The organism is Methylobacterium sp. Leaf100 (genome assembly GCF_001422845.1).
Classification (GTDB): domain Bacteria; phylum Pseudomonadota; class Alphaproteobacteria; order Rhizobiales; family Beijerinckiaceae; genus Methylobacterium.
Window position 1 is genome coordinate 286 of sequence record NZ_LMMW01000008.1, and the last position, 55705, is coordinate 55990.

The 55705-nt window shown below is 69.5% G+C and carries 56 protein-coding genes, 2 tRNA genes and 1 pseudogene (1 of these 59 cut by a window edge); 23 read left to right on the forward strand and 36 right to left on the reverse strand.

What is annotated here, in order from left to right; translation table 11 throughout:
* Positions 1–21 precede the first annotated feature (21 nt).
* From ASF25_RS06690 to ASF25_RS06695, 3 genes and pseudogenes are all read left to right on the forward strand, one after another.
* A partial coding sequence (locus tag ASF25_RS06690; protein WP_280137330.1) for a sugar transferase occupies positions 22–200 on the forward strand: 179 nt, incomplete at its 3' end.
* 25 nt (positions 201–225) lie between these two features.
* Positions 226–384 (forward strand): annotated as a pseudogene (locus tag ASF25_RS22580) (sugar transferase); the annotation flags it as partial.
* Between the two features lie 61 nt (positions 385–445).
* Positions 446–1804: a leucine-rich repeat-containing protein kinase family protein gene (locus ASF25_RS06695; RefSeq protein ID WP_056304024.1), complete on the forward strand. Its 1359-nt coding sequence runs from the start codon at positions 446–448 to the stop codon at positions 1802–1804.
* A gap of 64 nt (positions 1805–1868) precedes the next feature.
* On the opposite strand, the gene ASF25_RS06700 is transcribed toward ASF25_RS06695, so the two are convergent.
* The 9 genes from ASF25_RS06700 to ASF25_RS06740 all read right to left on the reverse strand — a co-directional run bounded on the left by ASF25_RS06700 (position 1869) and on the right by ASF25_RS06740 (position 8470).
* Positions 1869–2228 (reverse strand): hypothetical protein, encoded by a 360-nt coding sequence (locus ASF25_RS06700; protein WP_056262539.1) that lies wholly within the window; start codon positions 2226–2228, stop codon positions 1869–1871.
* Between the two features lie 40 nt (positions 2229–2268).
* A complete protein-coding gene (locus ASF25_RS06705; RefSeq protein WP_056168372.1) occupies positions 2269–2667 on the reverse strand; it encodes a calcium-binding protein in 399 nt (132 codons plus the stop codon).
* Positions 2668–3061: 394 nt separating this feature from the next.
* Positions 3062–3682, reverse strand: coding sequence for a hypothetical protein (locus ASF25_RS06710; RefSeq protein WP_056168376.1), 621 nt, complete (start codon positions 3680–3682; stop codon positions 3062–3064).
* An 8-nt stretch (positions 3683–3690) separates the two neighbouring features.
* The gene (locus ASF25_RS06715; RefSeq protein WP_056304026.1) at positions 3691–4566 is read right to left on the reverse strand and encodes an ABC transporter permease; all 876 of its coding nucleotides are present in this window, start codon (positions 4564–4566) and stop codon (positions 3691–3693) included.
* Positions 4563–5321, reverse strand: coding sequence for an ABC transporter ATP-binding protein (locus ASF25_RS06720; protein ID WP_056262544.1), 759 nt, complete (start codon positions 5319–5321; stop codon positions 4563–4565). The genes ASF25_RS06715 and ASF25_RS06720 overlap by 4 nt, the downstream gene beginning before the upstream one ends.
* Positions 5318–5560 (reverse strand): hypothetical protein, encoded by a 243-nt coding sequence (locus ASF25_RS06725; protein ID WP_156368885.1) that lies wholly within the window; start codon positions 5558–5560, stop codon positions 5318–5320. The genes ASF25_RS06720 and ASF25_RS06725 overlap by 4 nt, the downstream gene beginning before the upstream one ends.
* A gap of 9 nt (positions 5561–5569) precedes the next feature.
* Positions 5570–6004 (reverse strand): hypothetical protein, encoded by a 435-nt coding sequence (locus ASF25_RS06730; RefSeq protein WP_056168148.1) that lies wholly within the window; start codon positions 6002–6004, stop codon positions 5570–5572.
* A 79-nt stretch (positions 6005–6083) separates the two neighbouring features.
* Entirely contained in the window at positions 6084–7085 is a 1002-nt protein-coding gene (locus ASF25_RS06735) for a YVTN family beta-propeller repeat protein (protein ID WP_056168152.1), read from the reverse strand.
* A 146-nt stretch (positions 7086–7231) separates the two neighbouring features.
* Positions 7232–8470, reverse strand: a complete 1239-nt coding sequence (locus tag ASF25_RS06740) for an ABC transporter substrate-binding protein (RefSeq protein WP_082478855.1) — start codon at positions 8468–8470, stop codon at positions 7232–7234.
* A 225-nt stretch (positions 8471–8695) separates the two neighbouring features.
* Here ASF25_RS06740 and ASF25_RS06745 point away from each other — a divergent pair, with 225 nt between their 5' ends.
* The 7 genes from ASF25_RS06745 (at position 8696) to ASF25_RS06775 (ending at position 14350) form a co-directional block, all read left to right on the forward strand.
* Positions 8696–9232 carry a DUF3280 domain-containing protein gene (locus tag ASF25_RS06745; protein WP_056304028.1) on the forward strand — a complete coding sequence of 179 codons (537 nt, stop codon included), beginning with the start codon at positions 8696–8698 and terminating at the stop codon, positions 9230–9232.
* Positions 9233–9359: 127 nt separating this feature from the next.
* Entirely contained in the window at positions 9360–10088 is a 729-nt protein-coding gene (locus ASF25_RS06750) for a (5-formylfuran-3-yl)methyl phosphate synthase (protein WP_056304030.1), read from the forward strand.
* Entirely contained in the window at positions 10085–10663 is a 579-nt protein-coding gene (locus ASF25_RS06755) for a uridylate kinase (RefSeq protein WP_056304031.1), read from the forward strand. Before ASF25_RS06750 ends, ASF25_RS06755 begins: the two co-directional genes overlap by 4 nt.
* Positions 10660–12213 carry a DUF6513 domain-containing protein gene (locus tag ASF25_RS06760; RefSeq protein ID WP_056304033.1) on the forward strand — a complete coding sequence of 518 codons (1554 nt, stop codon included), beginning with the start codon at positions 10660–10662 and terminating at the stop codon, positions 12211–12213. Before ASF25_RS06755 ends, ASF25_RS06760 begins: the two co-directional genes overlap by 4 nt.
* A gap of 4 nt (positions 12214–12217) precedes the next feature.
* Positions 12218–12814, forward strand: coding sequence for a DUF447 domain-containing protein (locus ASF25_RS06765; protein WP_056168166.1), 597 nt, complete (start codon positions 12218–12220; stop codon positions 12812–12814).
* Positions 12815–12845: 31 nt separating this feature from the next.
* Positions 12846–13379 carry an SRPBCC family protein gene (locus ASF25_RS06770; protein ID WP_056304036.1) on the forward strand — a complete coding sequence of 178 codons (534 nt, stop codon included), beginning with the start codon at positions 12846–12848 and terminating at the stop codon, positions 13377–13379.
* Positions 13380–13447: 68 nt separating this feature from the next.
* Positions 13448–14350 (forward strand): beta-propeller fold lactonase family protein, encoded by a 903-nt coding sequence (locus tag ASF25_RS06775; RefSeq protein WP_056304102.1) that lies wholly within the window; start codon positions 13448–13450, stop codon positions 14348–14350.
* Between the two features lie 81 nt (positions 14351–14431).
* Here ASF25_RS06775 and ASF25_RS06780 read toward each other — a convergent pair whose 3' ends face one another.
* The 12 genes from ASF25_RS06780 to ASF25_RS06835 form a co-directional block, all read right to left on the reverse strand.
* Positions 14432–15793, reverse strand: coding sequence for a M23 family metallopeptidase (locus ASF25_RS06780; protein WP_056304039.1), 1362 nt, complete (start codon positions 15791–15793; stop codon positions 14432–14434).
* A gap of 116 nt (positions 15794–15909) precedes the next feature.
* Positions 15910–16563 carry a protein-L-isoaspartate O-methyltransferase gene (locus tag ASF25_RS06785; RefSeq protein ID WP_056304041.1) on the reverse strand — a complete coding sequence of 218 codons (654 nt, stop codon included), beginning with the start codon at positions 16561–16563 and terminating at the stop codon, positions 15910–15912.
* Positions 16564–16576: 13 nt separating this feature from the next.
* Positions 16577–17341 (reverse strand): 5'/3'-nucleotidase SurE, encoded by a 765-nt coding sequence (gene surE, locus ASF25_RS06790; protein WP_056168181.1) that lies wholly within the window; start codon positions 17339–17341, stop codon positions 16577–16579.
* Complete coding sequence (gene serS / locus ASF25_RS06795) at positions 17341–18618, reverse strand: serine--tRNA ligase (protein ID WP_056304104.1); 1278 nt, start codon at positions 18616–18618, stop codon at positions 17341–17343. Before serS ends, surE begins: the two co-directional genes overlap by 1 nt.
* Positions 18619–18724: 106 nt before the next feature.
* Complete coding sequence (gene tatC, locus ASF25_RS06800; RefSeq protein WP_056304043.1) at positions 18725–19525, reverse strand: twin-arginine translocase subunit TatC; 801 nt, start codon at positions 19523–19525, stop codon at positions 18725–18727.
* Complete coding sequence (tatB, locus tag ASF25_RS21825; RefSeq protein WP_082502522.1) at positions 19522–20022, reverse strand: Sec-independent protein translocase protein TatB; 501 nt, start codon at positions 20020–20022, stop codon at positions 19522–19524. The genes tatC and tatB overlap by 4 nt, the downstream gene beginning before the upstream one ends.
* A 131-nt stretch (positions 20023–20153) precedes the next feature.
* Complete coding sequence (locus tag ASF25_RS06810) at positions 20154–20405, reverse strand: twin-arginine translocase TatA/TatE family subunit (protein ID WP_056168191.1); 252 nt, start codon at positions 20403–20405, stop codon at positions 20154–20156.
* Positions 20406–20601: 196 nt separating this feature from the next.
* Positions 20602–21609, reverse strand: a complete 1008-nt coding sequence (gene nagZ, locus ASF25_RS06815) for a beta-N-acetylhexosaminidase (protein WP_056304046.1) — start codon at positions 21607–21609, stop codon at positions 20602–20604.
* 158 nt (positions 21610–21767) lie between these two features.
* Complete coding sequence (locus ASF25_RS06820; protein WP_056304047.1) at positions 21768–23231, reverse strand: SPOR domain-containing protein; 1464 nt, start codon at positions 23229–23231, stop codon at positions 21768–21770.
* A gap of 30 nt (positions 23232–23261) precedes the next feature.
* Positions 23262–25025 carry an arginine--tRNA ligase gene (argS, locus tag ASF25_RS06825; protein WP_056304049.1) on the reverse strand — a complete coding sequence of 588 codons (1764 nt, stop codon included), beginning with the start codon at positions 25023–25025 and terminating at the stop codon, positions 23262–23264.
* Between the two features lie 147 nt (positions 25026–25172).
* A complete protein-coding gene (locus tag ASF25_RS06830) occupies positions 25173–25763 on the reverse strand; it encodes a GDSL-type esterase/lipase family protein (RefSeq protein WP_056304050.1) in 591 nt (196 codons plus the stop codon).
* 11 nt (positions 25764–25774) lie between these two features.
* Positions 25775–27022: a deoxyguanosinetriphosphate triphosphohydrolase gene (locus tag ASF25_RS06835; protein ID WP_056168207.1), complete on the reverse strand. Its 1248-nt coding sequence runs from the start codon at positions 27020–27022 to the stop codon at positions 25775–25777.
* A 96-nt stretch (positions 27023–27118) separates the two neighbouring features.
* On the opposite strand from ASF25_RS06835, the gene ASF25_RS06840 reads away from it, so the two are divergent.
* Positions 27119–27445, forward strand: a complete 327-nt coding sequence (locus ASF25_RS06840; RefSeq protein ID WP_056168210.1) for an iron-sulfur cluster assembly accessory protein — start codon at positions 27119–27121, stop codon at positions 27443–27445.
* Positions 27446–27586: 141 nt separating this feature from the next.
* Positions 27587–29386, forward strand: coding sequence for a hypothetical protein (locus ASF25_RS06845; RefSeq protein WP_056304052.1), 1800 nt, complete (start codon positions 27587–27589; stop codon positions 29384–29386).
* A 30-nt stretch (positions 29387–29416) separates the two neighbouring features.
* On the opposite strand, the gene ASF25_RS06850 is transcribed toward ASF25_RS06845, so the two are convergent.
* The 3 genes from ASF25_RS06850 to ASF25_RS06860 all read right to left on the reverse strand — a co-directional run bounded on the left by ASF25_RS06850 (position 29417) and on the right by ASF25_RS06860 (position 32032).
* The gene (locus ASF25_RS06850; protein WP_056304107.1) at positions 29417–30331 is read right to left on the reverse strand and encodes a LysR family transcriptional regulator; all 915 of its coding nucleotides are present in this window, start codon (positions 30329–30331) and stop codon (positions 29417–29419) included.
* A 20-nt stretch (positions 30332–30351) separates the two neighbouring features.
* On the reverse strand, positions 30352–31503 hold the full coding sequence (gene rnd, locus ASF25_RS06855) for a ribonuclease D (protein ID WP_056304054.1): 1152 nt from the start codon (positions 31501–31503) through the stop codon (positions 30352–30354).
* Between the two features lie 142 nt (positions 31504–31645).
* Entirely contained in the window at positions 31646–32032 is a 387-nt protein-coding gene (locus ASF25_RS06860) for a hypothetical protein (protein ID WP_056262724.1), read from the reverse strand.
* Positions 32033–32279: 247 nt separating this feature from the next.
* Here ASF25_RS06860 and aspS point away from each other — a divergent pair, with 247 nt between their 5' ends.
* The 7 genes from aspS to ASF25_RS06895 all read left to right on the forward strand — a co-directional run bounded on the left by aspS (position 32280) and on the right by ASF25_RS06895 (position 39205).
* On the forward strand, positions 32280–34094 hold the full coding sequence (gene aspS / locus ASF25_RS06865) for an aspartate--tRNA ligase (protein ID WP_056304056.1): 1815 nt from the start codon (positions 32280–32282) through the stop codon (positions 34092–34094).
* A 261-nt stretch (positions 34095–34355) separates the two neighbouring features.
* Positions 34356–35240 (forward strand): glycosyltransferase family 2 protein, encoded by an 885-nt coding sequence (locus ASF25_RS06870; RefSeq protein WP_056304059.1) that lies wholly within the window; start codon positions 34356–34358, stop codon positions 35238–35240.
* On the forward strand, positions 35237–36301 hold the full coding sequence (locus ASF25_RS06875; RefSeq protein WP_056304061.1) for an acyltransferase: 1065 nt from the start codon (positions 35237–35239) through the stop codon (positions 36299–36301). Before ASF25_RS06870 ends, ASF25_RS06875 begins: the two co-directional genes overlap by 4 nt.
* The gene (locus ASF25_RS06880; protein WP_056262593.1) at positions 36298–36609 is read left to right on the forward strand and encodes a hypothetical protein; all 312 of its coding nucleotides are present in this window, start codon (positions 36298–36300) and stop codon (positions 36607–36609) included. The genes ASF25_RS06875 and ASF25_RS06880 overlap by 4 nt, the downstream gene beginning before the upstream one ends.
* A gap of 126 nt (positions 36610–36735) precedes the next feature.
* Positions 36736–37770 carry a hypothetical protein gene (locus tag ASF25_RS06885; protein WP_056304063.1) on the forward strand — a complete coding sequence of 345 codons (1035 nt, stop codon included), beginning with the start codon at positions 36736–36738 and terminating at the stop codon, positions 37768–37770.
* Complete coding sequence (locus tag ASF25_RS22585; protein ID WP_156368886.1) at positions 37767–38456, forward strand: hypothetical protein; 690 nt, start codon at positions 37767–37769, stop codon at positions 38454–38456. The genes ASF25_RS06885 and ASF25_RS22585 overlap by 4 nt, the downstream gene beginning before the upstream one ends.
* Entirely contained in the window at positions 38414–39205 is a 792-nt protein-coding gene (locus ASF25_RS06895; protein ID WP_156368887.1) for a hypothetical protein, read from the forward strand. The genes ASF25_RS22585 and ASF25_RS06895 overlap by 43 nt, the downstream gene beginning before the upstream one ends.
* Positions 39206–39211: 6 nt before the next feature.
* Here ASF25_RS06895 and ASF25_RS06900 read toward each other — a convergent pair whose 3' ends face one another.
* Positions 39212–39466 (reverse strand): DUF3297 family protein, encoded by a 255-nt coding sequence (locus ASF25_RS06900; RefSeq protein ID WP_056168242.1) that lies wholly within the window; start codon positions 39464–39466, stop codon positions 39212–39214.
* A 48-nt stretch (positions 39467–39514) separates the two neighbouring features.
* On the reverse strand, positions 39515–40129 hold the full coding sequence (locus ASF25_RS06905) for a CatB-related O-acetyltransferase (RefSeq protein ID WP_056304070.1): 615 nt from the start codon (positions 40127–40129) through the stop codon (positions 39515–39517).
* Positions 40130–40213: 84 nt separating this feature from the next.
* Between ASF25_RS06905 and ASF25_RS06910 the strand changes: the two genes are divergently transcribed.
* Positions 40214–42547 (forward strand): NADP-dependent malic enzyme, encoded by a 2334-nt coding sequence (locus ASF25_RS06910; RefSeq protein ID WP_056168249.1) that lies wholly within the window; start codon positions 40214–40216, stop codon positions 42545–42547.
* A 111-nt stretch (positions 42548–42658) separates the two neighbouring features.
* Here ASF25_RS06910 and ASF25_RS06915 read toward each other — a convergent pair whose 3' ends face one another.
* The 5 genes from ASF25_RS06915 to ASF25_RS06935 form a co-directional block, all read right to left on the reverse strand.
* Positions 42659–43573, reverse strand: a complete 915-nt coding sequence (locus tag ASF25_RS06915) for a hypothetical protein (protein WP_056304072.1) — start codon at positions 43571–43573, stop codon at positions 42659–42661.
* Between the two features lie 332 nt (positions 43574–43905).
* Positions 43906–43980 (reverse strand) — tRNA-Gly (locus tag ASF25_RS06920).
* Positions 43981–44080: 100 nt separating this feature from the next.
* Positions 44081–44155: transfer RNA gene (locus tag ASF25_RS06925), tRNA-Gly, on the reverse strand.
* Between the two features lie 149 nt (positions 44156–44304).
* Positions 44305–44790, reverse strand: a complete 486-nt coding sequence (locus ASF25_RS06930) for an NUDIX domain-containing protein (RefSeq protein ID WP_056168254.1) — start codon at positions 44788–44790, stop codon at positions 44305–44307.
* A gap of 2 nt (positions 44791–44792) precedes the next feature.
* Complete coding sequence (locus ASF25_RS06935; RefSeq protein WP_056304074.1) at positions 44793–45491, reverse strand: fumarylacetoacetate hydrolase family protein; 699 nt, start codon at positions 45489–45491, stop codon at positions 44793–44795.
* 205 nt (positions 45492–45696) lie between these two features.
* Between ASF25_RS06935 and ASF25_RS06940 the strand changes: the two genes are divergently transcribed.
* The 3 genes from ASF25_RS06940 (at position 45697) to ASF25_RS06950 (ending at position 49088) form a co-directional block, all read left to right on the forward strand.
* On the forward strand, positions 45697–47172 hold the full coding sequence (locus ASF25_RS06940) for an FAD-binding oxidoreductase (RefSeq protein ID WP_056304109.1): 1476 nt from the start codon (positions 45697–45699) through the stop codon (positions 47170–47172).
* Between the two features lie 285 nt (positions 47173–47457).
* Positions 47458–47751 carry a DUF2218 domain-containing protein gene (locus ASF25_RS06945; RefSeq protein ID WP_056168259.1) on the forward strand — a complete coding sequence of 98 codons (294 nt, stop codon included), beginning with the start codon at positions 47458–47460 and terminating at the stop codon, positions 47749–47751.
* Positions 47752–47813: 62 nt separating this feature from the next.
* Entirely contained in the window at positions 47814–49088 is a 1275-nt protein-coding gene (locus ASF25_RS06950) for an aminopeptidase (RefSeq protein ID WP_056304076.1), read from the forward strand.
* A gap of 115 nt (positions 49089–49203) precedes the next feature.
* Here ASF25_RS06950 and ASF25_RS06955 read toward each other — a convergent pair whose 3' ends face one another.
* The 5 genes from ASF25_RS06955 to ASF25_RS06975 all read right to left on the reverse strand — a co-directional run.
* Positions 49204–50184: a lipid A biosynthesis lauroyl acyltransferase gene (locus ASF25_RS06955; RefSeq protein WP_056262619.1), complete on the reverse strand. Its 981-nt coding sequence runs from the start codon at positions 50182–50184 to the stop codon at positions 49204–49206.
* Positions 50185–50304: 120 nt separating this feature from the next.
* Positions 50305–51327 carry a zinc-binding dehydrogenase gene (locus tag ASF25_RS06960; RefSeq protein ID WP_056262622.1) on the reverse strand — a complete coding sequence of 341 codons (1023 nt, stop codon included), beginning with the start codon at positions 51325–51327 and terminating at the stop codon, positions 50305–50307.
* A 17-nt stretch (positions 51328–51344) separates the two neighbouring features.
* Positions 51345–52829: an exopolyphosphatase gene (ppx, locus tag ASF25_RS06965; RefSeq protein WP_056262729.1), complete on the reverse strand. Its 1485-nt coding sequence runs from the start codon at positions 52827–52829 to the stop codon at positions 51345–51347.
* An 85-nt stretch (positions 52830–52914) separates the two neighbouring features.
* Positions 52915–55311 carry an RNA degradosome polyphosphate kinase gene (locus ASF25_RS06970; RefSeq protein WP_244472933.1) on the reverse strand — a complete coding sequence of 799 codons (2397 nt, stop codon included), beginning with the start codon at positions 55309–55311 and terminating at the stop codon, positions 52915–52917.
* Between the two features lie 101 nt (positions 55312–55412).
* Positions 55413–55705 carry the 3' portion of a hypothetical protein gene (locus ASF25_RS06975; RefSeq protein WP_056168412.1) on the reverse strand. Its footprint extends 421 nt past the window's final position, so 293 of the gene's 714 nt are visible here — the last part of the coding sequence; its start codon lies beyond the right edge, outside the window; its stop codon occupies positions 55413–55415.

The window sequence follows — 55705 nt, forward strand, 5'->3', positions numbered from 1 at the left end:
AACACGCTCTACGATCAGGTGGTGGACGGTTATTTCGCCCGCCACAAGGTCAAGCCGGGGATCACCGGCTGGGCGCAGGTCAACGGCTGGCGTGGCGAGACCGACACCAGCGACAAGATCCAGCGCAGGGTCGAACACGACCTGCACTATATCGAAAACTGGTCGGTCCTGTTCGACATCAAGATCATGCTCGCGACACCNTGAAGGCCGAGGCTTTCGCACGATAAGGTCAACGGCTGGCGTGGCGAGACCGACACCAGCGACAAGATCCAGCGCAGGGTCGAACACGACCTGCACTATATCGAAAACTGGTCGGTCCTGTTCGACATCAAGATCATGCTCGCGACACCTCTGTCGCTGTTCCGGACCCAGAACGCATATTGATCCGCACGCCCGGATCGAAGACGCCCTCTCGGGGGCGAACGATCGGGGCGGGAGCGACGGCATGACAACGAACGCAGGGACGGCTCGACAGCTCGATGCGCTGGGACGCGGCGATCTCGGCGGCATCCGTGAACTACGCCTGTCAGGCGGCCTCACGGAGTTTCCGCGCGATCTCTTCGGTCTCGCCGACAGCCTGGAAATTCTCGACCTCGGCGCCGGCTCCTTGACCCGCTTGCCCGACGATCTGGGGCGATTGACCAAGCTTCGAGTGCTGTTCTGCTCCGGCAATCCCTTCGACCGGCTGCCGCCCGCGCTCGGTGACTGCCCGGCCCTCAGCCAGATCGGCTTTCGCGGCTGCGGCCTGAGGGAGGTTCCCGGCGAGGCCCTGCCGCCGCTCCTGCGTTGGCTGACCCTGACGGACAACCGGATCGCCCGCCTGCCCGACGCCATCGGGCAACGGCGAGGGTTGCAGAAGCTGATGCTGTCGGGAAACCGACTCACCGCCCTGCCCGAAAGTCTCGCGGACGCCGCACACCTCGAATTGCTCAGGCTCTCCGCCAACGCGCTGGATGCTCTGCCGGCTTGGCTCGCAGCGCTGCCGTCCCTGGCTTGGCCGACCTGGGCCGGCAACCCGTTGGAAGGCGGTCCCCTACCGGCGGATGACAGAAGAATCCCGTGGTCCGACCTCGCGGTCGGCGAACGTCTCGGCGAGGGCGCATCGGGGCAGGTCTTCGCGGCCCTGTGGAAACGCGACGGAATCGAAGCCGGCGAGCCTGTCACCTCGAACAAGCCTTCCACCTCGAACAATCCTGCCACCCCGAACACGCCCGTCGCCCTGAAGATCTTCAAGGGCGCCATGACCAGCGACGGGTTGCCGGACCGCGAGATGGAGGCATGCCTCGCAGCGGGGCCGCACCCGAACCTCACCGGGGGCCTCGGCCGCCTCGTCGATCATCCGGAAGGAGCGCAGGGACTCATCATGCCGCGCCTGCCCGGTGATTGGCGGGTGCTGGCCGGGCCGCCGAGCCTGGAAAGCTGTAGCCGCGACGTCTACGAGCCTGGCTTGAGCTTCGACGAGGAGGTGGTCCGTGCCATCGCCCGGAGCATCGCGACGGCGGCGTGCCATCTGCACGCGGGCGGCCTCCTGCACGGCGATCTCTACGCTCACAACGTTCTGTGGGACGGGACGATGGGCGAAGCCGTCCTGAGCGATTTCGGCGCCGCCTGCCGTCTGCCGCCCGGCGATGCCGGCGCGTCCCTTCGGCGGATCGAGGTGCGGGCTTGGGGAATTCTGCTCGGCGAGCTGCTGGCCCGCTGCTCCGCCCCCTTGCCGGACCTCGTCGCCCTCGCGGAAGCCTGCACGCAGCCCGAGGTGATGCGAAGGCCCCTCATGGCCGAGGTCGTCATGGCCCTCGCCTGATATGCGAAGAGGGCCGCTCCCGACCGGGAACGACCCTCTCTGACACGAGCCGGAGACGGAAGGGCTACGGCAGGGCGCCGGCCTTCTCCTTCACCTGGGTCATGGTATCCTCACATCCCTTGGTATCGCCGGCCTTGTCCTGAGCACGCGCTTTCTTGATCAGGTCGCGCGCCTCGGCGACGCCACCGGCGCTCGCCTTGGTCGAGGGATCGGTGGGCTTGCCGGCCGGGGGCTTGTCGAGGGCCTTGTCCGAGTTGGATGTCGTCGGACCACCGGCCGGCTCCTTGCCGGTCACCTTCTCCGCACCGGTGCTGTCGAGACGCCGCTCGATGGTGGCGATCTGATCGGTACAGGAGGAGGCGAGGACAGGCCCGGCAGAACCGAGCATCAGGAGGGCGGCCGGCAGAACGTAGCGAATCTGCATCAATTATTTCCTTGAGGGACGGCCGCCCCTGAGGAACGGCTTACTGCAACAGCGTCGCAAGAGAAGCGCCGGCGGGCGAAGCGAGTTCCTTGGCATCGATGGTGCCCTCGGCATCCGGGTCTGCGGCCTTAAAGCGCGCAGCCACCACGGCGAGGTATTCCTTCTTGTCGAGGGTGCCGTCGCTGTCCGGATCGGCGGCCTTCAGCTCGGCGGCGGTGAGGCGGCCGTTCAGCTCCTTGGCGTCGAGGGTGCCGTCCTTGTCCGGGTCGAGCATGTCGAACTGCTTCGCAGCAGCGGCCTGAGCCTCCTTGAGATCGATGGTGCCATCCTTGTCGGGATCGAACGCCGCGACGCTGGCCGGGGCGGCGAAGGCGGGGGCGGCGACACCGAGGCCGAGGGCGGCGAACAGAAGGGCGGCAGCGGACAAACGCGACGTCATCATAAGAAGTCTCCTAAAATCAGGACGCAGAACGAAACCGTTCTCCGAGGTCGAGGGCGGATCTGGTCTCGGGGTACCGGAGCCCCCCGCGGCGAGCTACGCCGTCTCGCCGCATTGCCTAATTGACCCGGGAGAATCTGGCAATACCCACTGGGACTTTTCCCTGATTCGGAACCTGGAGCCCGGCCAGCGGGTGCCCGCATCGAAGCGGGCAATCGCGCAGGCCGAAACGCGAACGGCGCGGCTCCGAGGGAGCCGCGCCGAATGCCGAGCGAGAATACCGGTCCCCGCGCCTCGCCGGCACGGCGAGCAGGGGGCGGACCGGTCCTGGAGATCAGAGGCGTGCCTGGGAGATCAGAGGCGTGCCTGGGAGATCAGAGGCGTGCCTGGGAGATCAGAGGCGTGCCTGGATCTTGCGGGCGATCTCGCCCAGGCGCTGCTCCAAGAGGGTCGGAACCTCGCAGACATAGGTCAGGGACTGGCTGCGCTCCTGGAAGATGCGCCGGTCCCAGGCGAACTTGGTCTCCAATTCGGACGCTTCCTTGGGCATGTCGCGCGCGTCCTGCGCGCTCGGACCGTCCTTCGTCGCGCTGATCTTGTCGGCCTCGTCGCGAATGCGTTCGGCCATGCGGCGCTGTCCCTGGGCGTAGCGGCCGATGCCGGCGATGACCTTGTTGCGCTCGCCGTTGAGGACCTCGAACACCCCGGCGAAGACCCGGGTCAGACGCTTGCCCTTCTCCGCTCCGGCGGTCTCGCCGAAGGCGTCGAGGAGCGGATCGACCTCGTTGAGCGGCGTCCGGCGCGAGGCGATCTTCTGCGCGAGTTGCGCCGCCTCGAAATCGTCGCCCCAGGCGCCGGCCTCGGCGAGATCCGGCCCGGTCCAAACCGTGCCGGGGCTGAGGGTGGAGACCTTGCGCTGGACGCAGGGCCAATCGGGATCGCCCTTGGGCTGGGCGAGGGCCGGTCCGGCCAGCAGACCGAGGGCGAGGAGCGAGAGGGTGCAAGAACGGATCATGGAGCGGATCATGCGGGGTCTCCGGCCGGGCCACCGCGCCGGGCCATGATGCCACGGCCGGGATCGTAGGCGACGACGGCGAGGGTGAAGAAGGCGAGGGTCGTCCCGAGGACGACCGCGCAGGCGACGGGTGCGAACTGCCCGTAGAGGGCGAAGCGCACGAGCTGCACCGCATGGGTGAAGGGGTTCGCCATGCAGATGAGGTAGAGGGTCTCGGAGGATTCGCGGATGCGCCAGAGCGGGTAGAGGGCCGAGGAGGCGAAGAACATCGGGAAGATCACGAAGTTCATCACGCTGGCGAAATTCTCGAGCTGCTTGACCATCGACGACAGCAGCAAGCCGATGGAGCCGAGCATGAGCCCCGCCGCGATGAAGGCGGGCAGGGCCGCGACGTAGCCGATGGTCGGAATGTCGAGTTCCCAGAACCAGGCGATGGCCAGAAACGCGTAAGCCTGCACCACCGAGACGGTGACGCCGGCGATCAGCTTGGCGAGCAACAGCAGCCAGCGCGGATAGGGGCTGGTAAGCAGCACCTTCATCGAGCCGACCTCGCGGTCGTAAACCATCGACAGGGACGATTGCATGCCGTTGAACAGCTGGATCATCACGGCGAGACCCGGCACCACGTAGACCTCGTAGAGCACGTAGGTCTGGTAGGGCGGCTCGATGGAGACGCCCAGCGTGTTGCGGAACCCCGCCGCGAAGATGAACAGCCACACCAGGGGCCGCACCAAGGCGGAGAAGAACCGCTCCTTCTGATTGAAGAACCGCAGCAGCTCACGCCGAACAATACCGCCGAGGCAGATGAGGTAGCCGACGGCGTCGAGGCGTCCGAGATGAGTCACGGGTTTGTCGACGGGGGCCGGTGCGAGGGTCTTGCTCATGCGGCCTGCTTGGCGGGTTCGGCGACGAGGCGGCGGAAGGCGGCTTCCAGGGACTCGGTTCCTTGGGCGATGGAGCCGGCGGTGCCGCGCGCAACGATGCGGCCCTTGTGCAGGACGATGGCGGCGTCGCCTGCTTCGATCTCCTCGAAAATGTGGGTCGCCCACAGGACCGACAGGCCCTCCTCGCGCACCAGCGCCCGCACGATGGCGACGATGTCGGCCCGCGATTCGAGGTCGAGGCCGACGGTGGGCTCGTCGAGCAGAAGCAGGCGCGGACCGTGGATGAGGGAGCGGGCGATCTCGATGCGCCGGGACTGGCCGCCCGACAGGGTCCGGACCTTGTCGTCGCGCCGATCAAGGAGCCCGACGCGGGTGAGCAGCGTCTGGATCCGTTCCTTGGCCGCCCTGCGGGTCATGCCGTGGAGACTCGCATGGTAGAGGAGGTTCTGCGCCACCGTGAGGTCGGTATCCAGGGTGCGGGCCTGGAACACCACACCGAGGCGGGCGAGCGCCCGGCTCGGCTCCCGGTCGAGGGCATGGCCGAGGATCGAGACCCGTCCGTCCTGGTTGGCGTAGAGCCGCGTGATCACCGAGAACAATGTCGTCTTGCCGGCTCCGTTGGGGCCGAGGAGGGCGGTGAACCGGCCGCGAACGACGCTGAGGGACACGTCGGACAGGGCCGCGCGGGAGCCGAAACGATGGCTCACGTTCGCGACCTCGAGGGCGGTGCTCTCCGTCACGAGGTCGGCGCTCAAGGCTTCAGGGCCCGGCGGGCGTCGCCGACGGCGTCGAGGCACTCGTCGAACTCGCCCTCGCCCAGCTCGCGCTCGGCGACTCGGAGCGCCTTCTTGAGCTTGCCCTGGAGGGGTTCGGCCGGGTTCTTGCCGAGCTCCATCCGGATCATGCCGATGCCGTCCGTGCAGGCGGTCCTGTCGTCGGCGAGCGCCGGGCTCGCCAGGACGGCGGCAGCGAGGGCGAGGAGGGGCAAGCGCATGAACATCCCCTACTTCACGATGAACTTGCCGGTCATGCCCTTGGACTCCAGTCCATGGACTGACCAGGGGTATTCGCCCGGCTTGATCGTCACGAACTCGATGGCGATCTCGCCCGGATCGTCGAATTCGAGGTGGTCCGGCGGACCGCTGCCGTGGATCTCGAGGTGCTGGATGACGATCTGGTTGAACCAGATGTTGCGGAAGAACTCGGTGGCGTAGAACTTGTACTCTTGCCGGCCCTTGGCGACGATGCGCAGGCGGTAGGCCTTACCGGATTCGAGTTCGATCTCCCGGTTCTCGACGACGTAATCGTTGCCCTCCTCGTTGCCGAGGACGAGATCGGGCAGGTTCGACCGCTTCTTGGTGAGATCGACGGCGGAGGCAGGTCCGGCCATCATCCAGGCCGCGAGCCCGAGGGCCGCCGCACGCATCGTTCGCTTCATCACGTCCGCGGATCCTCCCGTTTGCCGCCCCATGGCGTTTGCCTCCCCACGCCGGGAAGGGCGAACGCACCCCAAAAGATCAGTTCGGTGAGACCGCGACGCCCCACGGCAGCAATCCCACCGGAATGCTCTTCACCACCTTCTCGGCGGCCACATCCACCACCGAGATGTCGTTCGACGAGCCGTTGGTGGAGAACAGCAGCTTCTGGTCGGGGGTGAAGGCGAGCTGCCAGACGCGCTGGCCGACGGGGAGGTACTTCTCCACCGTGTGGGTCTTGGCGTCGATGACCGCGATGCGGTTGGCGGGGCCCAGCGCCACGAAGGCCTTCGAGCCGTCCTTGGTGATGCGGATGCCCACGGGCTGGATCGCCTCGTCGTTCACGCTCGGGATCTTGAAGGTGATCTTCTTGACCACGCGGCGCGCGGCGACATCGATGATGCTCACCGTGCCGCCGACCTCGGCCGAGACCCAGAGGAACTTCCCGTCTGCGGTGAACTCGGCGAAGCGGGGGCGGGCATCCACCAGCACGTTGTCGATCACCTGGAACGTGGTGGTGTCGATGAAGTGGGCCATGTTGGTGGTCTCGGAGGTGTTGACCAGGATTTTCCCATCGGGCGACAGGCCCATCCCCTCCGGCTCGACGCCCACGGGCACCTCGGCCATGACCTTGTTCTTCTCGACGTCGATCACAGTGACCTGGCTGTCGTCCTCGTTGGCGACGTAGAGCAGGTTCCCCGTCGGCCCCAGGATGAACTGCTCCGGATCGGGCCCCGAGCGGAGCGAGCGCACCACCTTGCCGGTGGCAGTGTCGAGGACGTCGATGCGGTCGTCGTCGCTGGCGCAGACGAAGAGTTCCTTGCCGTCCTTGCTGGTGGTGACGCCGCGGGGGCGCCGGCCGACCTTCCAGGTGCCCGTCACCGCCAGGGTCTCGCTGTCGATGACGCTGACCGAGTTGCCCTTCTCGTTGGTCACGTAGACGGTGTAGGCGCTGGCCGAACCGGTCCCGGCGAGAGTCGTGGCGGCGAGGAGCGCCCATGCCAAGACCGATCCCGACGCGTTCGCCTTGAAGCCGCGGCTCATCCTGTGTCCTCCTCGCGCCCACCGCTGTCTCGCGCGCGGTTGGGCATGCAGCGTTACTATAGTGCAGCCCCGTCTCACGGGGAGCGCCGGACCGCAAGCGGGACGGTCACCCATTGCCGCAGGCCCCGGTCGATCAGGGACCCCCGTCAGGGAAATTTGCAGGTGGTCTCGGGGAGATCGATCCCGAGGGTATCGAGCGGCGTGCGCTGGTGGGTGAAGCCCTGCTCGGGCGCCACCGAGACCATGGCTTTGGGCTGAACCACGATCACCGGCTGGCGCAACTGGTGGTCCCACGGTCGGTAGGTGAGCGATACGCCCTTGTAGGCCGGCAGGCTGAAGGCGGGGTCGGCGAAGTAGGGGGCGAGCACGGCGGGGTCGGCGGTCTTCTTCTGCGTCGCCGCCTCGCCGATGGAGCGCACGGCCGCCCAGGCCTGATAATCGAGGGGCCGCATGAGCCGCCCGGCCTGGCGCCGGAACCGGTTCTGCGCCTGCGCCGCGCCCCAGGTCTCCAGGGTCGGATGCCAGGTGGTGGCGATGAGCCCCTGCGTGCCGGCCACGGGGCGCGGATCGACGGTGCGGAACGGGACGTAGTCGCCCCAGTCGTTGGCCTCGTCGGCCACGATGGCGAGGTCGTAATCGACGCCGCGGGTGAACACCATCGCCTCGGAGCGGGTCGGCGTGTCGCCCCGCGCCTTGGCGAGCGGCCCGAAGGTCCAGGGCTTCTCGGCCGTGATCTTGAGGTTGAACTTGCGGGCCGAGTTCTTGAACGCCTCGGCGTAGAGCCGGTCCCCGTCCTGCGGGCCGGTGATGAGGAACATCTTGCGCCAGCGCATCAGGGTGAAGAACTGCGCCAGCGCGTCCGTCTGCATCGCCCGGCTGGGCAAGACATGGAACACGTTCCTCCGGCAATCGACTCCGCGCAGACGGTCGTCGGGGGCCGCGACGTTGAAGACCGTGACGCCCTCCCCCTTCACCGCATCGGCGACGGCCAGCACCGCGTCGGCGGGAAGTGCCAGGACGAGGAACTTGATGCCCCGCCCCGTCAGTTCGCGGGCGGCATCGACGGGGCTCTTCGTGGCGTCGAGGGCGATCTCATCGAGGGCGTACGTCTGCTTGGTGAAGCGGCCGGTCGTGTTGTTGTCCTTGATCGCCATGCGCGCGCCGGCCACGCCCTCGTCCTCGGGCGCGGCCTCGGCATCGTAGGAGGAGGGGGCGAGCTCAGGCCGGTAGATCAGCCCGATCCGGGTTTCCGTCGCGGCGGGCGTCGGAGCCGCCGCCGCCTCCGAGCGTGCGGGCTCCTGCGCGACGGCGGGGAGACACCACGAGCCGCACAACCCGAGGAGGAGAGCGAATGGGGCGAGGGGGGAGCGCGTCGAAGCCTGCATGAGGCGATCACGCTAACAACATTGTTCCGCCACGCTCAATCGGCGTTTGATAAGGAAATCATAAGCCCCGCCTGCAGCCCGAGCCGTTCCGGGCGCACGGTGCACGCGGCAGGATACCGCCGGGATGCAGGGATCACCCTGCCTCCCCCGGCGTTGCCAGCCGGTGGTTCGGGTATCATCCTGCCGACAGGCCCGGGCTGCGCCCGACGCGAGACGAGCGAAGTCATGACGCGACCGATCCCCCTCCCCCGTGCCGGACACGTTTGCGCGAGCCTCGGTCTCCTGCTGGCCCTAGCTGTGGGAGCACCCGCACAAGCCGCCCCCGAGAAAGCGGCGATCTTCGGCATCGAACTGTTCGATCCCGGCGTGGTCGGGGGCCGTAAGGCGCGGCCGGACGAGACCCGGCGCCTCGTCCTCGTCACGGAGGAGCTGCGCAAGGCCCTCGGTGAAGCGGTCGAGCCCATCGACGTCGCGCCGCAGGCCGCCGAGATCGCCAAGCAAGCACCGCTCTACAAGTGCGACGGCTGCGCCGCCAGCATCGCCAAGACCCTCGGGGCGGACCTCGCCATCAGCGGCTACGTCGAGAAGGGCTCGAATCAGATCTTCAACCTCACGGTGACCATCGCGGAGGCCGCCACCGGCAAGATCGTGCGCGGCGGCCGGGTGGTGATCCGGGCCGACACCGACGACACCTGGGCGCATGCCATGCGCTGGGTGGTGAAGAACCGCCTGCTCGCCGAACCCCTACCGAACCGCTCGTGATGCGTCCGGTTTTTTGCTAGGGCCAACGTCGCATCCGCGCAGGGTTGCGCGGAAAGCCAGCTGAACGTTGCCGATCCCGAACGTTGCCGATCCCATGAGTCCGAGCGAGTCGAAACCACCGTTGTTGATGCCCTCCCCCTTCGAACGCGGTGCGTATCCCGACGACGCCGTTCCGCGTCTCCTCGTGAGCGTACGCGACGCCGACGAGGCCCTGGCCGCCGCCGCCGCGGGCGCGGATCTGGTCGATGCCAAGGATCCGGACCGGGGGGCCCTCGGTGCCCTCCCCGTCACGACGGTGCGCGCCCTCGTCGATCGCATCGCTGGACGTGCCGTCACCAGCGCCGTGGCGGGCGAGCCGACGGACGCGACCGCCCTCGCCCCTTGCGTCGCCGCCATGGCCGCCACGGGGGTGAACTACGTGAAAGTCGCCGTGCAAGGGGGCTTTCCCGACACGGCACTGGCCGAGGCCGCCGCGGCCGCGCCCGGCCGGCTCATCGCCGTGCTGTTCGCCGAGCATGAACCCGCGCCCGCTCTCGTGGCGCGTGTGGCGGCGGCCGGATTCGTCGGTGCCATGATCGACACGGCGACCAAGGACGGGCGCCGCCTGCCCGACCTCCTGCCGATTCCGGTCCTGACGGCCTTCACCCGCGCCTGCCGTCGGCACGACCTCGTCTCGGGCCTCGCCGGCTCCCTCGCGCTCGCCGACATCGAGAGCCTGGCTCCCGTCGGCCCGCACTACCTCGGCTTCCGCGGCGGCCTGTGCCACGACAGCGATCGCACGAAAGGCCTCGATCCGGCCCGGGTGGCGGAGGCCGTGCGGATTTTGCGCGCTCGCGCCCGCCGAGACGCCGCATGAGTTCCGAAGTCATGGTCGTGAAGGTCGGCGGCAGCCTCCTGTCCGACGCCGGCCGCCTGCGCGCTGTCCTCGCCGGCCTCGCGGAGGGCCGGGACGGCCCCTGCGTGGTGGTCCCCGGCGGCGGCCCGTTCGCCGAGGCCGTGCGGACCTCTCAGGCGGCGCTCGGCTTCGGCGATGCGCTGGCCCACCGCCTCGCCCTCGACGCCATGGGCCGCATGGCCGAGATCTTTTCGGCGTTCGAGCCGCGCTTGGCCATCGCCACGACGTGGGATGCGGCATCGGCGATCCTCGCCCGCGGCGGTGTGCCGGTCTGGGACCCCATCACCCTCAAGGCCGGGCATCCCGACATCCCGGAGACCTGGGACGTCACCTCCGACAGCCTCGCCGTGTGGCTCGCCACGCAATGGAACGCGCCGCGCTGCGTCCTGGTGAAATCCGCCCTCGTGCCCATGGGAGCATCGTTCGAGGATCTCGCCAGTCTCGGCCTCGTCGACGCCGCGTTCCCGGCCTTCGCGGCGCGCTACACCGGTGCCGTCGTCCTGCGTGGCCCAGCCGAGACCAGGGCCGCCGCATGAGCCCCCCCGAACACCTCGTCTTCATTACCGGCCGCATGGCCAAGGCGCGCCTCGAGAAGGTCGCCGCCACGCTCCCGGCCGATCGCTTCGCCTGGAGCATCGCCGATGCCGGGGTGAAGGTCGCGGCCCTGATGACCGAAGAAATCATCCGACGCCGGGTGACGATTCCCGAGGGCGCCACCCGCATCGTCCTGCCGGGCCGTTGCCGGGCGAACCCGGAGGCCCTGGCCCAACATTTCGGCCTGCCGGTGGAGCGCGGCCCCGACGAGATCGTCGACCTGCCGGCCTATCTCGGCCTCGCCGGACGCACGGTGGATCTGTCGCGCCACGACCTGCGGATCTTCTCCGAGATCGTCGACGCCTCGAAGATGACTCCCGACCAGATCCTCGCGAAAGGCCTCGACCTGGCACGACGCGGCGCCGACGTCATCGACCTCGGCGGCCTGCCCGATACCGATTTCCCGCACCTCGAGGACTGCGTGCGCCTCCTGAAGGGCGCCGGTCTCAAGGTCAGCGTCGATTCCTTCGCCCTCGACGAACTCACCCGCGGCGCCAAGGCGGGCGCCGATTTCCTCCTGAGCCTCAACGAGGACACCCTCGATCTCGCCTTCGAGACCGACGCGGTGCCGGTCCTCGTGCCCGTGCGGCCCGACGATCTCGCCTCCCTCGACCGGGCCATCGAGCGCATGGAGAAGTCCGGGCGTCCCTACATGGCCGACCCGATCCTGGAGCCGATCCATTTCGGCTTCGTCGAATCCATCACCCGCTATCACGAGACGCGCAAGCGCTGGCCCGGCATCGAGATGATGATGGGCACCGGCAATCTCACCGAACTCACCGAGGCCGACAGCCTCGGGGTCACGGCGCTGCTGGTGGGCATGTGCTCGGAACTCAGCGTCCGCAACGTGCTCATCGTCCAGGTCTCGAACCACACCCGCCGCACGGTGGAGGAGCACGACGCGGCGCGGCGGGTGATGTACGCGGCCAAGGCGGATTCGGCCCTGCCGAAAGGTTACGGCCGCTCCCTCCTGGCGCTCCACGACAAGCGCCCCTATGTGCAGACCCCGGACGAGATCGCGGCCCAGGCGGCCGAGGTGAGGGACCCGAACTACCGCATCGCGGTCGCCGAGGACGGCATCCACGTGTTCAACCGCGACACCCATGCCATCGGCACCGACGCCATGGCGTTCTTCCCCGATCTCGACGTGGCGCAGGACGGCGCCCACGCCTTCTACCTCGGCGGCGAACTCACCAAGGCCGAGACCGCCTGGCGTCTCGGCAAGCGCTACGTACAGGACGAGGCCCTGGTCTGGGGTGCGGCCACCGACGCCGAGATCGAGGACACCACCGCCTTCAAGAAGGCCGGGCACACCAAGCATTCCGGCCCGGACGGCGCGAGCCGCGATACCACATCGCCCGAGGCCGATGCGGGCCGGCCCGAGACCTTGGGCCCAGGGGAGACGTCCGCCGCCGATGCGGTGTCGGAGGTGCCGTCGGAGGCCGGCGCCCGCATCGTCTGCGGCAAGCTCGTACCGGCCGGGAAAGCGTAACGCCGTGCCGCTGATCCTCGAGACCGTCGTCACCACGACCTCGCCCGCCGGCGACCTGCACCTCGTGCCCTTCGGTCTGATCCAGGACGGGGCGGAGTGGGTGTTGGCCCCGTTCCGGCCGTCGCCCACCATCCTCAACCTCGAATCCAATCCGGTCTTCGCCGCATCGAGCCCCAGCGACATCCGGGTCATCGCCGGCGCCGTCACCGGCCGGCGCGATTGGGCCACCCTGCCCTGCGACCGCATTCCCGGCCGGCGCCTCGCCGACAGCTTTGGCCACGCCGAATTCGAGGTGGTGGGGGTGGAACCGGACGAGACCCGTCCGCGCTATCGGGGACGCATGGTCCATTCCGCCGCCCATATCCCGTTCTTCGGCTACAACCGGGCGCAGGCCGCCGTGCTGGAGGCGGCGATCCTCTCGACGCGCCTCCAGATGCTGGACCCCGACAAGATTTTGACCGAGATGCGCTACCACGCCATCGCGATCGCCAAGACCGCCGGGCCCGCCGAGCGCGAGGCCTGGGACTGGATCGAGGACAAGGTCGCCGCCGCCCTCGGGCGCGACGACCGCATCCTCGATAAGCCCCCCGCAGCACCTTAAGAGTGTGTGTTCCCGAGGAGACGAGACCCCGATGAAGTTTTTGGCACTCACGACGGCGGCGGCCTTCGCCCTCGTCTCGTTCGGCGCCCAGGCGCACGGCCCCACCCGCAAGAAGGTCGAGGAGACCGTCGAGATCAACGCCACGCCGGATAAGGTCTGGGCCGTGATCTCGAACTTCCAGGACATGAGCTGGCTGCCTCTGGTCGAGAAGACCGAGGGTAAGGGCGGCAACGAGATCAAGGCCACTCGGACCCTGACCCTGAAGGGCGGCGCCACGGTGGACGAGGAGCTGTACAAGTACTCGGCCGAGAAGATGAGCTACTCGTACCGGATCACCAAGGTCGACGTGAAGACCCTACCGGTGAACGACTACTCGTCCACCATCAAGGTCGAAGATGCCGGCGGCAAGACCAAAGTGTCGTGGGACGGCGCGTTCTACCGCGGCTACATGAACAACGATCCGCCGCCCGAGCTGAACGACGAAGCGTCCCAGAAGGCCGTGCGCGGCCTCTACCGCACCGGTCTCGACGCCCTCAAGGCCAAGGTCGAGAAGAGCGGTTCTTGAGCGACATCCGCTCGCATCGCGCAGCACGGAAGGGCCGGCGTCATGCCGGCCCTCTCCTCCTCGCCCTGATGCTCGTCACGGCGCAAGCACGCGCCGAAGAAGCCCTCGTCACGGCGCAGGGCGCCAATGTCCTGGCCGTGGTCGACCTCGAGGCCGGTGCGGTGGTGGGCCAGATCGCCATGGACGGCGCGCCCGCCGGCATCGCGCTCTCGCCGGACCGCAAGACCGCCTACGTCACCCGCCCCGAGGGCCCGGGCCTCGCGGTGGTGGACCTCGCGACCCGCACCGTCACCACCACCCTCGCCCTGCCGGGTGGCCCGCTCGGGATCGCCGTGAACCCGAAGTCCGGTGTCGTCTACGTGGCCGATTGGTACGGCAGCCGGGTCTTCGTGATCCCTGCCGATGGCTCCCGCCTCGAGACCGAGTTCCAGGTCGGTGCCTCGCCCTCCGGCATCGCCGTGACGCCGGACGGCGCCACGGTCCTGGTGGCCAACCGTGAGGGCGATTCGGTCTCCGTCGTCGATGCCGCCACCCTGGCCCTGACCCGCACGATTCCCGTCGGCCGGCACCCGTTCGGTCTCACCCTCGATGCGGCGGGCGCCCGCGCCTACACCGCCAACGTCACCTCGAACGACGTCTCTGTGATCGATGTCGCGGCCGGCACCGAAATCGGCCGGGTGACCACGGGCGAGCGGCCCTACGTGGTGGCCCTTGCCGGCAACCGCGGCTTCGTCACCGACCAGTATGCGGGCACGGTGAGCGTGTTCAATCTCCAGACCCTCACCAGCGTCGCGGCCATCGAAGTCGGCGACCACCCCGAGGGCATCGCCGCCACCCGCGACGGCACGAGCCTGGTGGTGGCGAACTGGGGCTCGAACACCCTCAGCATCCTCGACGCCGCCACCCTCAAGGTGACGAAGGAGATCCCGGTCCCCGACGGTCCCCGATCCTTCGGCGACTTCTTGCGCTGAAGGCAGGTCGCCTTTCCCCAAACGAAGAACGGCGGCTCCCTGGGGAGCCGCCGTTCTTCGTTTCAGTCCCTGCGGGCCGCTTCAGTTGCTGGCGAGGTGCGGCATCGGATCGACGGGGGTCGCGCCCTTGCGGATCTCGAAGTGGAGCTGGGGCGAGGTCACGTTGCCGGATGCGCCAGACTTGGCGATGGTCTGGCCGCGCTTGACCTTCTCGCCGGGGCGGACATCGAGTTCGCCGTTATGGGCGTAGGCCGAGACGTAGCCGTTGGTGTGGCGCACGAGGACGAGCTTGCCGTAGCCCTTCACGTCTGAGCCGGCATAGGCCACCGTGCCGTCCTCGGCCGCCTTCACCGCCGTACCCTCGGGCACCGAGATGTTGATGCCTTCGTTGCCGGACGAGCCGTAGCCCGAGATCACCCGGCCCTTGGCGGGCCAGCGGAACGAGGTGTCGGGCGCGACCGAGCCGGTGCTGGCGGGCTCGGCCTTCGGCGTCTCGACGGCGGCGACCTTCACGGGCGTCTTCGCGGCTTCCTTGGCAGCTTCCTTGGCGGCGGCTTCGGCGGCCTTGGCCTCGACAACCTGCTTGGCCGCCTTGGCGGCTTCGAGCTTGGCGACCTTGGCCTCGGCCTCGGCGGCCTTCTTCGCCGTCTCCTTGGCCGCGTCGGCCTTCACCTTGGCGGCATCCGGCTTCGTCTCGGCGGCCTTGGCCTCCTTGATCTCGATCTTCCGCACGGCTTTGTCGTCGGCCTTGGCGACGGCCTGGCCCGGACGCGGATGCGCCTTCCTGGCATCGGCGGCCTTGGACTCGGCCACCGCCTTGGCGGCCTCGGCCTTGCGGGTCTCGACGAGCTTCTTCGCCTCGGCGAGCTTGCGGGCGTCCGTGAGCTTGGCCTCGGCGGCCTTCCTCTCGGCGGCCTTGCTGGTCTCGACGAGACGGCGCGCCTCGGCGAGCTTCTCGGATTCGGCCTCCTTGCGGGCAGCCAGGGCGGCGGCTTCGGCGGCCTTGCGCTCGGCGGCGCGGTCGACGACCTTGGGAGCGGGCGCCGCCGGAACGGTGCGGGTCGTCATGGCGCGGCCCGCATCCGGGTTCATGCCGGACACCATGCCGGAGACGGGCTCCGTCGAGGCGACGCGGCTCGTCTGCGCCCGGGGGGCCGGCGGCACCGCGGCCATGGGCCGGGGCGACATCGCCACCCCGGGGGCGCCGAGCGCCTGGGACTGGATGCGGCTCGTGCGCACCACCGGAGCCGGGGCGATCTCCCCGTCCGGAAGGCTCCCCGTGGCGACCGGCTCGCTCGCCATATTGGAAGCGAACGGATTGCCGAAGGGGTCGCCGAGGCGCGACGCATCCGACGAACAGGCGGCCGCGCCGCCTCCAATCACTCCGATGAGTGCGAAGCGCGACAGCGTCTTCAACCCTCGACCAGTCCCGCGAACCCGCATCGACGCACCTGTCTGACCTGACGCAACTTGATGACGTCATTCAAACGGGATTCAGGTTAAACAACCGTTCCGATTCACCACGTTCGCGTCGATCGGGAACCCTGCGCGTTGCTCCATTACAGGACGCGGGCGCATCCCGGGGTCAGCGGTGCGAGCCGCAACCCACCGCCGATACGCTCCTGAACGACGCCGTCGGCCCCCATTGCGAGAACGACGAGACGCGCCGTTTCGACCGAGCCGAGTGCTCCGACGAGACGTCCCCCCGGCGCCAGAAATCCGAAAAGGTGGGGCGGCAGGGCGGCTACGGTGCCGTTGAGGAGGATGCGGTCGAAGCGTTCCTCGGGCACGCTGCCAACGTCGAGCCCGTCACCCACCGCGATGGTGGCCCGCACCCGGTCCTCGGGCAGGAGTGCGACGCGGGCATCCTCGGCGAGAAGCGCGTAGCGCTCGACGCTGTGGACGTGGGCTGCCCCGAGCCGCAGCAGCAAGGTGGTCACGTAGCCCGAGCCGGTGCCGATTTCGAGGAGGCGCATGCCGGGGCGCGCGCCGAGTGCCGTCAGCATGGCCGCGATGGCGCTCGGCGCCGTCATGGTCTGCCCGCAGGGCAGCGGCAGGGCGAGGTCGCGCCGGGCGAGGTCGCGATGGGCGCCCGGAGCGAAGCGCTCGCGCGGCACCCGCTCCAGGGCGCGCAGGGTGTCGGTGTCGCGCACCCCCCGCCCCCGCAGGGCCATGACGAAGGCCGCCGCCTCGATGGAGCCGTCCGTCGCCATGGGACGCTCGGCCTCAGCCGGAAAAGCCCTGCGCGAATCGGGTCAGGCTCGGCTCGTCCGTGAGGTCGAGGCGCAGGGGGGTCACCGAGATGCGCTTCTCGGCGATCGCCTTGAGGTCGGTGCCGTTCCCCGGCTGGAACGTCGCCTTGGCGAAGGCCAGCCAGAAATACGGGTTGCCGCGCCCGTCCTGGCGTGCGTCGATGGCGAGCAGCGCCTGATTGCGGAACCCCTGCGCGGTCACCGACGTGCCCTGGACCTCCCCCGGCTCGCAATCGGGAAAGTTCACATTGACGACGATGCCGGGCTCGATCCCGATCTCCAGGATCTTGCGCACCACCCCCGGGCCGTGCTCGGCCGCGCATTGCCACTTGATCGCACCCCGGCCGCCGGCCCCGTAGGCCTGGCTCAGCGCGATGGACTTCACGTTGAGGATCGTCCCCTCCATGGCCGCCGCGATGGTGCCCGAATAGGTCACGTCCTCGGCGACGTTCTGGCCGCGGTTGACCCCCGACAGGACGAGGTCCGGCCCATGATCCTTGAGAATGTGGCGCACCCCCATGATCACGCAATCGGACGGCGTGCCCTTCACGGCGAAGCGCTTCTCCGACACCTGACGCAGGCGCAACGGATCGTTGAGCGACAGGGAGTGCGAGACGCCCGACTGGTCGGTCTCGGGCGCCACCACCCAGACGTCGTCGGAGATGGCCCGGGCGATCCCCTCAAGGGTTTCGAGCCCCGGCGCGTGGATGCCGTCGTCGTTGGTGACGAGAATGCGCATCAGACTTTGTGTCCCTCGATCCGGTCGATCCCGCCCATGTAGGCCTTCAGTGCCGAGGGCACCGTGACGCTGCCGTCGGGGTTCTGGTAGTTTTCCATCACGGCGATGAGGGCGCGGCCCACCGCCACCCCCGAGCCGTTGAGGGTGTGGACGTAATTCACCGCCTTGCCCGCCCGGAAGCGCGCGTTCATGCGCCGCGCCTGGAAGTCGCCGCAGACCGAGCAGGACGAGATCTCGCGAAAGGTCTCCTGGCCCGGCATCCAGACCTCGATGTCGTAGGTCTTCTGGCTGGCGAACCCCATGTCGCCGGTGCACAGCGTCATGATCCGGTAGGGCAGATCGAGCTTCTTCAGCACCGCTTCCGCCGACCCCAGCATGCGCTCGTGCTCGGCGGCCGACTGGTCCGGCGTGGTGATCGAGACGAGCTCGACCTTGTTGAACTGGTGCTGGCGCAGCATGCCGCGCGTGTCCCGGCCCGCCGAGCCGGCCTCGGCGCGAAAGCACGGGGTCAGGGCGGTGAAGCGTAAGGGGAGTTCTTCCTCGCGCAGAATGCTCTCGCGCACGAGGTTGGTCAGCGGGACTTCGGCCGTGGGGATGAGCCAATGCTCACGGACCGCGAACTGGTCGTCCCGGAACTTCGGCAACTGGGCGGTGCCGAACATCGCTTCGTCCCGCACCATGAGCGGGGGCGCCACCTCGGTGTAGCCGTGCTCGCCCGTGTGCAGATCGAGCATGAACTGACCGAGTGCCCGCTCCAGCCGGGCGAGCTGGCCCTTGAGCACCACGAAGCGCGCGCCCGACATCCGCGAGGCCGCCTCGAAATCCATCAGCCCCGAGGCCTCGCCGATCTCGAAATGCTGCTGGCCCGTGGCGAGCTGCGGGCGGGTCGCCGCGAACCGGCGGTACTCGACGTTGCCGTGCTCGTCGGCGCCCTCGGGTACGTCGAGGTTCGGGCGATTCGGGATCGCGGCGAGCTTCTCGTCCAGGGTCCTGCCGGCCTCGGCCTGGGCCGTCTCCAGCACGGGCGCCTCGTCCTTGAGGCGGGCGACCTCTTCCATGAGTTCGGCGGCGCGGGCCTCGTCCTTCGCCTTCTTGGCCCCACCGATCTCCTTGGCGAGCGCGTTGCGCCGCTCCTGATTGGCCTGCGCCGCCGAGGTAGCGCCCTTGCGCGCGTCGTCGAGGGCGATCAGCTCGGCCGCGAGCGGCGCCAGCCCACGACGGCGCAGTGCGTCGTCGAAAGCGTCCGGATTCTCGCGGATGACGCGGATGTCGTGCATGGGGTCGCTCGGGCGCAGGCTTTCTGGATAGACGACGAGGCTTTGCAGCATCGGCGCCAGCGCGACAAGGGCGGGGCTCGCGAGCCCCGTCCTGCCCCGTTCCGCCCTATGGCTCCAGCCCCTCGGCCTTGCGCTTGGCCGCGCGCCTCCGCTCGACGCGGCCCACGGAGAAGATCGAGGCTTCGTAGAGCAGGATCATCGGGATCGCGAGGGAGAGCTGGGAGATCACGTCCGGGGGCGTCAGCACTGCGGCGACCACGAAGACGAGCACGATGGCGTAGCGGCGCTTTTCGCGGAGGAACGCCGTGTCGATGATGCCGATCTGGCCGAGCAGGGTCAGGATCACCGGCAGCTGGAACGCGATCCCGAAGGCGAAGATCAGCGTCATGATGAGCGAGAGATACTCGTCCACCTTCGGCAGGAGGGCGATGGTCGCCTCCCCCGGCTGCCCGATCTGCTGCAGCGACACCGAGAACTGGATGAGCAGCGGCATCGCCAGGAAGAACACCACCAGGGCGCCGAGGATGAAGAACACCGGCGTCGCCACGAGGTAGGGCAGGAAGGCCTGGCGCTCGTTGCGGTAGAGGCCCGGCGCCACGAAGGCGTAGATCTGCATCGCGATCACCGGAAACGCCAGGAACCCGGCCCCGAACACGCTGAGCTTGATGTTGGTGAACACCTGCTCGAGGAAATGCGTGGCGATGAGCTTGGCGTTCTCGGCCCCCACGATGGAGACGTAGGGCCAGACGAGGATGTTGTAGATATGCCGCGAGACGAAGAAGCAGGCGAAGAACATCACCACGAAGGCGGCGAGCGACTTGATGAGCCGCGATCGCAATTCGATGAGGTGGTCGAGGAGCGGGGCCCGCGACGCCTCGATGTCGGCGTCATCCGTGGCGTTGGTCATCGGGCTTGATCGGACTGCGAGTTGGCCGGGGAATTCCTGGCCACGACCGGACGGTCCGGCGTCTCGGCCGGCGGCGGGGAAGCGAGGGGATCGGCGGAGGGAGCGGGGTCGACCGAAGCCGGCTCGGGGGCGGGCGCCGGATCGCTCTCGGCGAGCTGGGCGGCGACGTTGGCGAGCGGCTGGGTCGGCGACGGCGTTGTCTTGGTTTGACCGTCCACGGCGCCCTTGATCTCGTCGCGGATGGTCTGGACCGGATTGAACACCGGCCCCATGGTCCCGGCGGCCTTGCGGACCCCGTCGACCTCACGGCGGATTTCGTCGAACTCCGCCTCGCGCACCGCTTCGTTGAACTGCGATTGGAACTCGCCTGCCATGCGGCGCATCTTGGTCGTGATCTGCCCGACCGTGCGCAGGGCCTTGGGCAGGTCCTTTGGACCGATGACGATGAGGGCGACACCGCCGATCAGCATCACCTCGCCCCAACTCATGTCGAACATTCGTGGACTGTCCCGCGCTCGCGCGATGCCGGTGACGGCGGGGTGCCTATCGCAGGTCGCGCGGGGTTCCGCCAGACCCCGGCGCCGGCCGGCCGAAGCCGGGCCCCGCCGTCACGCGAAACGCCGCGCGCTCAGACGACCTTGCGGTCGGCCGTGACGGTGTTGGCGGTCGCCGGCTCGCCCTGGTGCGGCAAGGTCCGCACGGGCTCGCCCGTGCTCGGCGGCGGCACGGCCGTGGGCGCCTCGTCCTCGGCCATCCCCTTCTTGAACGCCTTGATGCCCTTGGCGACGTCGCCCATCAGGTCGGAGATCTTGCCGCGCCCGAACAGCAGCATCACGATGCCGGCGACGATGATCCAGTGCCAGATACTCATGCTGCCCATGGCAACCTCCCGCGCCGGGGGGCTCGAAGCCCGCACGGCACCCACGCGTGTGATCCAGTTCCGGCGAACCTAAGGATCGCGCCCGCCCAGCACAAGAACCGCTTGGAAACCAGTGCGCTCGCGTGAGCGAACGACGAGGCCCGTTCCCGGGCGGGAGCGAGGCGGAATGCCGCGCCGGCTCCGGGGGTCAGCCCGCTCAGGCAGCCATCGCCAAGGCGGCCTCGAACCGGGCACGCGCTTCGCGCACGTCGAAGGCCGGCGCTCCGGCGGGCAGGCGAGCGAGGGCGTCGTGCGCCCGGCGCAGGGACGCTCCGGCCAGGGCCGGCGCGCCCTCGGCCACCCCGCGCATCTCCGTGAGATCACCGTTGCAATGCAGGCCGACATCGATCCCCGCCGCGAACGCGGCCTCGGTGCGCGGGCGAAACCCGCCCTGAAGCGCATGCATGGACAGGTCGTCGGTCATCAGGAGACCGTCGAAGCCGATGATCCCGCGAATCACCCGTTCGATGACGAGGGCCGACTGCGTCGCCGGATGGTCGGGATCGAGGGCGGAGAAGACCACGTGGGCGCTCATGGCCATGGGCAGGTCGGCCAGGGCACGGAACGGTGCGAAATCCTGCGCCGTGAGGCTCGCGAGGTCGGCGTCCACCACGGGCAGGCCCTTGTGGCTGTCGCATCCGGCGCGGCCATGGCCGGGGATGTGCTTCATCACCGGCAGCACGCCGCCCTGCATCAAGCCCAGCGCCACGGCCCGGCCGATCTCGGCGACGCGCTCGGGGGTGGTGCCGTAGGCCCGGTCGCCGATGACGTCGTGGGCACCGGCCACGGGCACGTCGAGGACGGGGGCGCAGTCGACGTTGATGCCGACGTTTGCCAGATCGTGCGCCATGAGACGGGCGCCGAGCTCGGCCATGGCGACGGCCGAGCCGTCGAGGCGCCCGAAACGCCCGCCGGCCGGATAGGCCGGCCAGTGCGGCGGCCCCATGCGCTGCACCCGGCCGCCCTCCTGATCGATGAGGATCGGCGCGTCGGCGCGGCCCACGGTGTCGCGCAAGGCCCGGGTCAGCGCCAGCACCTCGTCGGGCGTGCCGATGTTGCGCTTGAACAGAATGAAGCCCCAGGGCGCCACGTCGCGAAAGAACGCGGCCTCCTCCGCCGAGAGGGACTTGCCGGCGCAACCGAGGATCAGGGCACGGGTGGTCATGAACGCGGCGTCCTCGGGACTCGGTGGCGCGCCCGGCCCACATGGGCCGGGCCGGCTGCGCGACGGAACGGCGGGCGGACGCAAGCCGAAAGCCTCGGCCGGCACCGCTCCGCAGGGAGCGAGAACCTCGGTTCTTCTCCGGGCGGTGGTTCTAGGCCTCAGTTTTTCGCGACGAAGCACTGGCCGCCGGCACCCTGGAGCTGGGTGCACAGGCTCGTCGCTTCGTTCTTGCCCAGCGGCCCGACGCGCACGCGATAAAGGGACTTCCCGTTGACCTCGGCCTGACGGATCAGGGCCGGCTGGCCGGCGAGTTGAGTGAACTTGCCCTGCAGCTGCCTGAAGGCGGCCTGGGCCTCGGCGGCGCTGGCGCGCACGCCGAGCTGGACCGAGAAGGAGCCGGCGGCGGGCGCGGGGGATTCGGCGACGGCCGCAGCCGTCGGGCTCACGGCGGCTGTGGTCTCCGGTGCCACGGCCGCGACGCGCTGGGGCGCCTTGACGCGCGGTACGGGAGCGGGGGCCGGAACGACCGGCTCGGGTGCGGGCGCCTCGGCCACGGGCGTCGTGGTCGGAACCGACACGGGCGCGGTGACCCGAGCGCTGCGCGGCCGCAGGGAACCGGCGGCGGTGCTGCCCTCGGCGGGAGCGCCCGGCAGGGTCATGGTCGGGATCACGGATGCCGGCGCAGCCTCGGCGGCCTCGGGCTGCGATGGCGGAACCGGCGTGTCCGGCTTGACCGAGACGGTCCGGACCCGGCGCGGCTCCCCGAGGGATTCGGTCAGAGTCCCGGTCTGCTGCGGGCTGGAACTGCCGGGGGTGGCGCCGCCTTCGCCCGTACGCTGGGCCGAGCGGGCCGCCTGCGCCACGTCGAGGGGCTGTTCCTCGCGGTTGACGATGCGGATCTGCCCGTCCTTGGCGGTGCGGTCGTAGATCTGCTTGTTCTGGTCGGGGATCTCGACGCCGTCGGCCTTCTGCGGCGCGATCTTCAGGGGCGCCGTGTCGGCCAGGATGGTGGGCACGCCGCCGCTGGCGCCGCCGCCCGTATGCAGGCCGCGCCAGGCGAGGCCGCCGGTGATGCAGACTGCCAGCACGCCGAGACCGGCGCCGACGGAGACGAGGCGGCTGCGCTGACGCGGCCGGCCCAGGGTGGCGCGCTCGCCGGAGGCGAACGCATCCTGCTCGGCCTGAGGCGCAGAATCGGCTCCTTGGCTCTGATAGGGATCCTGCTCCACGGACGCGAGATACTGGTCGAAGGCATCCGTCGGCGAGGACGCGGCGGGCGGTTGATGGGCCGGGGCCTGCGGTTGGGCCGGGCGGCCGGGCGCCACGGGCGCATCGACGAAGCTCGGTTCGATGCGCCGGCCCGAGGCCGGGTCGGACCGTCCGTCGCGGGCTTCCAAAATGGCGCGGAACGGATCGTCCTGGCCGACGATGCGGGCGAGCTCGGCCAGGGGATCGGATTTGGCGTGGGCCTGCGGCGCGCGGACGGGCTGTCCTTGAGGGCCGGCTCCCTGTGAAGCGGGCCCTTGCGAAGCAAGCCCATGCGAAGCGGGCCCTTGGGGCTGCTGCAGATCACGCGCGAAGGCGTCGAAATCGACCGTCGCTCGCGAAGCGTTCGTCGTCATGGCAGCATTCCCCTTCACGCCGCGGTCACCTCACCGCATTTCGTCCGGCGCAGTGACGCCCAACACCGCGAGGCCGGAGGCGATCACGCCCCGCAATGCCTCCACGAGGGCCAATCGGGCCCGGGTTGAGTTTCGGTCGGTTGGATTAACAAACCGTAATTGCGGCAAGTCTTTGCCCTTGTTCCAGAAACCATGCAGCGAACTGGCGAGCTCGTAGAGGTAGAAGGCCACGCGGTGCGGCTCGTGTGCCCCGGCCGCCGCCTCGATCACGCGCGGATACTGGGCGATGAGCCGCATGATCTCGGCCTCGCCGGAATCGGTGAGCAGCCCGAGGTCGGCGTCGCGAAGCAGGCCATCCCGCGAAAAGTCCTCCGTCGGCATCGCCTCCCGGGCCTGGCGGAACACCGAGAAGCAGCGCGCATGGGCGTACTGCACGTAGAAGACCGGGTTGTCCTTGGATTGCTCGACCACCTTGGCGAGGTCGAAATCGAGGGTCGCGTCGTTCTTGCGGTAGAGCATCATGAAACGGATCGCGTCGCGCCCGACCTCGTCGACGACCTCGGCCAGGGTGATGAATTCGCCGGCGCGCTTCGACATCTTCACGGGCTCGCCCGCGCGCAACAGCCGCACGAGCTGGCACAGCTTGACGTCGAGGGTGGCATGCCCCCCGCTCACCGCCTTCACCGCCGCCTGCATGCGCTTGACGTAGCCGCCGTGATCGGCCCCGAGCACGTCGATGAGGTCGGTGGCGCCGCGCTCGATCTTGGTCCGGTGGTAGGCGATGTCGGAGGCGAAGTAGGTGAACGAGCCGTCCGACTTCAGGAGCGGCCGGTCGACGTCGTCACCGAACTCCACCGTGCGGAACAGGGTCTGCTCGCGGTCCTCCCAATCCTCGGGCAGCTGGCCCTTGGGCGGCGGCAGGCGGCCTTCGTAGACGAGGCCCTTCTCACGGAGTTCCGCGAGGAGGACCGGCACCGCCTGCGCGAGGGTGGCTTCGGAGAAGAACACGTCGTGGTGGATGCCGAGGCGGGCCAGATCGCCCCGGATCAGATCCATCATCGCGTCGATGGAAAAGGCCCGCACGGTGGGAAGCCATTCGGCTTCCGGTTGGTCCAGGAGGGCCCGCCCATGCGTCTCGGCCAGCGCCCGGCCCACGGGCACGAGGTAGTCGCCTGGATAGAGGCCCTCGGGGACCGGCCCGACATCTTCGCCGAGGGCCTCGCGGTACCGGAGGAAGGCGGAGCGGGCGAGCACGTCGACCTGCGCGCCCGCATCGTTGATGTAGTATTCGCGCGTCACGTCGCGGCCCGAGGCGACGAGGAGGTTGGCGAGCGCATCGCCGAACACCGCACCGCGCCCATGGCCGACATGCATCGGCCCGGTGGGATTGGCCGAGACGTACTCGATGTTGACCCTGCCCGCGGAGCCTTGCGCCGCCTGCCTGACGCCACGCCCGTAGGAATCGCCCTCGCCCAGGGCCGCCCGCACCACGGCGTGGAACAGGTCCGGCGCCAGCCGAAGGTTGATGAAGCCGGGACCGGCGACGCTCGCCTCGACCACGTCCGGGTCCTTGCGCAGCTCCGCCGCCAGGGCCTCGCCCAGCGCCTTCGGGTTGGTCTTCGCCTCCTTGGCCAGCACAAGGGCGGCGTTGGTGGCGAGATCGCCATGGCTCGCGTCGCGGGGCGGCTCCACCACCACGCGCGACAGGTCGAGCCCCTCGGGCAGCTGTCCGGCCCGGATCAGGCCTTGCACGGCCGCGCGCACGCGCGCCTCGAAGGTGGCGAAGATGTTCATCGGTGATCGGTTTCCGCTCGCGACGGCCGCCGCGAGAGCGACCGCCATCTCAAGGGGGCGGCATAGCAAGGGGGAACACGGGTGTCACGAATCCGCGGCGCGCCGAGCCGTTGGACCGATCCGGTCGAACCTTTCAGAGCCGGCTTCTCAGAACCAAGCGCGCCAAGCAGTCCAAGCGCCAATGATCTCCGCGAGTGCAGCGTAGCCCCCGGCATTCGGATGGGTGTCGTCGCCTGCGGCAGCTTCGCGGTTCCAGGCTTCACAGCCGACCATCGCGTCGAAGACGGGTAGGTATGGCACTCCGAGCTTGGCGCAAAGGGGGGCGAGCGACTCGGACAAGAGTCGAATCCGCGCATCGATCAACGGCTCGTCGGATACCGGAAGCGGTCCGATCATCAGAGTCGGCCGCCAACAAATGGCCTGCGCCAGGATGGCTTCCACATGAGACAGGCTCCGATCGCACGAGACGCGTAGCCTTCCTGCTTCATCGAGGGTGCAATCGTTGGCCCCGAACGCGAAGACCAGCCGGCCATCCAGACCGTCGGGCAAACGGAGCTTGGCCTCACCATGCCAGCGCGCGGCGATATCCGCGCTCGTCTCCCGCCGGATGCCGAGACAATAAGGCGTGACGCCGTGCCCGATACGCCGTGCCGCCGCGCAAAGCCGTCCGGGCCATCCGAGACACGTGTCGTCCCCGACCCCTGCCATGAAGCTGTCGCCGACAAAGCAAACCCGCATGACGATCTCCCTTACGGCTCGGCCAGCGGCAGGCCCTTGCTCTCAGGGCTCCAATGCAGGTCGGGCGTCGCCGTGAAAAGGCGCTTGTGGGCGAGCACCGCGTAGGTGTCGGTCATGCCGGCGATGTAGTCGGCCACCCGGCGGGCGACGCGACCCGCGCTCGCGCCCTCCAGCCCGTCCGACCATTCCTCCGGCATGGCGCGGGGCTCGGCGGTGAACCGCGAAAACAGGTCGGCGACGATGATGTCCGCCTTGGCGCGCACGGCGAGGACGCCGGGATGGCGGTACATGCGGGCGAACAGGAAGGTCTTGATCGCCGCATCCGCCGCCGCGATGGCGGGCGAGAACGCGACGACGGGGGCGGACGCCGCCCGGATGGCGGCGACGTCGCCGGGCGCCAGGGCGGCGATGCGGCGCCCGCTCTCGGCGATGACGTCCTCGACGAAGCGGGTGATCACCCGCCGCGCCAGTTCGTGAATCTTTCGCGATGGGTCGAGGGTCGGATAGAGCCCGTCGATTTCCGCCAGGATCTCGGCGAGGAACGGCACGGCGTCGAGGTCGGCGAGATCGAACAGGCCGGCGCGCAGGCCGTCGTCGAGGTCGTGGCTGTCGTAGGCGATGTCGTCGGCGAGCGCCGCCGCCTGCGCTTCCGGCCCGGCGAAGCGCGCGAGTTCGAGATCGTTCAGGCGATCGTATTCGAGGATCGCCGCCGGAATGCCGCGCGTCGCCCAGCGCGGGGTCGGCGTCCCGTCCGCCTCCAGCAGGGGACCGTTGTGCTTGACCAGGCCCTCCAGGGTCTCCCAGGCGAGGTTGAGTCCGTCGAAGCCGGCGTAGCGCCGCTCCAGCCGGGTGACGATGCGAAGGGCCTGGGCGTTGTGGTCGAAGCCACCGTGCCCACGCATCAGCGCGTCCAGGGCATCCTCGCCGGTGTGGCCGAAGCAGGTGTGGCCGAGGTCGTGGCTGAGGGCGAGGGCCTCGGCGAGATCCTCGTCGAGGCCGAGCGCCCGGGCGAGCGCGCGGGCGATCTGGCTCACCTCCAGGGTATGGGTGAGGCGGGTGCGATAGTGGTCGCCCTCGTGGTGCACGAAGACCTGGGTCTTGTGCTTGAGGCGCCGGAAGGCGGAGGAGTGGATGATGCGGTCGCGGTCGCGCTGGAAGTCGCTGCGCGTCGGCGAGGACGCTTCGGGAATCAGCCGCCCGCGCGTCGTGGCCGGGTCCGTCGCATAGGGCGCCCTCCAGCGCTCACCGTTGTGCCGCACGTCATCCCCCCGTCGCGCCGCGTTGCAGCGCGTGCTTGCCGAGCCTATCTTGTGCCCTTGAGCGCATCTGGCAATCGACGAGACCCGAGCATCACGATGGCCGACATCACCCTGACCCCGCGCGCGGCGAAGCGCATCAACGAGATCATGGGCGCCGAGCCCCCGGGCGCGTCCCTGCGGATCAGCGTGAACGGCGGCGGCTGCTCGGGCTTCTCCTACGCCTTCGACATCGAGCGGGCACGGGCCGCCGACGACGTGGCCATCGAGCGCGACGGTGCCACGGTGCTCGTCGACCCCATGTCGCTCGAATACATGAGTGGCTCGGTCATCGACTTCGTCAACGACCTCATCGGCCAGTCGTTCAAGATCGAGAACCCGCTGGCCACCGCGTCCTGCGGTTGCGGCACGTCGTTCTCCCTGTAGGGTTTCGCCCGCACGTCCGTCGATCCGGACGCCCCCGGCAATTGCCACATCCCGCGAACTGCGGCACGGATGCGTCGTCCATGGCGCCCCCGCGGCGCGCCCTCCCCTGAAGCGCCGTTTGCCAGCGATCCGGAAAACCCCATGACCTGCTCGAAAGGCCGCCCCCTCCTGCGCTGGGCGACCGGCGCCTCGGCCTGCGTCCTCGTCCTCCTCGGCGCCGGCCTGCCGGTGGGACCCGGGCCCGCCTGGGCCCAGGAGGCCGCCTCCGCCGTTCAGGACGTGACCCTGACGGACGTGACTCTGCCGCTGGGCGACGCGGTGCTGAAGGCCGCGCGCGTCACGGTCAGCGGCACGCGCCTGTCGAAGGACGAACTCCTCGCCCTGCTCCGCCCCGGCCCCGAGCCCGTGGCGTCGCGCCTCGCCCGCCTCGATGCGGCGAGCCTCGTGATCCCGGACCTGCGCATCGAGGGTGGGTCCAAGGGCGTGCGGGAGACGGTGACCTACGGCAACGTCGTCGCCAAGGACGTGCGCGCCGGACGGATCGCCGAGCTCACCTCCACGGGGGCGGTCCTCACCGTGGAGGGCGAGCGCAAGGGTGCCGGGTCCTACGGTCCGCTCCAGGCCACCGACCTCGATCTGGCGGCCCTGGCCCGGCTCTATGCCGAACCGGGTGACGGCAAGGGTGCCCTGCAGCGGATCTACGGCACGTTCGCCGTGGCGGACATCGCCTTCGTCGACGCCAAGGGCATGGCGGTGAAATTCGCCCGCATCCAGGGTCGCGACCTCAGCGCCCGGCCGGTGCCGGGCACATGGGCCGGGGCCTTGGCGGCGCTGACCGCCCCCGGTCTCGCCGAAGCGCCGCCCGCCACCCGCGCCAAGCTGTCGGCCAACGCCGCGGACCTCGCCGAAGCGGTGACGCTCGGCGGCTTCGAGGCCACCGGACTCAGCGTCCAGCACACCACGGGGCCGACGCCGCTGAACCTCGCCATCGACCGCATCCAGGTCGGCGGCTCGGATGCGAGCCTCGAGGGCATCACCCTGGCGAGCAACGGGCTCGATGCGAAGGCCGCGCGCCTGTCGCTGAACGGTTTCTCCATCGCCCCCACCATCGCGGCCCTGCGCAAGCTCGCAGCGACGCCCGACGCCACGGACGAGGACCTGCGCCGGCTGACTCCGGTGATCGGGACCCTCGCCCTCAGCGACCTCAGCCTCGACCTGTCCGGCGATCCGGGTGCGAAGGCCCAGGATCCGGTGGTGAAGACCGAGCCGTTGCATGTGGGCCTGCGCGCGGCGACGTTCAATTTCGGGCCACCCCGCGACGGCGTCCCCACGGCCGGGCGCATCGACCTCGCGGGCCTGACCCTGCCGGCCTCCGCCGTGGCGGGCGTGCCCGGCCTCGGGTCCCTCGGCCTCTACGGCTACCGCGACCTCGATCTCACCGTGGTGGCCGACACCGCCTGGGATGCTGCGGCCAAGGAACTCAAGCTCGGCGAGATCTCGATCTCGGGCAAGGACATGGGCACGGTGCGGGTCAACGGCATGCTCGGCGGCATCGGCCCCGAGGTGTTCGACCCCGATGCCGGCGTGTCGGGCTTCGCCATGCTGTCGGCCACCGCCAAGGCCATCGATCTCACCATCGAGAACACCGGCCTGTTCGAGCGCTTCATCGCGGCCCAGTCCAAGGTCCTCAGCCTCAAGCCCGAGGAACTGAAGCAGGAATACGTCACGGCGAGCCTCTACGGCGTGCCGGCGATCCTGGGCAATTCGGCCGGCGCCAAGGCCATCGGCGCGGCCATGGGCCAGTTCGTGGCCAAGCCCGGCACCCTGTCCCTGAGCGTCCGCCCCCGGAACGGAACCGGCATCGGCATGCTGGAGTTCAGCGCCAGCCCGACCCCGGCCGCCGTCCTCGACCGTCTGACCATCGACGCCAAGGCGAACTGAGCCGCACCGCACGCGGCCCGATGCGCGGTGCTAAAGTGCCGGCTCGTCTTGAGCGGTCCGCGCATCGGCCTCGGCCGCCGCCCACACCGCCTCGACGGCGGCGCGGGTTCGGGCACGATCACGGTAGAGCCGGATCTCCAGGGGCACCTCCGCCCCGGTGGCGACCAGGCGGCCTTCGGCCAGTTCGCGGGTGACGAGGCTGCGCGGCACCCAGGCGAGGCCGTGGCCCTCCAGCGCCATGGCCTTCAACGCCTCCGCCATGGCGTTGGCATTGGTGTGCGCGACACGCCCCGGCGGCACCTCCCCCTGCGCCGTCCCCTGCGCCTGCGCGAACAGGCTCACGCGGCCGAGAAAGGAGTCGGCGGCATAGGCCAGCAGCGGCGTCGGCGCATCCGCGCTCGGGACCGGCAGGGTCGGCCCATGCACCGCCACCAGCGCATCCGCCCCGACCACGCGGTGGGGATAGAACTCCGGATCGAGGAGGATCGGCACGCTGGGGTGGTGGAAGGTGAGCAGGAAGTCGTAGCCGCCCTCGGCAATGGCCTGGAGGCAGTTGTGAAAATCGTCCGGCAGAAGCCGTGTCCCGATGGGACCGGTGCGCGCCTCGATGGCCCGGAACCAGGCGGGGAAGAAGGCGAGCGACAGGGTGTGCAGGGCGGCGACACTCACCACCGGACCGCCCGATCCCGTGCCGGCGCGCAGATCCACGCGGCTCGCCTGGAGCATCCGCACGGTCTCCTCCGCGGTCTCGCGGAAGCGCCGGCCCGCCGGCGTCAGGGTGGTGGGATAGGTGCTGCGGTCGATGAGGCCGACGCCGAGCCAGAGTTCCAGGGCCTGGATCCGGCGGCTGAAGGCCGATTGGGTGACGTGGCGCGCCTCGGCCGAGCGGGAGAAGCTGCGGGTCTCGGCGAGGCTGAGGAAATCCTCCAGCCATTTCAGCTCCACCGCGCGCTCCTCGCCGATGATCAATCCAGTGCGCGCACCACCACCCGCCCGCGCTCGGCGGAGAGGGCGAGGCGGCCGGCCTTGAGGGCGAGGGCCTTCTCGCCGAACAGCGCCCGGCGCCAACCATGCAGCACCGGCACGTCGGCCGCGTCGTCGTCGGCGATGGCTTCGAGATCGTCCACGGAGGCGATGATCTTCGGGGCGACGCCTTCGGTCTCGCACACGGCCTTCAGCAGAACCTTGAGGAGTTCGACAAGGGCCCCGTTGCCGCCGCGGCCGCGGCTGCGCTCGGGCAGGGCGATGTCGGTGAGATCGCGGGCGAAGCCCCGCTCCACCGCCGCCAGGATGTCCGTACCCGTGCGCGAGCGCTCGAACCCGGCGGGGATGGAGCGCAGGCGGCCGAGGGCCTCGACGCTGCGGGGGGCCGAGGACGCGACGTCGATCACGGCCTCGTCCTTGAGGATGCGCCCGCGCGGTACGTTGCGGCTCTGCGCCTCGCGCTCGCGCCAGGCCGCGACCTCGATGAGCACGGCGATCTCGCGCGGCTTGCGCATGCGCCCCGCGAGGCGGCGCCACGCCTGCGACGGGTCGGCCTTGTAGGTCTCCGGCGAGGTGAGGACGCTCATCTCCTCGTCGAGCCACTCGCCCCGGTCCGTGGAGAGGAGCTGCCCGGCGAGCACCTCGTAGACCTTCACGAGGTGGGTGACGTCCGAGAGGGCGTAGCTCGACTGCGCGTCGGAAAGCGGGCGCCGCGACCAGTCGGTGAAGCGCGAGGACTTGTCGATCTTGGCCTTGGCCACATCGTTGACGAGCTGTTCGTAGGAGACCGAATCGCCGTAGCCACACACCATGGCGGCCACTTGCGTGTCGAAGAACGGCTGTGGCAGCAGGCCGCCGAGCAACCAGATGATCTCGAGGTCCTGCCGGGCCGAGTGGAACACCTTGACCACGCCCTCGTCGGCCATCAGCGCGAAGAACGGCGCGAGGTCGAGGTCGGGCGAGAGCGGATCGACGAGCACCCCCGAACCGTCCGGCCCCGCCATCTGGATGAGGCAGAGCTTCGGGTAGTAGGTGGTCTCGCGCATGAACTCCGTGTCGACGGTCACGAAGGGGTGCGCGGCAAAGCGGTCGCAGGCCTCGGCGAGGGCGTGCGTGGTCGAGATCAGGTCCATGGAATTCGGCTATATCGGAGGTTGACGCCTCAGGCGAGATCGTATCCCGCGCCGCGCTCGCCTATCCCCCTAATACCGGCGAGCCGACGCAGCTCAACCGAAGGCCCCCGCCGAGATTCTCTTACCGCCCCCCGCGATCCCGTTACGCGGCGCGCTGGCCGGAGCGGTTCCGGCGGGCGAGGCGCCGCACCAGATCGGCGCGCTGACGCCGCTGCGCCTCGGCACGGGCGAGGAGCCAGTCGAGGATTCCCGTCTCGATCCGCGTCCCGCCCTCCTCCGTGAGGCGCCGGATGCGGTCGACCCGGAAGCCGCGATAGCCGCCACGCGCCCGGTCGATGCCGCCAAGCAGGGTCCGGCCCGGCCCGAGCCGTAATTCCCGCGCGTCGAGAACGCGGCGGCTCCAGATTCCGCGGGAATCCTCGTAGGTGATCTCGAAGCGGCCATCGAGCGGCAGAACCTGCCATGCGCCGGCCTGATGCGTGGCTTGGCCGGCACCGGTTCCGCGCCCCGAAGCGGCGACGGACGCCACATTCAGAATATCGAAAAAATCGTTTGAATTCATGGACCTGATATGGGGATCGAGTGCCTTCTCCGAAAGGCCCCCACGCGCTTTGCCGACGTCATCCCCGCTGCGTCCGGCCCCCATCAGGGGGCAACGACGGGGCATCGTCGCGGCGACCCATCCGCCTCGATGCCACGCTCCCCTCGAAGCCGCGCTCGCCTTGACTTGAACGCCCCCGCGTGAATGGTGCCGGGCTCATTCGATAGAGCCCGCCATGCACCGTTATCGTACCCACACCTGCGGGGCGCTCCGCCCCTCGGACGTCGGCCAGACCGTTCGCCTCTCGGGCTGGTGCCACCGCATCCGCGACCATGGCGGCGTGCTGTTCATCGACCTGCGCGATCATTACGGCCGCACGCAATGCGTGGTGGATTCGGACTCGAAGGCATTCCAGGGCGCGAACCTCGCCCGCTCCGAATGGGTGATCCGCATCGACGGCCGCGTGCGGACCCGCCCGGCCGGCACCGAGAATCCCGACCTGCCCACCGGCACCATCGAGGTCTACATCGACGACCTCGAAGTGCTCGGGCCCGCGGGCGAATTGCCGGTGCCGGTGTTCGGCGACCAGGACTACCCGGAGGAGACGCGGCTGAAGTACCGCTTCCTCGATCTCCGCCGCGACAAGCTGCACGCCAACATCATGAAGCGCGGCGCAATCATCGATTCGCTGCGCCGCCGCATGCGCGAGGGCGGGTTCTTCGAGTTCCAGACGCCGATCCTCACCGCTTCGTCCCCCGAAGGTGCGCGCGACTACCTCGTGCCGTCCCGCGTCCATCCCGGAAAATTCTACGCGCTGCCGCAGGCGCCGCAGCAGTTCAAGCAGCTGACGATGATCGCCGGCTTCGATCGCTACTTCCAGATCGCCCCGTGCTTTCGCGACGAGGACGCCCGCGCCGACCGCTCGCCGGGCGAATTCTATCAGCTCGACATCGAGATGAGCTTCGTCACCCAGGAGGACGTGTTCCAGTCCGTCGAGCCCGTGCTGCGGGACGTCTTCCTCGAATTCGCCGACGGCAAGCGCGTCACCGAGACCTTCCCGCGCATCCCCTACGCCGAGTCGATGCTGAAATACGGCGTCGACAAGCCAGACCTGCGCAACCCGCTGATCATCGCCGACGTGACGGAGGCATTCGCCCGCGAGGACGTGGCGTTCAAGGCGTTCAAGGGCGTGATCGCGTCCGGCGGCGTGGTCCGCGCCATCCCGGCCACGGGCGCCGCGACGCAGCCGCGCTCGTTCTTCGACAAGCTCAACGACTTCGCCCGCGCCGAGGGTGCGCCGGGCCTCGGCTACATCGTGTTCGAGGATGTCGACGGCGTGCTCACGGGCAAGGGTCCCATCGCGAAGTTCATCCCGGCCGAGGTCCAGGCCCTGATCGCCGACACCACCGGCACCAAGGCCGGCGACGCGGTGTTCTTCTCCGCCGGCACCGAAGCCAAGGCGGCCGCCCTCGCCGGCAAGGCCCGCATCCGGATCGCCGACGAACTGAACCTGTCCGACAAGGACCAGTTCGCGTTCTGCTGGATCACCGACTTCCCGATGTACGAGTGGAACGAGGACGACAAGAGAATCGACTTCTCCCACAACCCATTCTCGATGCCGAACTTCGACCGCGAGGCGTTCCTCGCCCTCGACCCTTCGGACGAGAAGACGATCCTCGGCATCAAGGCGTTCCAGTACGACATCGTCTGCAACGGCACCGAACTCTCGTCGGGGGCCATCCGCAACCATCGCCCCGAGGTGATGGAGAAGGCCTTCGGTCTCGCCGGCTACGGCCAGGACGTGCTCGAAGAAAAATTCGGCGGCATGCTCAACGCGCTGAAGCTCGGCGCCCCGCCGCACGGCGGCATCGCGCCGGGCATCGACCGCATCGTCATGCTGCTCTGCGGCGAGCAGAACCTGCGCGAGGTGGTGCTGTTCCCCATGAACCAGCGCGCCGAGGACCTGATGATGGGCGCCCCCGCCGAGGCGACGCCGAAGCAGCTGCGCGAGTTGCACATCCGCCTCAACCTGCCCGAGAAGAGCGCCTGAGGCGCGCCCTCCCCCGCGCTTTGTCCTGAAGGATATGTGGGGGACGGCCCCCCCACACACCTCATCCTGAGGTGCCGGAGCGCAGCGGAGGCCTCGAAGGAGGACTCCAGATATCACCGCATCCCTGGAGGCCTCCTTCGAGGCCGCTTCGCGGCACCTCAGGATGAGGTCGCGCGGGGGGAACGAAAGATCCGATCGACAGGCAGGGCGGATTGTCCGGCCTCGCCGTTCATCGGATGACGCTGGACAGGAGACGTTGCCGTGCCGAGCCTCGTCGCCATCGTCGTCACCCATGACAGCGCGCACGCCCTGCCGGGCTGCCTCGCCGCACTCGCCGCCGAGCACGTGCCGGCGCTTGTGGTGGACAATGCCAGCCGGGACGCGTCCGTGGCCCTCGCCGAAGCGGCGGGCGCGCAGGTGGTGCGCAACGCCCGCAACGAGGGCTACGGCCGGGCCAACAATCGCGGGGTCCGTGCCGCCGTCCAGGCCGAACGGGTTCTGATCGTCAACCCAGACGTGACCCTCGGGTCCGGGGCCGTCGACGCCCTGCTGGCCGCCGCCCGCGCCTACCCGGATGCGGGGCTCCTGGCCCCCCGCCTCGTGGAGCCGGACGGGCGGTTCTTCTACCAGCCGCGCTCGCTGCTCGCGCCGTACCTGACCAATCGCAAGGGCAAGCGCGCCCCGCCCGAGGGCGATGCCTGCGCGCCGTTCCTGTCCGGCGCCTGCCTGATGATTCGGCGCGACCTGTTTCTCGATCTCGGCGGCTTCGACCCGAACCTGTTCCTGTTCTACGAGGACGACGACCTGTGCCGGCGCGTGGCCGATGCGGGCCGCGCCCTCGTGCACGTCCACGGTGCGCAAGCCCTGCACGGGCGCGGGCGCTCCTCGGCGCCGGAGCCCGGCCGGGTGTTCCGCACCCGCTGGCATCAGGCGTGGTCCCGTGCCTACGTCTCCCGCAAATACGGCCTGCCCGCCCCGAGCCCGGGGATGCTCGCCGTCAACGCACCCAAGGCGGCGCTCGCCCGCCTCGTCGGGCACCGCGCCCTATGGGAGCGCTACGGCGGCTCGACGGCCGGGGCGCTGGCCGCCCTGCGCGGCCGCAGCGCCCTCGATCACGAAGGACTGGACCGCGAGGAGTCCGTGTGACTGCGAAAACCTTCGGGCAGGCCCTGGCCCGGCCGCACAATGGCTTCTCCGTCCTGCGCCTCGCGCTGGCCACCGCCGTGGTGGTGTCCCACGCCTTCAGCGTCACGAGCGGACAGCCCCTCGATGAGCCCCTGGCGCGGATGACGGGCCTCTCGCTCGGGGCGCATGCGGTCAACGGCTTCTTCGCCGTCTCGGGGTTTCTCGTCGCCATGAGCCTGGAGCGGCGGGGCGCCGGCGACTACGTGCTGGCCCGCGCCCTGCGCATCCTGCCGGGCGTGGTCGTGGCGACCCTCATCGTGACCCTGGTCCTCGGCCCCGCCCTGACCCGCCTGCCCCTGGCCGAATACCTCCAGGCCCCCGGCCCGTGGCTTTTCATCCGCGACACCCTGACGACGTTCAAGAGCAACGCGAGCCTGCCGGGGGTGTTTGCCGACAACCCCTACCGTTCGCCGCTGGGCACGGTCTGGACCCTGAAATACGAGGTGTTGTGCTACCTCGGGCTATTGGCCGCCGGGCTCGCGGGCCTCCTGCGGCGCGGGCCGGCGCTGGCCCTCGTGGCGGCCCTCGCCCTCGGTCTGGCGGCGGCGGCGTTCCTCCATCCCGATCTGTCCGAGGGCGCGGAGACGCGCTTTCGCCTGCCGCTGCTGTTCGCCTCGGGCTCCGCCCTCTACCTCTGGCGCGACCGGCTCGGCCACCGGGCGTGGCCCCTGGCGCTCCTCGCCCTGGCGACCGCCCTCCTACAGGGCACGCCGCTGTATCGGAGCCTCCTGTTCCTCACGGAGGCCTACGGCGCCATCTGGCTGGCCCTGTGCCCGGCGCTGGCCCGCCCGGCCTTCGCGCCGCGGGCCGACCTCTCCTACGGGATCTACCTCTACGGCTGGCCGATCCAGCAGAGCCTGCACGCCCTGATGCCCAGCGCTTCACCGTGGCTGCTGCTGCTCCCGTCCCTGGCGCTCACCGGCCTCGTGGCGGCCGCGTCGTGGGTCACCGTCGAGAAGCCGGCCCTGCGGCTCAAGGCACGGGCCCTGGCGGGACGGGCGCCCCGGGCGGTGGTGTCGTGAGTCTCCTCGCCCCGCAGGCGGCCCTCGCCCGGGCGGTGGCCGGGGTGATCGCCCACGGCTTTGCCATCGTGGCCCGCAACACCCGGGGGGACAGCGTCTACCTCAAGCCCGAGGGCTGTGCCTTCGCCCTGCGGATCTCCAACCACGCCCGCACCCCGAAGCAGCGCAAGAACCACCCCGACGCCATCGCGAGCCTCGTCATCCGCACCCCGCAGACGGAGCGCGGCGTCGACGCCCTCGTGACGGAAGCCCTGCGGAATTTCGCCGGTGCCCGCCGGAGCCGCGAGGCGCTTCCGACCGTCGACTGAGCGGGAATCGGGGGCCTTCGCATCCCGACCACATCATGACACCGTGCCCAAGATAGGTTTTTATTAATATTTAGATGACGCTTTGACACACAACCGATGGTTGGATTCGCTTGCGGAGCCCCATCGATGTCGCTTTCCCCCGATCACCGCACCAAGCTCCTCCGCCTGCGTTCCACGGTCGCCGGCCTGTCCGTCACCCTCGGCTTCGTGCGCCTGCAGCGGGCGCTGTCCCGCAAGTACGATCCGGATCAACCCCGAGAGCCCGCGGGAGGCCCCAGCGGCGGACGCTGGGCCTCGAACGGCGGCGGTCAGGGCACATCCGGACAGAGTTCATCGGGTGCGGAGGAGACCGTCACCGAGGACGGGTCGCGGGTTCTATCCCTGCGCATCCGCAGCCAGCCTCATCAGGACTGGGACGAGCAGCACACCGTCATCGCCGCCGACGGCACGCGCACCATCTTCGAGATGGCGGGCCGGACCCAGACCATCCGCGACGGCGAAACTGGGACGATCCTTGCCCGCAGCACTCTGGTCAACGGCCGGGCGGAGCCAGAGGCCTTCGTTCAGCAGACGGGGGCTTCGACCCTTGCCCGGGCAAGTTCCAGAGCCCTCTACAATGCCGGTGCAGCATTGCTCGCTGCACTTTCCGTCCGAAAAAGCCGAGACGGTTCAGCGATCTTTGAGGCGCCAGCCAGCCTGTACGAGCGCCGGCAGGGCCCGGACAAGCCAGTGGTTTGGGTTGGTTTGGTCGAGGAGCAGGAACTGAGGGCCGCCTGCCCGCGTCGCGGCGAGGTTCAGGTGATTCTCGATGAGGCCGTCGATGAAGTGCGAGCAAGCGGCGGCTTCAAGGACGCACAAGATTTTGGCAACAAGGTCCATGCGGTGGCTGCTCGCAAGATTACCAATCTCAAAGATCCGAACCTTGTCGCGGAAGTCTCATACGTTCCTGGCAAATCAGCAGCCCAGCCATATGGCATTCGGTCTTCACTTCGTCTCGACGTACTCGAACGAAGCGTCCCACGCACGGTCTGCATCCACGATCACAAGACCGGAGAGAGTCAGATCAGTGCAGTTCGCGCCACGACTATCGCCGAAATGATTGCGAGGAACTTTCCAGACACGCAGCGGATCATCGTCACAGAAATGAGGCCGACCAGATGACGAGCGCCAAGCAAATCAAGCATATCTTTAAACCATTGATCAATCGGCACGCCGATCTTACCCAAATCGGCAGCCATTGGCTCTACATATCCCCTATTCGCCACATCGCGCTCCGCATTCTGATTGATAGAACATCCGATAAGAATCTATGCAAGCCGCAACTCACGATGCTGAACACATTTATTCCAGACGTCCAACCTCAGACAAGCATTGGATATTCCATTCAATTGGATCGCCCTTCGCTTTCACATCAGCACTGGTACTGGTCCGATCCCGAAATGATCGCGGATCTCGTTTCCTCTATAGAGACGGAGGGGTTACCACGACTCCGCGCGATCGATTCGCTTGAAGCGTTCTGGACTATTTATGACGGCAGCGATCACATCTTCGCACAGCAATGGCCAGAAGACCGCATGATCTGCCTCATCGCGCTCGGCGACATCGACGCAGCGCGCGCCATTTGCGAAACCCTGGAACCGGAGCTGCGAGGGGACTCGTTTCCGAACGACATCTGGGTCCAGAACCGACGCAGAAAGTTCCTGGCCGTCGCCGAGCCCCTCCGCGTCGGAGACCGCGTAACGCTCGCAACGATCCTCCACGGTTGGGAGGCCGACAACATCCGGGGCACGAAGCTCGAGCCCTATTGGGAGCCGACGCCGTTTCCACTGGAACGGTCATCGACCTGAAGGAAGTTCAGCACCACGGACACGTCACCCGCGACGAAGGTGAGACCACTCCGATGACGACCGCACGCCAAGCCAGAACCATCTTCCGTCCGCTTGCCAAGCGTAACCCCGACTTCGCCTATACCGGCGGGCGCAGCCTTTGGCTCACGCCCATTCGCCACACGGTGTCGCGCGTCTTCATTGATCGCACCTCCGATTCAGGCTCATTCCAAATTGGGTGGGCCATCCTCGCAACGTTCATTCCCGAGCATAGCCTGCCTGGGACAATCGGAAACTGCGCAGGCAAGCTTTACCCGTTCGATCAGGATCAGTTCGCATACTGGGAGTGGTCCGACCCCGCCGCGATAAGTGCCGCAATCCCCATAATCGAAGCCGAAGCCCTGCCGCACCTGCGGTCGTTCGATGGCCTGGAGTCGTGGGCGACCTATTACCGCGAAACGTTCCCGATCGCCCTGAAGGGCTTCCCGCACGAGCGGCTCATCCTCGACATCGCCCTGGGCAACCTGCCGGCCGCGCACGCGCAGCTCGCCAAACTCCTCCCGCATTTCCGGGAGAACAAGCATCCGGATCAGCCGATGTACCAATACATGCGCAGCCTGATCCTGCCCGTCGCCGAGCCGCTCCTGGCCGACGACCGGCCGGCGCTGGCGGCGATCCTCCACGGCTGGGAATCCGAAAACATCCGCACCGCGAAGCTCGAGCGCTACTGGGAGCCGACGCCGTTTCCCCTGGAGCGGGCGCCGACCTGAACGCCCTCAGCCCTCGACCACCGCATCATCGCGAAAATACGGCTCGACCGCGCCCTTCAGCTTCACCGTCATCGGGTTGCCGGCCCGGTCGAGGGTCTTGCCGGCCGAGAGGCGGACCCAGCCCTCGCTGACGCAGTATTCCTCGACGTTGGTCTTCTCGACGCCCTTGAAGCGGATGCCGATGCCGCGCTCGAGGATCTTCTCGTCGTAGAACGGGCTGTTGGGGTTCACGGCGAGGCGGTCGGGGGGCGTGTCGGACATCGTCGGGCGGCCTTGTCGATCGGTTTCGAGGAGAAGCGGGTAAGGGATTCAGGCGCGGCCCGCAACGTTCAGGGCTTTGGCCGCCGCGATGAGGTCGTCCGTGCGCCCGCTCTGGAGCAGCGGCACGAGGCCCGCCACCGCCGCGTGCGGCAGGTCCCACCACGCGGTCTCGAGGAGCGCCGCGACGGTGGCGGGATCGAAGCGGTGGCGCACCACCCGGGCCGGGTTGCCGGCGACCACCGCGTAGGGCGGCACGTCCCGGCTCACCACGGCGTGGGCCGCCACCACGGCGCCGTGGCCGATGGTGACGCCCGACAGGACGAGGCAGCCCGAGCCGAGCCACACATCCGAGCCGATCACGACGTCGCCGCGCGAGACATGGTAATCGCCCGGCGCGTCGAGGCCCGGCCACAGGCCCGGCAGGGCGGCGAACGGGTAGGTCGAGACCCAGTCGAGGCGATGCCCCCCGCCGAGCAGGATCTCGACCTTGTCGGCGATGGAACAAAACCGGCCGATCGTCAGGCTCCGCCCCGATTCGGGAAACCGGACCTTCGGGCGCCCGTAAGAGTAGGCGCCGATGGAGAAACCGTAGCGCGCGGCGAGGCGGGCGAGGTGAATCCGGGTCTCGTTGTTCGGGTTGCGCCCACTCCGCAGGCGGTGCAACAGGGTCCTCAACCGAAGCACCCCGGACCCGACCGGAACGGTGCTCCACAACGCGCACGGCGCAGGTTCCTGGGAGTGAGGCTCATGGGCGACAACATGTCCGACGATCTCAAGTCCGGAGCGCTCGTCTACCACCGCCTGCCGCGTCCCGGAAAGCTCGAGATCCAGGCCACCAAGCCGCTCGGCAACCAGCGCGACCTGGCGCTCGCCTATTCCCCCGGCGTCGCCGCCGCCTGCGAGGCCATCGCGGCCGATCCGCAGGAGGCCGCCACCCTCACCATCCGCCAGAACCTCGTCGCCGTTCTCACCAACGGCACGGCGGTGTTGGGCCTCGGCAACATCGGTCCGCTGGCCTCGAAGCCCGTGATGGAAGGCAAGGCGGTCCTGTTCAAGAAGTTCGCCGGCATCGACGTGTTCGACATCGAGGTCGACCAGAACGACGTCGACAAGCTCGTCGACGTGGTCTGCGCCCTGGAGCCGACCTTCGGCGGCATCAACCTCGAGGACATCAAGGCCCCCGAGTGCTTCGAGGTCGAGGAGCGCTGTCGCGCCCGGATGAACATCCCGGTCTTCCACGACGACCAGCACGGCACCGCGATCATCGTGGCGGCCGCCGTCCTCAACGCCCTCGAACTGTCCGGCAAGCAGCTCGGCGATGTCCGCATCGTCACCTCGGGCGCGGGGGCGGCGGCCCTCGCCTGCCTCAACCTCCTCGTGTCCCTCGGCGCGAAGGTCCAGAACATCACCGTCACGGACATCAAGGGCGTGGTCTACAAGGGCCGCCCCGAGTTGATGGACCGGTGGAAGGACATCTACGCGCAGGAGACCGAGGCCCGGACGCTGGCCGAAGTGATCCCCGGGGCGGACGTGTTCATCGGCCTCTCGGCCGGCGGGGTGCTGAAGCCCGAATACCTCGAGAAGATGGCCGAGAAGCCCCTGATCATGGCGCTGGCCAACCCCTATCCGGAGATCATGCCCGATCTCGCGCAGGAGAAGCGCCCCGACGCGATGATCTGCACCGGGCGTTCGGACTTCCCGAACCAGGTCAACAACGTCCTGTGCTTCCCCTACATCTTCCGCGGCGCCCTCGATGTCGGCGCCACCTCGATCAACGAGGAGATGAAGAAGGCCGCCGTGAAGGCCATCGCGGCGCTCGCCCGCGAGACCCCCTCCGACGTGGTCGCCCGCGCGTATGGCGGCGAGGCCCGCCCCTTCGGCCGGCACTCGCTCATCCCGAGCCCGTTCGACCCGCGCCTGATCCTGCGCATCGCTCCCGCGGTCGCGCAGGCGGCGATGGAATCCGGCGTCGCCGGCCGGCCGCTGGAGAATCTCCAGGCCTACGCCGACAGCCTCGACCGCTTCGTCCACCGCTCGGGCTTCATCATGAAGCCGATCTTCACGAAGGCGAAGGAGAACCCCAAGCGCGTCATCTACGCCGAGGGCGAGGACGAGCGCGTCCTGCGCGCCGCCCAGGCCATCGTCGAGGACGGGGTGGCGCGGCCCATCCTGGTCGGGCGCCCGCGCGTGATCGAGACCCGGATCAAGCGCTTCGGCCTGACGCTGCGCCAGGGCGAGCATTTCGACCTCATCGATCCCGAGGACGATCCGCGCTACCGCGACTACGTCGCCACCTATCTCGAAGTCGCCGGCCGGCGCGGCATCACGCCGGACGCCGCCCGCACCCTGGTGCGCACCAACAACACGGTGATCGGCGCCATCGCCGTACGCCGGGGCGAGGCCGACGCGCTGATCTGCGGCCTGGAGGGCCGGTTCGAGACGCGGCTGCGGGTGATCCGCGACGTCATCGGCATGGCGCCGGGCGTCCTCGATTTCGCCGCCATGAGCCTCATCGTCACGAAGAAGGGTGCCTACTTCCTCGCCGACACCCATGTGCGCCAGGATCCGAGTGCCGAGGAGATCGCCGACGTGGCGGTGGCCTGCGCCGAGCACGTGCGCCGCTTCGGCCTCACCCCGAAGATCGCCCTGCTCAGCCACTCGGATTTCGGACAATCGGATTCGCGCTCGTCCCTGAAGATGCGCTCGGCCCTCGGCCTGATCCGGTCCCGGGAACCCGCCCTGCAGGTGGACGGCGAGATGCAGGCCGACACCGCCCTCTCGGAACTCATCCGCGACCGGGTGATGCCGGATTCGTACCTCAAGGGTGCGGCCAACGTGCTGATCCTGCCCAACCTCGACGCGGCCAACATCGCGTTCCAGTTCGCCAAGGTGCTCGCCGACGCCCTTCCGGTCGGGCCGCTCCTCATCGGCCCGGCCAAGCCCGCCCACATTCTCTCGCCCTCGGTGACGGCCCGCGGCATCGTCAACATCACCGCCGCCGCCGTGGTCGAGGCCCAGGCCGGCGATGTCGCCGCGATCACGGCTCTCGCCGAAAAGGGCGCGGCGCCGACCGCCGAATAGTCGCCTCTCCCATCCATCGGACCGAAACGCGAAAAGGCCCCCGGAGCGATCCGGGGGCCTTTTCCATGTTCGGCACCGTCCCGCCGGCCGGGAGCCGGCGGGCGGTTCGGATCAGTCGCGACGGGTGCCGTACGCCAAGGCCGGATCGACGGCGCCGAAGCGGCCACCCAGGAAGGCCGCGAGGGCACCGAGAACCAGGGCCAGGGACGCGTAGAGCGCACCCTGCGTCGCAGCGCTGCGGGTCGCCTCGGCGGCGGCGGCGGCCTTCTGCTTGGCGTCCGCTGCGGCCTGCTCGTACTGCTTGCGGTAGTTCTGGACCTGAGCCTTGGCCTCGTCGGGCGAGATGCCCTGCGCCTTGGCGAGGGCATCGGTGGCGCGGGCCTCGGCCTCGGCCTGCTGGGCCGCATCACCCGAGAGGTAAGCCCGCACGGCCTGGGCGGCGGTGTCGCGCAGGGCGGCGGGGTCCTGGCCACCCGAGGTCTGACGGACCTTGTTCTCGATGCCGTCGAGGGGGTTGGTCAGCTTGGCGAGCGAGGGGGCCGCAGCCTGGGCCGCCGTCTGGGTGGCACCGCCAATGGCCGAACCCGCGCCGCCGAGGACGCTGGTGAGGCCGCCGAACGCGCCGCCGATGAGGCCGCCGACCGCCGACGTGAGCAGGTAGACGATGACCAGGGTGGTCACCGCCCACGACACGAGGCCGTGGTAGCCGCTGGTGCCGGCCGAGGGCTTGCCCGACAGGCGTCCGGCGAGGAAGCCGCCGATGAGCGAGGCGACGATGCCCGAGGCGACCCACCAGATCCCGGCGCCCGTCGACAGGCTGGCGGCGGTGGGCGTGTCGTTGCCCGTGGGGTTCAGGGTCGCGAGGCCGATGCCGAGGCCGACCATGTTGAGGATCATCTGTGCCACGAGGGCGATGACCGCGCCGGCGAAGATCGCGCCCCACGAGACCTGATGCAGCAGGAGCGGGCTGCGCGGCTCGATGGCGGCTGACGATGCGATGGGCGTGCGTGTGGGTGTAACGGCCAAGATGAACTCCCGAGGATCTGAAGACGGCGATTCGGATTGGAACGGCCGGGGTGGTGCGCGGTGAGATGTCGGCTCGACCCGGCGGCCGAGGGATGGAGGCGATGAACCGGATTGCACGCGAGCGGGCACATCCTGCCCGCCGACACGCCATCACAGGTCATCGCCGGTCCCAACGTGCGGTTCCGAGAATTGTTCGCGGTGCTTCGCCGTTGCCGTCGGGATCGAGCCTTCGGGCGGGGCGGGGCGGGGCGACCGGCGAGTCGCAGCCATGGCCCTGAAACGCAAAAACGGCCCCGAAGGACCGTCCTGACTGCGCAGACATTTTGATAAATTGGAGCGGGCGAAGGGATTCGAACCCTCGACCCCAACCTTGGCAAGGTTGTGCTCTACCCCTGAGCTACACCCGCTCACGCCACGATGCCGGCACGGGGCTGGCGATCGGGATCGTCTTCTTCACGAAGCCACCAGGCCTGGGTGGGCCGCGGCGTCGCGTCGTCTCGGTCGAATTGGAGCGGGCGAAGGGATTCGAACCCTCGACCCCAACCTTGGCAAGGTTGTGCTCTACCCCTGAGCTACACCCGCTCACAACCGCGCCGCTGGTGGAAAGAACCGCCGGCGGCCCCGGACGGCGTCTCTAAACACCATTCCGCCGAGCGTTGCAAGGGCCGTCCGGCCGATTCCCGTAGCCGGCGCGTTTCGTGGAATTCAGCGGGCCCCGGGGCGATCGCACCTCACCACTGCGCCGCCGGCGGCAGGCCTTCACGGATCTCGCGCAGGCGCGCGCGGGTGGCGGACGTCGTCGCCTCGGGGAGCGCATCGAGGCGGAAGAACCCACTTTCGGCGATCTCCCGATCGGGACGCTTGGCGGCCGGCACGGTGAAGGCCGGGGCGAGGTAGAGGGCGACGTGATCGCGGCCCGCTCCCGTCGCGTGGTGGTAGAACCCGTGCAGCCGAAGGGTCTCCCCCGGATCGACGACGATCCCGGCCTCCTCACGGAACTCGCGGATCATCGCCGCGACAGCATTCTCCCCCACCTCGACCCCGCCGCCCGGCAGGTGCCACCCGGCCACATAGGTGTGGCGTACGAGGCAGACGCGGCCCTGCCCGTCGATGGCCGCGCCGCGTACCCCGAGCGTCATCCCGCGCGTGGCCAGGGCGCCCAGATGGAACAGGCGGCGCAGCAGCGGCCGGTCCAGAAGCCCCAGCGTCGAGGGCATCCTCACACCACGCGCAGTTCGATCGCACCGAGGCCGTCGATGGCCGCGCGCAGGGTCTGGCCCCGCGTCACCGCCCCGACGCCGGAGGGCGTCCCGGTGAAGATGAGGTCGCCCGGCTGCAGGGTGAAGTAGGCCGACAGGTAGGCGATCTGCTCCGAGACGGACCACAGCATCTCCGACAGGTCGCCGCGCTGGCGCTCGGTGCCGTCGACGTCGAGGGTGATGGCGCCGTGGTCCGGATGCCCGATGGCCGAGACGGGATGGAGCGGGCCGATGGGCCCGGAGGCATCGGCCGCCTTGGCGAGGTCCCATGGCCGCGCGAGACGCTTGGCCTCGTCCTGGACATCGCGCCGGGTCATGTCGAGCCCGACCGCGTAGCCGTAGACGTGGTCGAGGGCGGATGCGACGGCGATGTCGGCGCCCCCGGTGGACAGGGCCACCACCATCTCGACTTCGAAATGATAATTCTCCGTGCGGGGCGGATAGGGGTGCTCCGCCGCGTGCGGGCCGGCGACGATCTGCAGGGCGTCGGCGGGCTTCATGAAGAAGAACGGCGGCTCGCGCTCGGGGTCCTTGCCCATCTCAAGGGCATGGGCCGCATAGTTGCGCCCGACGCAGTAGACGCGCCGGACGGGAAACAGGTCCGCGCTGCCGACGATGGGCAGCGCGATACGCGGCGGGTTGGGGATCACGGACAGCATCGTTGAGGTCTCCCGGGGATCGGACGCGCGGCCCCCCGCCCTGCACAGAGGCCGCGCGCCCCCTATCATAGGGGGAGCGCCCGGCCACGCCATCCCGGCCACGCCATCCCGGCGACGCGCGCCTTCGACGATCGCCCCGCGAGATCCTCCCGTGCCTCCTTCTCCCGACTTGCCCGCCCAAAACTCGCCCGCCCAAAACTCGCCCATTCAGGACGTCCTGAGCCGCGACTTGCTGGCCGCCCTGACCGGCCGTCTCGGCGCGGCGCACGTGATCACTGCATCCGAGGATCTCGAGCCCTACCTCGTCGAGACGCGCGGGCTGCACCGCGGCCGAGCCCTCGCGGTGGCGCGCCCAGCCGACGCGGCCGAGGCGGCCTTCGTGGTGGAGCGGTGCGCCGCCGCCGGAGTGCCCGTGGTGGCTCAGGGCGGCAACACCGGCCTCGTCGGCGGCGGCGTGCCCCAGGGCGGGATCGTCCTGTCGCTGGCCCGCCTCGCCCGGGTGCGGTCCGTCGATCCCACCAACGCCACCATCACCGTCGAGGCCGGCGTCACCCTGGCGGACGTCCAGGCGGCGGCGGAGGCGGCCGGAATGCTGTTCCCCCTGTCGCTGGCCTCGGAGGGCTCGTGCCGCATCGGCGGCAATCTCTCGACCAACGCCGGCGGCACGGCGGTGCTGGCCTACGGCAACGCCCGCGACCTCGTCCTCGGGCTCGAAGTGGTGCTGGCGGACGGCCGGATCTGGAACGGACTCAAGGGTTTGCGGAAGGACAACGCCGGCTACGACCTGAAGCACCTCTTCGTCGGCTCGGAGGGGACGCTGGGCATCATCACCGCCGCCGTCCTGAAGCTGTTTCCCAAGCCCGTGAGCCGGGGCGTCGGTTTCGTCGGCCTCGCCGATCCGGCCGCCGCGCTCGCCCTGTTCGCCCACCTGCGCACCCGGGCGGGGCGCGACCTCACCGCCTTCGAGGTGATCCCGCCCTTCGGGCTGGAGATCGTCCTGCGCCATACGCCGGGCGCGACGCCCCCCCTGGCGGGCCGGCACGGCACCTACGCGCTCATCGAATTCTCCTCGACCCGGCCCGACGCGCCGGCCACGGAAGCCCTCGAAATGGCGCTCGGCGAGGCCATCGAGGCCGGCCTCGTGGAGGATGCGACCCTGGGCGCCAGCGAGGCCCAGAACCAGGCCCTGTGGACCCTGCGCGAGAACCTGTCGGAGGTGCAGCGGCGCGAGGGCGGCTCGATCAAGCACGACGTCTCGGTACCGCTGACGGCGCTTCCCGCGTTCCTCGATCGGGCAACCCGGGCCTGCGAAGCGGCGATGCCGGGCCTGCGCGTCTGCGCCTTCGGCCATTTCGGCGACGGCAACATCCACTTCAACCTGAGCCAGCCCATCGGCATGGACCGGGCGGCGTTCCTCGACCAATGGGGGCGCTTCAACCGCATCGTCCACGACGTGGTGGAGAGCCTCGGCGGTTCCATCGCCGCCGAACACGGCGTCGGTCTGATCAAGCGCGACGAACTCGCCCGCTACGGCGACCCCGTCGCCCTCGACCTCATGCGCCGCCTCAAGACGGCCCTCGATCCGCACGGAATCCTGAACCCCGGCAAGGTGGTCCCGGAGCAGGCTCCACCGGGCGCGCACGCGGAGCCCGGGGGCACCGGGCCGGCCGCCCTCCTCTGAGCCGGGGAGTCCACGCGCTCTTTTGCCGGAACCCGAACGCGCATTGCCGGATTGTCATTGTGCAACGCACCAATCCCGTTCAGACTGCGTTTCGCGCCGCGCCATAGAATCGGCGTCAATGGCCCCAAGGATGTGAGGAGACGGCGGTTTTTCGGACAGTGCGGTGCGGCAGGTTACCCCGCCTTAACCGTCACCCCCTTCAATCGGTCCGAAGATTCCGCCCCGAAGATTCGATTGCGCCGTGGCGCGACCCCGCCCCTCTGGGGCAGCGATGGAGATCCGACGATGCCGACCTCTCAGGCGAGAGTCCCCACGGCCGAGGCGAGCCGCTACCTGAAGCAGCTCTGCCGGCACTGGAGCCACAAGTTCCCCGTCGAGGCCACCGATGACGCCGGCCGCGTGCCGTTCGGCGAGGATCGGGTCTGCACCTTCGAGGCCGAGGCCGACGCCCTCCTGATGCGGGTGGCGACGCCCGATCCCGCGGCCCTGACCCGCCTCGAGAACGTGGTCTCCGATCACCTCCTGCGCTTTGCCTTCCGCGAGAACCTCGGCGAGATCACTTGGTCGCGCGCCGCTTGACCTGATCTCCCGGGACCTGATCTTGAGCGAACGCTCACAGCAGGTTCGAGGGAGATCAAGGGATGGATACGCACGGTCAGGCCGGCGGAGCGGGCTCGGCTCCATCCGCCCATGCCACACGCCTGGAACGCCTCGCGGAAGTGGCCGTCAAGGTCGGCCTCGGGCTGCGGACCGGCCAGGAACTCGTGATCACGGCGCCCCTGGAGACCGTCGCCCTCGTGCGGGCGATCACGGTCGAGGCGTACAAGGCCGGCGCCTCCCTGGTCACCACGTTCTACTCCGACGACGCCGCCACCCTGGCGCGCTTCGCCTACGCCCCGGAGGAGGCCTTCGACACGGCCGCCGGATGGCTCTATTCCGGCATGGCGGAAGCCTACCGCAACGGCGCCGCGCGCCTCGCCGTGGCGGGTGACGACCCCGCGCTGCTCGCCGGCCAGGACACGGCGCGGGTGTCGCGCGCCAACCGCGCCCGCTCGCAGGCCTACGTGCCGGCCCTCGAACTCATCGCCAACTTCGCCACGAACTGGACCATCGTCTCGGCCGCCACCGTGCCGTGGGCCCGCACGGTGTTCCCCGATCTCCCCGAGGACGCAGCCGTGGCCCGCCTGTGGGACGCGATCTTCGCAGCCTCGCGGGTCGACGGGCCGGACCCCATCGGCGCCTGGGAGGCGCACAACGCCGCGCTCCACGCCCGCATGGGCACCCTCAACGCCCATCGCTTCGCGGCCCTGCGCTTCCAGGGTCCGGGCACGGACCTCACGGTGGGGCTCGCCGACGACCACGAATGGTGCGGCGGCGCCTCGGTCTCGCGCAGCGGCATCACCTGCAACGCCAACATCCCCACCGAGGAGGTGTTCACCACACCCCACAAGGATCGGGTCGACGGGTTCGTCACGAGCACCAAGCCCCTGTCCTATCAGGGCACCCTCATCGACGGCATCCGGGTGCGGTTCGAGGCGGGCCGCATCGTCGAGGCCGAGGCGCGCACGGGTGGCGCGGTGCTCGCCAAGGTCCTGGAGACCGACGCGGGTGCGCGCCAACTCGGCGAGGTCGCCCTGGTGCCGGCCTCCTCGGCGATCTCGGCCTCGGGGCTGCTGTTCTACAACACCCTCTACGACGAGAATGCCGCGAGCCACATCGCGCTCGGCCAAGCCTACAGCAAGTGCTTCCTCAACGGCGGCGCGGATTTCAGCGAGGCGGATCTGGTGGCGCGCGGGGCCAACCGCAGCCTGATCCACATCGACTGGATGATCGGTTCGGCCGCAGTCGACGTCGATGGCCTCACGGCGGAGGGCCGGGCGATCCCGGTGATGCGCGCCGGCGAGTGGATCGACTGAGCGCAGCTCCGGGATTCCGAAGGGCCAGCCCTTCGGCGGGTGTCGGGCGGAGCCCGACGAAGAACCCAGGGCGCTGCCCTGGACCCGCGAAGGGCTTTGGCCCTTCGAACCCGGATCAGGTGGCGGGCGCAGCCGCCTCGGTGGCGGATGTCGCCGGCGCCTTCGGCTTCGGCAGCATGGCCGGGCGCCAGCGCCGGTGCATCCAGAGCCATTGTCCGGGATTCTCGCGGATCCAGTCCTCGACCACCCGGGTCATGGCCTGCATGGCGCCCTGGACGTCGATCTCGCCCTTGGCGTCGCGCGGCAGGTCGAGGGGTGGGGTGAGTTCGAGGGCGAAGCGCGCGCCCTCCCGCCGCACCACGCGCACGCCGTGGACCGGGCATTCGTAGTGTCGGGCGAGCTTGCCGAGCAGGGGGTTGACGAGGACGGGGCGGCCGAAGAACTCGACCACGACGCCCCGGGTGAAATGCTGGTCGATGAGCTGGCCGAGGTGTCCGCCGCGCTCCACCACGCCCTGCATGGCGAAGACGGCGCCCTGCCCGGCCGCCGCCAGGCCCCCCATGGTCTGGCGGCGCACCTCCTGCACGAGCCGCGCGGAGGCCGCGTCGTTGGGCGGCCGGAAGATCGCCGTGGCGTCGAGGCCGTAGCGGGCCGCGCAGATCGCCGGCAATTCCCAGTTGGCGAGGTGCGCCGAGAAGATCAGCCCCGGCTTCCCGTCGTCGCGCAGGTCCGCGAAATGGCCCTCGCCCGAGACCTGCATGCGCTGGCTCGACGGATCGGTGTCGTCGGCATCGAACAGGGTGTGGAGGTGGGCGTATTCGGCGCCCGTTCGGCCGAGATTGTCCCAAGCCTCCGCCGCCAGCGCCCGCCGGGCGGCCGGATCGAGGTCGGGGAACGCGGCCGCGAGGTTGGCCATGGCGGTCCGATGGGCCGGCAGGAACGGGCCGACGGTCCGGACCAAGCGCCCGCCGATCCGGCTCGCCCGGTCGGTGCCGAGCCGGCGCGCCAGCCAGAACAGGGTCCGGATCAGGGGGATCATCGCCAGCCCGGCAAGGCGCGGCAGGTGGCGTTTCAGGACCAGAGCGAGGCGGAGCAAGGCGATTTCCGTGCGGACGAGCGCTCACGGCGACGCTCACCCTCCCCGCTTAGATCATTTTCTCGCGGGGGTGCACCCGGTCTGCGTCCAACGGCCGGGCGGCCCCGGCGAGACGCTCCGTCACAGGGTGACGAGAATCTTGCCGAACACCTTGCGGGATTCGAGGCGCTCCAGCCCCTGGGCGAAATCGGCGAGCGGCAGGATCGTATCCACCACGGGGGTGAGGCCCTCGGCCATCTTGGCGAGCGACTGGCGGATGTTGGCCATGGAGCAGCCGAACGAGCCGGTGATGCGGTATTGCTGCTGGAACAGCTGCATCAGGTTCATGGTGGTGGAGACGCCCGAGGTCGACCCGCAGGTGACGAGGCGCCCGCCGCGCTTGAGGCACAGGAGCGAGCCGTTCCAGGTGTCGGGCCCGACATGCTCGAACACCACGTCGACGCCCTTGCGCTTCGTCAGCCGGCGGACCTCGCCCTCGAAGCGTTCGTCGCGGTAGTTGATGACGTGGTCGGCGCCGAGCGCCTTGGCCTTGTCCCCCTTGGCGTCGTCGCCGACCGTGGTGAACACCGTGCAGCCGATGGCCTTAGCCATCTTGATCGCCGCCGTGCCGATGCCGGAGCCGCCGGCATGGACCAGGATGCTTTCGCCGGGCTCCAGCTTCGCGTTGTCGAACAGCATGTGCTGCACGGTGCCGAAGGCGATGGGCGCACAGGCGGCATCGGTGAAGCCGACCCCGTCCGGCACCCGGACCACGAGACGGGCCGGCATGGTCACGAACTCGCGGGCGAACCCATCGATGTGGAAGCCCATCACGCCGGCGACGTTCTCGCAGAGATTGTCGCGGCCCTCCCGGCAGGCCTTGCACTGGCCGCAGGTCTGGGCGCCGTAGAGGGCCACGCGGTCGCCCTCGGCCAGGCCCTCGACGCCCTCGCCGACGCAGGCGATCTCGCCCGAAGCTTCGGCGCCCACGGTGAGGGGCAGCTTGCGCTTGGCGAAGGCCATGCCGCGAAAGCCCCACACGTCGATGAAATTGAGGCCGACCGCCCGGACGCGGATCCGGACCTCGCCGGGGCCGGGGAGAGCCGGGGCCTCGATCTCGCTCACGCGCAGGTCGCGGTCGCCGAAGAGCTGGAGGGCTTGCATGGGGTCTCGATCCGGACTCAGGCGATCACGATGCGGCCGTCGAGGCCGATGACGCGGCCGACGCCGCGGACGCGGTTGAGGATGCGGTCACCCGCCAGGGTCTCGCAATCGGGCGGCATGGTCAGGGTGACGCGCCCCTCCACGACGGCGACGGGAAGATTGCCGAGGCTGCCCGTCATTCCGGCCGTCAGCGGGAAGGCGAGGCGCAGGAGGGCGCCGAGCAGGCGGGCCCGGTCGAACAGGCGGGCCCCGGCGAGGTTGCGCAGCATCGGGCTCGCCTTTTCCGGCGCGACGCCCTCGTGGCGGAAGTATACGGCGAGCGCCAGATAGGCCCGACCGGGATGGTCGATGCCGACGAAGGCCGCGTGGGTGATCACGTTGACGCTCTGCTCGCCGCGATAGTCCGGGTGCGCCCGCCAGCCGATATCCGAGAGCAGGCAGGCGGCGTGCCGCAGACGGCGCTCGTCCGCCGTCTCGGGCGCGTCGAGGGAGGCGATGAAGCGGTCGGTCCAGGCGATGAGATCCGTGGCATGCCCCGGCGAGCGGGCCCGCAGGGCATTGAGTTCGGCGGCCGCCACCAGGAGCGGATCGGCCAGCCGCGCGTCCCGGTCGAGCTGCTCGTAGAGCAGGCCCTCGCGCACGCCCGCGGCCGAGACCGCGAGTTCGCGCGGGCGCCCGACCCGGAGGATTTCCTCCAGCACCACCGCCCCGTAGGCGAGCAGTGGCCGGCGGGCCTCGGAGACGCTCTCGACGTCCTGCAGCAGGGCCGCGTCCGTGCGCTCCACCACTTCGAGGAAGTTGAGTTCGTCCGAGGGCTCGACGCTGTAGCCGTGCATGACGTGGAGCGGGTAGCCCCGCGCGGCCTGATGCAGGCGGGCCAGGGCCCGCCAGGTGCCGCCGACGGCGTAGAAGCTGCGTCCGCGCAGGGTCTCGAGTTGGGGGGCGGCCTTCTTCAGGTGCTCGCGCACGATCTTGATGGCCTTCTTGGGCGAATTGCCCGAGAGGTCCTGAAGGGCCAGTCCGCCGAGCGGCATGGTCACGCCCGTGCCCACGGTGGCGCCGCGCACGTCCACGAGTTCGAGGGAACCGCCGCCGAGATCGCCGACCACGCCGTCCGGCGCGTGGAAGCTCGATACGACGCCCAGGGCCGACAGCTCGGCCTCGCGCCGCCCCGACAGGAGCTCGATGGGGTGGCCGCAGGCGGCCTGCGCGGCCGCGAGGAACTCGGCGCCGTTCTGCGCGTCCCGGGCGGCGGCCGTGGCGAGCACGAAGACCCGGGCGACCCGCATGGTCTCGCACAGCACCCGGAATCGGGCGAGGGCGATCAGGGCACGCCGGACGGCCTCCTCGTTGAGGCGACCGGTGGTGAGCACGTTGCGGCCGAGCCCGCACAGGACCTTCTCGTTGTAGAGGGGCGTCGGCGCCCGCGTCAGCCCGTCATAGGCGACGAGCCGCACGGAGTTCGAGCCGATGTCGATGATGGCCACGGGCTCGCGGCGCATCGAGGCCGGCGACGCGTCGGCCCCGGACTCGCCGCGGGGTGGGCCGGCATGGTGGAGGCCCATGCATGTTCCTTCGGCAAGGCGCTCAGGCGCGCTGGGCACGGCGGCTCAGGGCGCGCGGGCTCGATTTCTTCGACGATTTGCCGCGCCCGGACAGGCTCGGATTCGTCATGAAATATTTATGGGCGTTGAACGGTTCCTCGCCCTCGGCCGGCTGGATCCGCTCACTCGCGCCAGACGCCAGTACACGCCAGCTCTGGCGGTTGTCGAGGAGGTTAGCCAGCATGATCTGATCGAGCACCTGCTGATGCACCGTGGGATTGGTGATGGGCAGGAGCGCCTCGACCCGGCGATCGAGGTTGCGGCTCATGAGATCGGCCGAGGAGATGTACACCGTCGCCTTGGGGTGAGGCAGCCCGACGCCGTTGCCGAAGCAGTAGATGCGCCCGTGCTCCAGGAAGCGCCCGACGATGGATTTCACCCGGATGGTCTCCGACAGGCCGGGGATGCCCGGCCGGAGGCAGCAGATGCCGCGGACCACGCAATCGATCTGCACCCCCGCCGCGCTGGCGTCGTACAGGGCGTCGATGATCTGCTGATCGACCAGGGAGTTGCACTTGATCCAGATCGCCGCCGGGCGCCCGGCCTTGGCGTGGGCGATCTCCTGCTCGATGTTCTCGAGGAGGCGGGGCTTCAGGGTCAGGGGTGAGACCGCCATGCGCTCGAGGCCCGCGGGCTCGGCGTAGCCGGTGATGTAGTTGAAGATGCGCGACACGTCGCGGGCCACCACCGGATCGGCGGTGAAGAACGACAGGTCGGTGTAGATGCGCGCCGTGATCGGGTGATAGTTGCCGGTGCCGACGTGGCAGTAGCTCACGAGCTTGTCGCCCTCGCGCCGGACCACCATCGACAGCTTGGCGTGGGTTTTCAGTTCGACGAAGCCGAACACCACCTGCGCGCCCGCCTTTTCGAGGTTGCGCGCCCAGCGGATGTTCGCCTCCTCGTCGAAGCGGGCCTTGAGCTCGACGAGGGCGGTGACCGACTTGCCGAGTTCGGCGGCTTCCGCCAGGGCCGCCACGATGGGCGAGTTCGAGGAGGTGCGGTAGAGGGTCTGCTTGATCGCGACCACGTTGGGGTCGCGGGCGGCTTGCGCCAGGAACTGCACCACCGCGTCGAACGACTCGTAGGGGTGGTGGACGGTGAAGTCCTTCTGCCGGATGGCCGCGAACACGTCGCCGCCGCTCTCGCGGATGCGCTCGGGGAAGCGCGGATTGTAGGCCTTGAACTTGAGCTCCGGCCGGTCGATCCCGACGATCTGCGACAGTTCGTTGAGCGCCAGCATGCCCTCGACCATGAAGACCGCATCGGGGCCGATCTCGAGTTCGTCGGCGACGAAGGCGCGCAGATCCTCCGACATGCCGGCCTCGACCTCGAGGCGGATGACGATGCCGCGGCGGCGCTGCTTCAGGGCCGTCTCGAAATGCAGGACGAGGTCCTCGGCCTCCTCCTCGATCTCGAGATCGGAATCGCGGATCACCCGGAACGCCCCGTGGCCGCGCAGGGAGTAGCCCGGGAACAGGCGTCCGGTGAACAGGACGATGACCTGCTCGATGGCGATGAACCGCGCCGTGGCGTCCCCGTCCGCGTCGGGCAGGCGCACGAAGCGGTCGACCAGGGCCGGCAGGCGGATGAGGGCGCGCAGCACCCGCCCGTCCCGCGGACGCATGAGCATCAGGGCGACGGTCGACCCGAGGTTCGGGATGAACGGGAACGGATGGGCCGGATCGATGGCGAGCGGCGTCAGCACCGGGAAGACGTGGCTGAGGAAATACTCTTCCAGCCAGGCCTTGTGCTCCGGCGTGAGGCCGGCGGGCTCGACGAGCTCGATGCCGACGCCGAGGAGTTCACCGCGCAACTCGCGCCAGCGCTGCTGCTGGTCGAGCGCCAGGCGCGACACGTCCGAACCGACGCGCGCGAGCTGCTCGGCCGGGCTCAGGCCGTCCTGCGAAGGCGCGACGAGGCCGGCGCGGACCTGATCGTGCAGGCCGGCGACGCGCACCATGAAGAACTCGTCGAGGTTGTTGGCCGAGATCGAGAGGAAGCGCAGCTGTTCGAGCAGCGGGTGGTTGGGGTTCGAGGCCTCCTCCAGAACCCTTCGGTTGAACTGGAGCCAGGACAGCTCGCGGTTGACGAAGCGCTCGGGCGAGTGGCGCAGCGCGAGGCCGGCCTCGCGCACGGTGCCGCGGACGTCGGCGGCGGCGGGCAAGTCGGGTGCCGGCTCGGGCAGGGGCGCCTCCACCAGGGGCAGATCGACGTCCGGCCCGGCCTCCGCCGCAAGGGCCGCGGGCCCGTCCGCACCGGTCGCGGGCTTTTCCTGAGCGACGCGTTTCGGCGCGGACCGTGTGGCCCGGGGACGGGCCACCGCACGTGTGGTCTCGGCCTCGGCGGGTCCGGTCTCCGGTGCGGTCGCGTCCGATTCCATGTCCGCCAAGTGTCTGTCTCCTGAAAGCTGAGGGGCGGCTTCCTAGCATGCGGGAAGGCGCGGTTCTTGACGGTTCGATGACAGTTTCCGGTCCGCAGCCTCTAATCGTCGGCCTCGTCGTCGGTGGCATCGAGGCCGAGGCGGGCGAGCACGGCCAGCGCCAGGGGCCGGGTGATGCGCCGGCCGCGCCCGAGGGCGTCGCGGTCGAGTTCGCTCACCACCTGTCGGGCGAGGCCGAACGAGCGGTCGATGCGCAGGGCCAAGGCCTCGACCACGGCGAGATCGACCACGAGTTGGCGATCCACGAACAGCTTGACGAGGACGGCGCGCAGGAGCGCATCGTCGGGAGCGAGGATGGTGGCGCCGGGCGCCAAGCGGAGGCGGGAGCGCAGAT

Excerpts from the sequence above, each read along its gene's own strand:
- ASF25_RS06695 (WP_056304024.1), top strand. The coding sequence starts at position 446 with ATGACAACGAACGCAGGGACGGCTCGACAGCTCGATGCGCTGGGACGC.
- ASF25_RS06700 (WP_056262539.1), bottom strand. The coding sequence starts at position 2,228 with ATGCAGATTCGCTACGTTCTGCCGGCCGCCCTCCTGATGCTCGGTTCT.
- ASF25_RS06705 (WP_056168372.1), bottom strand. The coding sequence starts at position 2,667 with ATGACGTCGCGTTTGTCCGCTGCCGCCCTTCTGTTCGCCGCCCTCGGC.
- ASF25_RS06710 (WP_056168376.1), bottom strand. The coding sequence starts at position 3,682 with ATGATCCGTTCTTGCACCCTCTCGCTCCTCGCCCTCGGTCTGCTGGCC.
- ASF25_RS06715 (WP_056304026.1), bottom strand. The coding sequence starts at position 4,566 with ATGAGCAAGACCCTCGCACCGGCCCCCGTCGACAAACCCGTGACTCAT.
- ASF25_RS06725 (WP_156368885.1), bottom strand. The coding sequence starts at position 5,560 with ATGCGCTTGCCCCTCCTCGCCCTCGCTGCCGCCGTCCTGGCGAGCCCG.
- ASF25_RS06730 (WP_056168148.1), bottom strand. The coding sequence starts at position 6,004 with ATGAAGCGAACGATGCGTGCGGCGGCCCTCGGGCTCGCGGCCTGGATG.
- ASF25_RS06735 (WP_056168152.1), bottom strand. The coding sequence starts at position 7,085 with ATGAGCCGCGGCTTCAAGGCGAACGCGTCGGGATCGGTCTTGGCATGG.
- ASF25_RS06740 (WP_082478855.1), bottom strand. The coding sequence starts at position 8,470 with ATGCAGGCTTCGACGCGCTCCCCCCTCGCCCCATTCGCTCTCCTCCTC.
- ASF25_RS06745 (WP_056304028.1), top strand. The coding sequence starts at position 8,696 with ATGACGCGACCGATCCCCCTCCCCCGTGCCGGACACGTTTGCGCGAGC.
- ASF25_RS06750 (WP_056304030.1), top strand. The coding sequence starts at position 9,360 with ATGCCCTCCCCCTTCGAACGCGGTGCGTATCCCGACGACGCCGTTCCG.
- ASF25_RS06755 (WP_056304031.1), top strand. The coding sequence starts at position 10,085 with ATGAGTTCCGAAGTCATGGTCGTGAAGGTCGGCGGCAGCCTCCTGTCC.
- ASF25_RS06760 (WP_056304033.1), top strand. The coding sequence starts at position 10,660 with ATGAGCCCCCCCGAACACCTCGTCTTCATTACCGGCCGCATGGCCAAG.
- ASF25_RS06770 (WP_056304036.1), top strand. The coding sequence starts at position 12,846 with ATGAAGTTTTTGGCACTCACGACGGCGGCGGCCTTCGCCCTCGTCTCG.
- ASF25_RS06775 (WP_056304102.1), top strand. The coding sequence starts at position 13,448 with ATGCTCGTCACGGCGCAAGCACGCGCCGAAGAAGCCCTCGTCACGGCG.
- ASF25_RS06780 (WP_056304039.1), bottom strand. The coding sequence starts at position 15,793 with ATGCGGGTTCGCGGGACTGGTCGAGGGTTGAAGACGCTGTCGCGCTTC.
- ASF25_RS06785 (WP_056304041.1), bottom strand. The coding sequence starts at position 16,563 with ATGGCGACGGACGGCTCCATCGAGGCGGCGGCCTTCGTCATGGCCCTG.
- surE (WP_056168181.1), bottom strand. The coding sequence starts at position 17,341 with ATGCGCATTCTCGTCACCAACGACGACGGCATCCACGCGCCGGGGCTC.
- serS (WP_056304104.1), bottom strand. The coding sequence starts at position 18,618 with ATGCACGACATCCGCGTCATCCGCGAGAATCCGGACGCTTTCGACGAC.
- tatC (WP_056304043.1), bottom strand. The coding sequence starts at position 19,525 with ATGACCAACGCCACGGATGACGCCGACATCGAGGCGTCGCGGGCCCCG.
- tatB (WP_082502522.1), bottom strand. The coding sequence starts at position 20,022 with ATGTTCGACATGAGTTGGGGCGAGGTGATGCTGATCGGCGGTGTCGCC.
- ASF25_RS06810 (WP_056168191.1), bottom strand. The coding sequence starts at position 20,405 with ATGGGCAGCATGAGTATCTGGCACTGGATCATCGTCGCCGGCATCGTG.
- nagZ (WP_056304046.1), bottom strand. The coding sequence starts at position 21,609 with ATGACCACCCGTGCCCTGATCCTCGGTTGCGCCGGCAAGTCCCTCTCG.
- ASF25_RS06820 (WP_056304047.1), bottom strand. The coding sequence starts at position 23,231 with ATGACGACGAACGCTTCGCGAGCGACGGTCGATTTCGACGCCTTCGCG.
- argS (WP_056304049.1), bottom strand. The coding sequence starts at position 25,025 with ATGAACATCTTCGCCACCTTCGAGGCGCGCGTGCGCGCGGCCGTGCAA.
- ASF25_RS06830 (WP_056304050.1), bottom strand. The coding sequence starts at position 25,763 with ATGCGGGTTTGCTTTGTCGGCGACAGCTTCATGGCAGGGGTCGGGGAC.
- ASF25_RS06840 (WP_056168210.1), top strand. The coding sequence starts at position 27,119 with ATGGCCGACATCACCCTGACCCCGCGCGCGGCGAAGCGCATCAACGAG.
- ASF25_RS06845 (WP_056304052.1), top strand. The coding sequence starts at position 27,587 with ATGACCTGCTCGAAAGGCCGCCCCCTCCTGCGCTGGGCGACCGGCGCC.
- rnd (WP_056304054.1), bottom strand. The coding sequence starts at position 31,503 with ATGGACCTGATCTCGACCACGCACGCCCTCGCCGAGGCCTGCGACCGC.
- aspS (WP_056304056.1), top strand. The coding sequence starts at position 32,280 with ATGCACCGTTATCGTACCCACACCTGCGGGGCGCTCCGCCCCTCGGAC.
- ASF25_RS06885 (WP_056304063.1), top strand. The coding sequence starts at position 36,736 with ATGTCGCTTTCCCCCGATCACCGCACCAAGCTCCTCCGCCTGCGTTCC.
- ASF25_RS22585 (WP_156368886.1), top strand. The coding sequence starts at position 37,767 with ATGACGAGCGCCAAGCAAATCAAGCATATCTTTAAACCATTGATCAAT.
- ASF25_RS06900 (WP_056168242.1), bottom strand. The coding sequence starts at position 39,466 with ATGTCCGACACGCCCCCCGACCGCCTCGCCGTGAACCCCAACAGCCCG.
- ASF25_RS06910 (WP_056168249.1), top strand. The coding sequence starts at position 40,214 with ATGGGCGACAACATGTCCGACGATCTCAAGTCCGGAGCGCTCGTCTAC.
- ASF25_RS06930 (WP_056168254.1), bottom strand. The coding sequence starts at position 44,790 with ATGCCCTCGACGCTGGGGCTTCTGGACCGGCCGCTGCTGCGCCGCCTG.
- ASF25_RS06935 (WP_056304074.1), bottom strand. The coding sequence starts at position 45,491 with ATGCTGTCCGTGATCCCCAACCCGCCGCGTATCGCGCTGCCCATCGTC.
- ASF25_RS06945 (WP_056168259.1), top strand. The coding sequence starts at position 47,458 with ATGCCGACCTCTCAGGCGAGAGTCCCCACGGCCGAGGCGAGCCGCTAC.
- ASF25_RS06950 (WP_056304076.1), top strand. The coding sequence starts at position 47,814 with ATGGATACGCACGGTCAGGCCGGCGGAGCGGGCTCGGCTCCATCCGCC.
- ASF25_RS06960 (WP_056262622.1), bottom strand. The coding sequence starts at position 51,327 with ATGCAAGCCCTCCAGCTCTTCGGCGACCGCGACCTGCGCGTGAGCGAG.
- ppx (WP_056262729.1), bottom strand. The coding sequence starts at position 52,829 with ATGCGCCGCGAGCCCGTGGCCATCATCGACATCGGCTCGAACTCCGTG.
- ASF25_RS06970 (WP_244472933.1), bottom strand. The coding sequence starts at position 55,311 with ATGGAATCGGACGCGACCGCACCGGAGACCGGACCCGCCGAGGCCGAG.